This is a genomic window from Rufibacter sp. JT3400010, assembly GCF_054956755.1.
Map to the genome: position 1 here is coordinate 1 of NZ_JBUDXA010000004.1, position 57,671 is coordinate 57,671.

The 57,671-nt window shown below is 50.2% G+C and carries 48 protein-coding genes (1 of these 48 running past the window's edge); 26 read left to right on the forward strand and 22 right to left on the reverse strand.

Annotated features, from left to right (window positions below):
* Positions 1-19 precede the first annotated feature (19 nt).
* A complete protein-coding gene (locus ACY0JR_RS05095; protein ID WP_462632861.1) occupies positions 20-1,294 on the reverse strand; it encodes a NupC/NupG family nucleoside CNT transporter in 1,275 nt (424 codons plus the stop codon).
* A gap of 585 nt (positions 1,295-1,879) precedes the next feature.
* Between ACY0JR_RS05095 and ACY0JR_RS05100 the strand changes: the two genes are divergently transcribed.
* Complete coding sequence (locus ACY0JR_RS05100; RefSeq protein WP_462632862.1) at positions 1,880-3,301, forward strand: APC family permease; 1,422 nt, start codon at positions 1,880-1,882, stop codon at positions 3,299-3,301.
* A 268-nt stretch (positions 3,302-3,569) separates the two neighbouring features.
* Here ACY0JR_RS05100 and ACY0JR_RS05105 read toward each other — a convergent pair whose 3' ends face one another.
* Positions 3,570-4,451, reverse strand: a complete 882-nt coding sequence (locus ACY0JR_RS05105) for a YitT family protein (protein ID WP_462632863.1) — start codon at positions 4,449-4,451, stop codon at positions 3,570-3,572.
* 261 nt (positions 4,452-4,712) lie between these two features.
* Here ACY0JR_RS05105 and ACY0JR_RS05110 point away from each other — a divergent pair, with 261 nt between their 5' ends.
* Both ACY0JR_RS05110 and ACY0JR_RS05115 read left to right on the forward strand, forming a co-directional pair.
* The gene (locus ACY0JR_RS05110) at positions 4,713-5,108 is read left to right on the forward strand and encodes a hypothetical protein (RefSeq protein WP_462632864.1); all 396 of its coding nucleotides are present in this window, start codon (positions 4,713-4,715) and stop codon (positions 5,106-5,108) included.
* A gap of 272 nt (positions 5,109-5,380) precedes the next feature.
* Entirely contained in the window at positions 5,381-7,624 is a 2,244-nt protein-coding gene (locus ACY0JR_RS05115) for a cation:proton antiporter domain-containing protein (protein WP_462632865.1), read from the forward strand.
* On the opposite strand, the gene ACY0JR_RS05120 is transcribed toward ACY0JR_RS05115, so the two are convergent.
* The 5 genes from ACY0JR_RS05120 to ACY0JR_RS05140 form a co-directional block, all read right to left on the reverse strand.
* Complete coding sequence (locus ACY0JR_RS05120) at positions 7,621-7,791, reverse strand: hypothetical protein (RefSeq protein WP_462632866.1); 171 nt, start codon at positions 7,789-7,791, stop codon at positions 7,621-7,623. The two genes, ACY0JR_RS05115 and ACY0JR_RS05120, sit on opposite strands and share 4 nt — an antisense overlap.
* A gap of 197 nt (positions 7,792-7,988) precedes the next feature.
* Entirely contained in the window at positions 7,989-10,973 is a 2,985-nt protein-coding gene (secDF, locus tag ACY0JR_RS05125) for a protein translocase subunit SecDF (RefSeq protein ID WP_462632867.1), read from the reverse strand.
* 173 nt (positions 10,974-11,146) lie between these two features.
* Positions 11,147-11,512 (reverse strand): hypothetical protein, encoded by a 366-nt coding sequence (locus ACY0JR_RS05130; RefSeq protein WP_462632868.1) that lies wholly within the window; start codon positions 11,510-11,512, stop codon positions 11,147-11,149.
* A 96-nt stretch (positions 11,513-11,608) separates the two neighbouring features.
* On the reverse strand, positions 11,609-12,232 hold the full coding sequence (locus ACY0JR_RS05135; RefSeq protein ID WP_462632869.1) for a uridine kinase family protein: 624 nt from the start codon (positions 12,230-12,232) through the stop codon (positions 11,609-11,611).
* 75 nt (positions 12,233-12,307) lie between these two features.
* Positions 12,308-12,904, reverse strand: coding sequence for a non-canonical purine NTP diphosphatase (locus ACY0JR_RS05140; RefSeq protein ID WP_462632870.1), 597 nt, complete (start codon positions 12,902-12,904; stop codon positions 12,308-12,310).
* A 530-nt stretch (positions 12,905-13,434) separates the two neighbouring features.
* Here ACY0JR_RS05140 and ACY0JR_RS05145 point away from each other — a divergent pair.
* The 3 genes from ACY0JR_RS05145 to ACY0JR_RS05155 are packed head-to-tail and all read left to right on the forward strand — an operon-like array spanning position 13,435 to position 16,101.
* Positions 13,435-14,247 carry an MlaE family ABC transporter permease gene (locus tag ACY0JR_RS05145; protein WP_462632871.1) on the forward strand — a complete coding sequence of 271 codons (813 nt, stop codon included), beginning with the start codon at positions 13,435-13,437 and terminating at the stop codon, positions 14,245-14,247.
* Between the two features lie 15 nt (positions 14,248-14,262).
* Positions 14,263-15,036: an ABC transporter ATP-binding protein gene (locus tag ACY0JR_RS05150; protein ID WP_462632872.1), complete on the forward strand. Its 774-nt coding sequence runs from the start codon at positions 14,263-14,265 to the stop codon at positions 15,034-15,036.
* Positions 15,037-16,101 (forward strand): MlaD family protein, encoded by a 1,065-nt coding sequence (locus tag ACY0JR_RS05155; RefSeq protein WP_462632873.1) that lies wholly within the window; start codon positions 15,037-15,039, stop codon positions 16,099-16,101. It abuts the gene before it with no gap.
* 517 nt (positions 16,102-16,618) lie between these two features.
* On the opposite strand, the gene ACY0JR_RS05160 is transcribed toward ACY0JR_RS05155, so the two are convergent.
* The gene (locus ACY0JR_RS05160) at positions 16,619-17,128 is read right to left on the reverse strand and encodes a phosphoribosyltransferase family protein (protein WP_462632874.1); all 510 of its coding nucleotides are present in this window, start codon (positions 17,126-17,128) and stop codon (positions 16,619-16,621) included.
* Positions 17,129-17,299: 171 nt separating this feature from the next.
* Here ACY0JR_RS05160 and ACY0JR_RS05165 point away from each other — a divergent pair, with 171 nt between their 5' ends.
* The 10 genes from ACY0JR_RS05165 to ACY0JR_RS05210 all read left to right on the forward strand — a co-directional run bounded on the left by ACY0JR_RS05165 (position 17,300) and on the right by ACY0JR_RS05210 (position 30,140).
* Positions 17,300-17,542, forward strand: a complete 243-nt coding sequence (locus ACY0JR_RS05165) for a type B 50S ribosomal protein L31 (protein ID WP_181304331.1) — start codon at positions 17,300-17,302, stop codon at positions 17,540-17,542.
* Positions 17,543-17,612: 70 nt separating this feature from the next.
* Complete coding sequence (locus ACY0JR_RS05170; RefSeq protein WP_462632875.1) at positions 17,613-18,836, forward strand: GlmU family protein; 1,224 nt, start codon at positions 17,613-17,615, stop codon at positions 18,834-18,836.
* A 149-nt stretch (positions 18,837-18,985) separates the two neighbouring features.
* A complete protein-coding gene (holB, locus tag ACY0JR_RS05175) occupies positions 18,986-20,107 on the forward strand; it encodes a DNA polymerase III subunit delta' (RefSeq protein ID WP_462632876.1) in 1,122 nt (373 codons plus the stop codon).
* 9 nt (positions 20,108-20,116) lie between these two features.
* Positions 20,117-21,061 (forward strand): hydroxymethylbilane synthase, encoded by a 945-nt coding sequence (gene hemC, locus ACY0JR_RS05180; protein ID WP_462632877.1) that lies wholly within the window; start codon positions 20,117-20,119, stop codon positions 21,059-21,061.
* Positions 21,062-21,133: 72 nt separating this feature from the next.
* The gene (locus ACY0JR_RS05185) at positions 21,134-21,754 is read left to right on the forward strand and encodes a peptidylprolyl isomerase (protein ID WP_462632878.1); all 621 of its coding nucleotides are present in this window, start codon (positions 21,134-21,136) and stop codon (positions 21,752-21,754) included.
* A 9-nt stretch (positions 21,755-21,763) separates the two neighbouring features.
* The gene (locus ACY0JR_RS05190; RefSeq protein WP_462632879.1) at positions 21,764-22,663 is read left to right on the forward strand and encodes an SDR family oxidoreductase; all 900 of its coding nucleotides are present in this window, start codon (positions 21,764-21,766) and stop codon (positions 22,661-22,663) included.
* A 240-nt stretch (positions 22,664-22,903) separates the two neighbouring features.
* Positions 22,904-23,857: a ComEA family DNA-binding protein gene (locus tag ACY0JR_RS05195; protein WP_462632880.1), complete on the forward strand. Its 954-nt coding sequence runs from the start codon at positions 22,904-22,906 to the stop codon at positions 23,855-23,857.
* Between the two features lie 98 nt (positions 23,858-23,955).
* A complete protein-coding gene (locus ACY0JR_RS05200) occupies positions 23,956-27,951 on the forward strand; it encodes an AAA domain-containing protein (protein ID WP_462632881.1) in 3,996 nt (1,331 codons plus the stop codon).
* Entirely contained in the window at positions 27,941-28,864 is a 924-nt protein-coding gene (locus tag ACY0JR_RS05205) for a hypothetical protein (protein ID WP_462632882.1), read from the forward strand. Before ACY0JR_RS05200 ends, ACY0JR_RS05205 begins: the two co-directional genes overlap by 11 nt.
* A 406-nt stretch (positions 28,865-29,270) precedes the next feature.
* Entirely contained in the window at positions 29,271-30,140 is an 870-nt protein-coding gene (locus ACY0JR_RS05210) for an SDR family oxidoreductase (RefSeq protein WP_462632883.1), read from the forward strand.
* Positions 30,141-30,918: 778 nt separating this feature from the next.
* Here ACY0JR_RS05210 and ACY0JR_RS05215 read toward each other — a convergent pair.
* The 4 genes from ACY0JR_RS05215 to ACY0JR_RS05230 form a co-directional block, all read right to left on the reverse strand.
* Positions 30,919-32,928 (reverse strand): hypothetical protein, encoded by a 2,010-nt coding sequence (locus tag ACY0JR_RS05215; protein ID WP_462632884.1) that lies wholly within the window; start codon positions 32,926-32,928, stop codon positions 30,919-30,921.
* 382 nt (positions 32,929-33,310) lie between these two features.
* A complete protein-coding gene (locus ACY0JR_RS05220) occupies positions 33,311-34,414 on the reverse strand; it encodes an endonuclease/exonuclease/phosphatase family protein (RefSeq protein ID WP_462632885.1) in 1,104 nt (367 codons plus the stop codon).
* A 172-nt stretch (positions 34,415-34,586) separates the two neighbouring features.
* A complete protein-coding gene (locus ACY0JR_RS05225; protein WP_462632886.1) occupies positions 34,587-35,069 on the reverse strand; it encodes a gliding motility lipoprotein GldH in 483 nt (160 codons plus the stop codon).
* Complete coding sequence (locus ACY0JR_RS05230) at positions 35,069-36,553, reverse strand: PSP1 domain-containing protein (protein WP_462633114.1); 1,485 nt, start codon at positions 36,551-36,553, stop codon at positions 35,069-35,071. The genes ACY0JR_RS05225 and ACY0JR_RS05230 overlap by 1 nt, the downstream gene beginning before the upstream one ends.
* Positions 36,554-37,229: 676 nt before the next feature.
* Here ACY0JR_RS05230 and ACY0JR_RS05235 point away from each other — a divergent pair.
* From ACY0JR_RS05235 to ACY0JR_RS05245, 3 genes are all read left to right on the forward strand, one after another.
* On the forward strand, positions 37,230-38,084 hold the full coding sequence (locus ACY0JR_RS05235; RefSeq protein WP_462632887.1) for a GNAT family N-acetyltransferase: 855 nt from the start codon (positions 37,230-37,232) through the stop codon (positions 38,082-38,084).
* 188 nt (positions 38,085-38,272) lie between these two features.
* Positions 38,273-38,713 carry a DUF3805 domain-containing protein gene (locus ACY0JR_RS05240; protein ID WP_462632888.1) on the forward strand — a complete coding sequence of 147 codons (441 nt, stop codon included), beginning with the start codon at positions 38,273-38,275 and terminating at the stop codon, positions 38,711-38,713.
* 100 nt (positions 38,714-38,813) lie between these two features.
* Positions 38,814-39,332: a hypothetical protein gene (locus ACY0JR_RS05245; RefSeq protein ID WP_462632889.1), complete on the forward strand. Its 519-nt coding sequence runs from the start codon at positions 38,814-38,816 to the stop codon at positions 39,330-39,332.
* A gap of 175 nt (positions 39,333-39,507) precedes the next feature.
* Here ACY0JR_RS05245 and ACY0JR_RS05250 read toward each other — a convergent pair whose 3' ends face one another.
* Positions 39,508-40,008 carry a hypothetical protein gene (locus ACY0JR_RS05250; RefSeq protein WP_462632890.1) on the reverse strand — a complete coding sequence of 167 codons (501 nt, stop codon included), beginning with the start codon at positions 40,006-40,008 and terminating at the stop codon, positions 39,508-39,510.
* Between the two features lie 12 nt (positions 40,009-40,020).
* Positions 40,021-41,175, reverse strand: a complete 1,155-nt coding sequence (locus ACY0JR_RS05255) for a zinc-dependent alcohol dehydrogenase (protein ID WP_462632891.1) — start codon at positions 41,173-41,175, stop codon at positions 40,021-40,023.
* A 534-nt stretch (positions 41,176-41,709) separates the two neighbouring features.
* Here ACY0JR_RS05255 and ACY0JR_RS05260 point away from each other — a divergent pair.
* On the forward strand, positions 41,710-42,207 hold the full coding sequence (locus ACY0JR_RS05260) for a GNAT family N-acetyltransferase (RefSeq protein ID WP_462632892.1): 498 nt from the start codon (positions 41,710-41,712) through the stop codon (positions 42,205-42,207).
* A 146-nt stretch (positions 42,208-42,353) separates the two neighbouring features.
* Here the strand turns inward: ACY0JR_RS05260 and ACY0JR_RS05265 are convergent, their stop codons facing one another.
* Both ACY0JR_RS05265 and ACY0JR_RS05270 read right to left on the reverse strand, forming a co-directional pair.
* Positions 42,354-43,130 carry a LytR/AlgR family response regulator transcription factor gene (locus ACY0JR_RS05265; protein ID WP_462632893.1) on the reverse strand — a complete coding sequence of 259 codons (777 nt, stop codon included), beginning with the start codon at positions 43,128-43,130 and terminating at the stop codon, positions 42,354-42,356.
* A complete protein-coding gene (locus tag ACY0JR_RS05270; protein WP_462632894.1) occupies positions 43,130-44,242 on the reverse strand; it encodes a sensor histidine kinase in 1,113 nt (370 codons plus the stop codon). Before ACY0JR_RS05270 ends, ACY0JR_RS05265 begins: the two co-directional genes overlap by 1 nt.
* A gap of 453 nt (positions 44,243-44,695) precedes the next feature.
* Between ACY0JR_RS05270 and sugE the strand changes: the two genes are divergently transcribed.
* The gene (sugE, locus tag ACY0JR_RS05275) at positions 44,696-45,022 is read left to right on the forward strand and encodes a quaternary ammonium compound efflux SMR transporter SugE (protein WP_462632895.1); all 327 of its coding nucleotides are present in this window, start codon (positions 44,696-44,698) and stop codon (positions 45,020-45,022) included.
* A 528-nt stretch (positions 45,023-45,550) separates the two neighbouring features.
* Here the strand turns inward: sugE and ACY0JR_RS05280 are convergent.
* The 5 genes from ACY0JR_RS05280 to rsfS are packed head-to-tail and all read right to left on the reverse strand — an operon-like array spanning position 45,551 to position 50,375.
* Positions 45,551-46,411, reverse strand: coding sequence for a hypothetical protein (locus tag ACY0JR_RS05280; protein WP_462632896.1), 861 nt, complete (start codon positions 46,409-46,411; stop codon positions 45,551-45,553).
* On the reverse strand, positions 46,362-47,141 hold the full coding sequence (locus ACY0JR_RS05285) for a UDP-2,3-diacylglucosamine diphosphatase (protein ID WP_462632897.1): 780 nt from the start codon (positions 47,139-47,141) through the stop codon (positions 46,362-46,364). Before ACY0JR_RS05285 ends, ACY0JR_RS05280 begins: the two co-directional genes overlap by 50 nt.
* Positions 47,125-47,775: a LutC/YkgG family protein gene (locus ACY0JR_RS05290; RefSeq protein ID WP_462632898.1), complete on the reverse strand. Its 651-nt coding sequence runs from the start codon at positions 47,773-47,775 to the stop codon at positions 47,125-47,127. The genes ACY0JR_RS05285 and ACY0JR_RS05290 overlap by 17 nt, the downstream gene beginning before the upstream one ends.
* A 38-nt stretch (positions 47,776-47,813) precedes the next feature.
* On the reverse strand, positions 47,814-49,928 hold the full coding sequence (ftsH, locus tag ACY0JR_RS05295) for an ATP-dependent zinc metalloprotease FtsH (RefSeq protein ID WP_462632899.1): 2,115 nt from the start codon (positions 49,926-49,928) through the stop codon (positions 47,814-47,816).
* 48 nt (positions 49,929-49,976) lie between these two features.
* Positions 49,977-50,375, reverse strand: coding sequence for a ribosome silencing factor (rsfS, locus tag ACY0JR_RS05300; protein WP_462632900.1), 399 nt, complete (start codon positions 50,373-50,375; stop codon positions 49,977-49,979).
* 40 nt (positions 50,376-50,415) lie between these two features.
* On the opposite strand from rsfS, the gene ACY0JR_RS05305 reads away from it, so the two are divergent.
* The 5 genes from ACY0JR_RS05305 (at position 50,416) to ACY0JR_RS05325 (ending at position 57,040) form a co-directional block, all read left to right on the forward strand.
* Positions 50,416-51,180 (forward strand): biotin--[acetyl-CoA-carboxylase] ligase, encoded by a 765-nt coding sequence (locus ACY0JR_RS05305; RefSeq protein WP_462632901.1) that lies wholly within the window; start codon positions 50,416-50,418, stop codon positions 51,178-51,180.
* Positions 51,181-51,359: 179 nt separating this feature from the next.
* Positions 51,360-51,989 (forward strand): T9SS type A sorting domain-containing protein, encoded by a 630-nt coding sequence (locus ACY0JR_RS05310; RefSeq protein ID WP_462632902.1) that lies wholly within the window; start codon positions 51,360-51,362, stop codon positions 51,987-51,989.
* Positions 51,990-52,113: 124 nt separating this feature from the next.
* Complete coding sequence (locus ACY0JR_RS05315) at positions 52,114-55,116, forward strand: glycosyltransferase family 117 protein (RefSeq protein ID WP_462632903.1); 3,003 nt, start codon at positions 52,114-52,116, stop codon at positions 55,114-55,116.
* Between the two features lie 534 nt (positions 55,117-55,650).
* Positions 55,651-56,472, forward strand: coding sequence for a 23S rRNA (guanosine(2251)-2'-O)-methyltransferase RlmB (rlmB, locus tag ACY0JR_RS05320; protein ID WP_462632904.1), 822 nt, complete (start codon positions 55,651-55,653; stop codon positions 56,470-56,472).
* Between the two features lie 157 nt (positions 56,473-56,629).
* Positions 56,630-57,040 (forward strand): hypothetical protein, encoded by a 411-nt coding sequence (locus tag ACY0JR_RS05325; RefSeq protein ID WP_462632905.1) that lies wholly within the window; start codon positions 56,630-56,632, stop codon positions 57,038-57,040.
* Positions 57,041-57,117: 77 nt separating this feature from the next.
* Here the strand turns inward: ACY0JR_RS05325 and ACY0JR_RS05330 are convergent, their stop codons facing one another.
* Positions 57,118-57,671 carry the 3' portion of a mannose-1-phosphate guanylyltransferase gene (locus ACY0JR_RS05330; protein WP_462632906.1) on the reverse strand. It continues 523 nt past the right edge of the window, so the window shows 554 of its 1,077 coding nt (coding positions 524-1,077); its start codon lies beyond the right edge, outside the window — the gene reads right to left on this strand; it ends in the stop codon at positions 57,118-57,120.

The following is a 57,671-nucleotide window of genomic DNA, read 5'->3' on the forward strand; positions in this document are numbered from 1 at the left end:
TGGAGTAGTTTCTGAATACTTACAGCAAAATGCCCGCTAAAGCCGCTGACATATAAGAAGCTAATGTACCACAAATTAAGGCTTTCAAACCAAGAGCGGCCAGGTCTTTCCTGCGCTCCGGCACCAACTGCCCAATACCGCCCACCTGAATAGCAATGGAACTGAAGTTCGCAAAACCACAAAGTGCGAAGGAGGTAATGAGCAAGGTTTTAGGGTGCAGACTAGTTTTAAGAGCGGCTAAGTCTAAGTAGGCCACAAACTCGTTGATCACGATTTTGGTACCCATCAAAGAGCCAGCGGTAAACATATCTTGAGAAGGAACGCCCATGGCTAGCGCGAAAAGCGAGAACACGCTGCCCAACAGACTCTTCATGCTCAGGTTCTCTAACGGAATTCCTACCGCATCCAGAGACATGCCCATGCCCGCCAGTGATCTTCCCACGAAGCCTAAGAAGTAATCTACCAACGCAATCAAAGCGATAAAGCCTACCAGCATGGCTACCACGTTCAAACCAACGCGTAATCCGTCAGAAGCACCGTGCGAAATGGCATCTACCAGGTTGGCATCCTGTTTCTTTACTTCAATCCCTACTTTGCCTTTGGTTTCGGAAACTTCGGTCTCCGGGAAAACAATTTTAGAGATCACCAGGGCACCGGGCGCCGCCATGATACTGGCCGCAATGAGGTATTCGGCGGGAACGCCTAAGGCAATGTACACCGCCATTACGCCACCCGCAATACACGCCATACTACCCGCCATGGAGGCTAGCAGTTCAGAGTTGGTCATGGTGGGCAAATACGGTTTGATCATGATCTGGGCTTCTACCTGGCCCACAAACACGCTGGCCACGTTGGAAACCGCCTCACTACCGCTCACGCCCATAAGTTTGTGCACGCCGCGCGCCACCACAGATACAATGCGCTGCATGAGGCCAATGTGGTAGGCAATGCTCACCAGAACGGCCACAAAAATGATGGTAGGCACAATCTTGAAGAAAAAGATCACGTCATTGCCTACGCCAAAAGCCCGGTCCATTTTCTCTTTGTTCACCAAGGCCCCGAACACGAATTCCGCGCCACGGTCAGAGAAGCTCAGAATCTGGGTGATGTAATGGCCTAATTTCTGAAAAATCATCTGCCCGAAAGGCACTTTCAGAATAAAGAAAGCTAGGGCCAATTGGAGCGAAAGGCCCACCACCACTAGCCTGACGTTGATGGCTTTTCGGTTATTGGAAAGTAAAAAAGCAATACCTAAGATCAGAACAATGCCAATCAGGCCGGTAAATCGGTTCATATTAAGAAAAAAGGGTTATAAAAATGTGTGGGTGAAAGGCTGCTATTGGCCCTGTGCTAGAGAAAACCATTAGAACAGCACTGGGAATTTGCCAGAGGCAATTGAACGCTCACAACCTGACCTGCCGTAGGAGAAATGAAAAGAAGAAGCAGGCAAATATGGCAACGCCGCCGTCGCGAAAGAGATACTGGAAGACGTGTCTGAGGTTATGTTAAAAAACATGATGACAAAAATACAGATATTTAGCTGTAAAACCTTAGCCCCTAAAATTTTATCTGCCCTCCTGTAAAAGCAAGGCCAACTTCTGTTTTCCGGCCCAGAAACGAAGCTCTTAGGCCGAGTAGGTTCTCCTTTTTCCTGAATCTGAAGACCAAGCCGAAGGTAGAGAACACCTGTTTTCGGCTTTTTTTTCTCAAATGGTGCTTAAAACGTAAAGAAGGCTTGGCGCTGCACCAGATTCTTCGCAATGCTTTGTTAACAGAAAAGCTTTAGGCAAAAGTGTAAGTAGTAACCGCAAAAGTAGGAGGGCGATATGGAGGAGGTTTCTGAGATAATTCGTTTATTTAGAGAAACTTTCCAAGGAATATGGATCATACAAAGCAGCTGAACCGCACGTTGGGTTTGCGACTGGTAGTGGTAGTAGTGGTGGGGAACATCATTGGGTCTGGGGTTTATAAGAAAGTGGCCCCCATGGCCGCCGAACTGCACTCGCCGGGGTGGGTTTTGATCTGCTGGATTCTAGGAGGTATCATCACCTTGTTCGGGGCGTTGAGTAATGCCGAAATTGCTGGACTTCTAGCCGATACCGGCGGCGAGTACGCCTACTACAAACGCATTTACAACCGGTTCTTCGCCTTTATTTACGGCTGGTCTTTGTTTACCGTGATCCAAACGGCAGGTATTTCGTCATTGGCCTACGTCTTTGCGCAATCCTTCAACAGCGTAGGACCGTTACCACCCGTCCTGAGTTCCCTGGCTGATTTTTCCATTGCCGGTGTCTTCTATCCCTTCGCCGATTTCAACGTGAAACTGCTGGCCATTCTTCTCATCATCTTCTTGACCTGGATCAACAGCCGGGGAATGCGGGCAGGGGCAGGCCTGAGTACAGCCATTCTCATTCTGGTGTTCGCCGGTATTTTCATGATTGTCGGCTTCGGGCTTAGCAGCGGCGAAGCTGATATTACCCGCAGCTTTGATTTAGAAACCACCAATAACACGCCCATCACCTTCAGCGCGGTTTTTGCTGCTATGCTGTCGGCGTTCTGGGCGTACCAGGGCTGGGCTTCCATCGGGTTTGTGGGCGGCGAGATTAAGGATGCGAAACGCAATATTCCCCGCGGAATTTTCATTGGCGTGCTCTTGGTGATTGCCATTTATCTGCTGGTGAACGCCACGTATCTGGCTTTGCTGCCTGTTCCAGTTCTGGAGCAAGTGTATGCCGCCGGAAACCAAATTGCCGCCATTGAGGCGGTGAAAAGTTTCTGGCAAGCCGGTGGGTTCTTTATCTCTGTGTTGATTCTGGTAACCACGCTGGGTTGCACCAACGCGACCATTCTAGCCAGTTGTCGCACCTACTACGCCATGGCCCGGGAAGGATTTTTCTTCCGGAAAGCCGCCGATCTGAACCAGAAGCAGGTGCCGGCCAACTCCCTTATTTTCCAATGCGTGTGGGCCTGTATTCTGGTGCTCTCGGGCACCTTTGATCAGCTAACCGACATGATCATCTTTGCCGTTTTCATTTATTATGGCGCCACCACGCTGGGCGTTTTCATCCTACGCCGCAAAATGCCAGATGCACCTAGACCGTACAAAGTTTGGGGTTACCCCGTAGTACCGGCCATTATGGTTTTATTCTGCGTTGCCTTGTTCTTCAACACCATTCTGGTGCGCCCACGGGAAGCCGGAATAGGGATGATTTTGATGCTGACGGGTATTCCTATGTACTGGTGGTTTCTAAAGAACAACGTGGCCAAGCAGGAGCCGGAAAAGGTAGAAATGAATGCCTGAGATTGATTTCTAGCCTGACCTCGGGAACTTCCTCTCGCTCGCCTCTGGCAAGTATGGGCTACGTGCGGCATCCCGCCGCTTTATGTACATTTATTCAAAAGGAGCTGAGAAGCGGCGGGACGCCGCGGGTAGCTCACACTCGCGGGACGCAAGCGAGAGGAAGTATCAGCTCATTGAAGGGCTGTTACTTGTTTCCAACTTGGACCCCGATGCCCGAGAATCTGAAACTCACAGGGGATTTCTGCTTTAAAAGAGAACGGTCTAGGTCTTAATGCAGACTTCTTCGTTTGACCATGCCGCCGTCTGTGTCATCAATGCTTTGCTGAATCAGAAACGCTTCAGGATCTATCAGCTTTACTTCCTTCCGCAGGGCCGGAATCTCCAGCCGGGTTACCACCGTGAAGATGATGTCAATCTCCAGGTTGTCGCCCCGCTTCCCGAAACCTCTTTTTCCCTGGTAAATGGTCACGCCCCGGCCTAACTTCTCAGTGATGGCCACCCGTATGTCTTCACTTTGCCTAGAAACAATGGTGACGCCGGTGTACTGCTCAATTCCGTGCAACAGGAAATCAATCATTTTGGAAGCCGAGAAATAGGTCAGGATAGAGTAAAGGGCCACATCTACGCCCAGGAAGAATGCGGCGGTGCAGAAGATGATGATGTTCAGGAGTAGAATGACATCACTCACTTTCATTAAAGGATAAAACTTACTCACCAGCACGGCGGCCACTTCGGTGCCATCCAGCACGGCGCCTCCGCGCATGGCAAAACCAATGCCCAACCCAATGAAAACGCCGCCAAAGATGGCCGTGAGCATCTTGTCTGAGGTCACATCTGGAAAGGTCACTAACGTCAGGCACACGGCCAACCCCACAATGGCCGAGGCGCTTTTAATGGCAAACACGCGGCCCACATAGCGGTACCCCATAAAAATGAAAGGTAGGTTGATGACCACAATCAGAAGAGAGAGCGGTATGCCGAAGAGGTGCGTGAGAAGCATGGAAATGCCGGTCACACCGCCGTCAATAAAGTGGCTGGAAAGCAGGAACCCTTTCAGTCCCAAACCCGCCGAAAGGATGCCTAGTATAATGAGGGGAATGTTCTTGAGTTCGGCTCTGAGATCAACGTGTTGAGCAGCGGTGGAAAGCATAAGGCGAAGTTTCGGGTTGATGGGTGGGTTGGCAGTTGCGTACCAAGCAAGATAATGAAAATAGGGGCTTGTAAGGCACAATCAACTACGGGTAGAAAAGAAAAAGCCTGATTATGTTTTCATGTTCTTTTAAAAAATCAGCGCAGAAACGTATAGTTAAGGCAAGAGGAAAGGCTTTTGGGGTCTTTCTGGGTAGAATGCAGAAAGGAAGCTGTCTGAAAAGGCCTAAATATTTTTAACTTTACAGTAATGCTGTCTCAGGTGTTTAGAAAAATATTGTACCCTTTTAAGTTCTCCCTCATGGGAGTGATGTTGCTTTGGGCACTCACGTTGCCTGGGCAGGAGGTAGAAGTTTATAAATTCCTGCTCAGATACACCATCGGCAAACCGGCACCCGCTAGTCCTACGCACCTGGAAACAGAGGCCGGGCAACTATCTGCCGCAAAAGTGCAGCAAGAGGCTGTGCACGCATTTAAAGACGCCAAACCAGCCAAAGCCCCCCTCCTGAAAGTAAGTCCGGCTTTGCTGGCCACAGCATGGGAGGGTTTTACCGCTCCGGTGTTTGCTTGTTTTGGGCTTTCCCCATCTGCATTGCTGGGGAAAGTCTTTCTCCCTAGAAAATCTCTTCTCACGTCACTTCGGCCCAACGCTCCTTAGGCTTTTAAAGCTATTTGGAAAGATGTAGGAGTAATGTCTCTTCTGTGCTGGCATATGAATGCTGGTGCATTTGCAGCTTTACGTACCTACTGGTGGTTTTACGCGCTACTGCGCCACGTGGTACTGCTAGTTTCTGGTTGATCCGTAACTGCTTCTTTCCTTATTCCTTCCCCTTTTAAGTCACTTGTAATTTACCTGTACACTTTATCGCATACAGATGCTGCCTGCTGCCTTTGAGCGGGCGATTGAATCCTTTTTCTACTGTTCATTATATGACGCATTTACCAAATTTAATAACTGATTTGGGGTTGATACTGGGGGCTGCCGGTATCACTACCTTAATTTTCAAGAAAATAAAACAACCCTTAGTACTGGGCTATATCATTGCGGGGCTACTGGTAGGGCCCCATTTTGCCTTGTTTCCCACTATTGTAGAGCTTGACAACATTAACATATGGGCCGAGATTGGCGTGATTTTCCTGCTTTTTAGCCTAGGGCTGGAGTTCAGCTTCAAAAAGCTGGTGAAGGTGGGCGGGGCCTCGTCCATTATGGCTTTGATAGAAGTGGTGGTCATGCTGCTGCTAGGCTATCTCACGGGGCAGATACTGGGTTGGACCACCATGGACAGTATTTTCCTGGGCGGTATTCTTTCTATTTCCTCTACCACTATCATTATCAGGGCGTTTGACGAACTGGGGGTGAAAACCCAGCGGTTTGCCGGGCTGGTATTTGGGGTACTGATTGTGGAAGACCTGGTCGCCATTTTGCTCATGGTGCTGCTTTCCACGCTGGCCGTGAGCCAGCAATTTGCCGGTTCAGAAATGCTGACGGCGGTGCTCAAACTGGCTTTCTTCCTGATGCTCTGGTTTCTGGGCGGCATTTTTCTCATTCCTACCTTCCTGCGCAAAGCCAGCAAACTTATGAATGATGAGACGTTGCTCATTGTCTCGCTAGCGCTGTGTCTGCTCATGGTGATTTTGGCAGCCCAGGCCGGATTCTCGCCTGCTTTGGGAGCGTTTATCATGGGTTCTATTCTAGCGGAGACCACCAAAGCCGAAAAAATTGAACACCTTATTTCCTCGGTGAAGGACTTGTTTGGGGCAATTTTCTTTGTCTCGGTGGGCATCCTGATCAACCCGGCCATGATGGTGACCTATGCCGGGCCCATTGCTCTCATTACCATTGTCACGTTGCTAGGGAAGTTCCTCAGTATCACCGCCGGTGGTTTGATATCTGGGCAAGGCCTGAAGACCTCTATTCAGTCAGGGATGAGCGTTTCCCAGATTGGGGAATTCTCGTTCATCATTGCCACGCTGGGGCTTACCTTAAACGTAACCAGTGAGTTTCTGTACCCCGTAGCGGTAGCAGTTTCAGCTATCACCACTTTCACCACGCCCTACATGATTCGGCTTTCAGGCCCTTTGTATCAGTTCTCGGAAAAGATATTACCGGCGAAATGGCAGAAGTCCTTGAATGAGTATAGCTCGGGAACCCAAACCATTTCCACCACCAGCGACTGGAAAGTGGTGCTTAGGTCTTACCTGATCAACCTGGTGGTTTTCTCCGTCATCATCATCAGTATTGTACTACTGTCTGCCCAGTACCTGAATCCGTTCATCACCCAGAATGTGGTGGAGGGCAACTTAGGCGATATCATCACCACAGTAATCACACTAGTGTTCATGGCGCCATTTCTCTGGGCCTTGGCCGTACACCATCCGCAGAAAGAGGCGCAAGGCCGCATTTGGGCTAACCGCAATTACCGTAGCCTGGTCATTGTGCTGGGTTTTGCCAGAATAGCCATCGCTATCCTTTTTATTGGGTTTTTGCTGAACCAGTTCTTCTCGGTGCAACTGGCGTTTCTGGTAGGAGTAATCATTGCGGCGCTCATGGTCCTCTTCTCCAAGAGAATCCAGCGCTTTTACATCCGGATAGAGAACCGGTTTCTGCGGAACCTTAACGCCCGTGAAATTCAGGAAGCCTCTAAAATGCACCACACCATCACTCCTTGGAATGTTCATCTGACCAGCCTGGATGTGGCGCCTGAAGCCGAAGTGGTAGGAAAAACTCTTTTTGAATTACAGATACGGGAGAAGTATGGGGTAAACGTGGCCGTGATTGAACGCGGAGACCGCACGCTTATGGCACCAACTCGCAATGAACAATTGTTTCCCTATGACAAACTTTATGTATTTGGTTCAGAAGAGCAGGTAGAGGCTTTCCGGCTTTTCATCCACAATAAGGCGACGTTATTGCCAGAAAATCAGCGCGAAAATGTCAGCCTGCAAAAGCTTCAGATCAGAAGTAATTCTGTTTTGCTGCATAAATCCATCCGGAACTCAGGCATCAGAGAGAAAACCGAAGGCCTGATTGTAGGCATGGAGCGAAGAGGGGAAAGAATTCTTAACCCAGATTCTGAGATGGTGTTTCAGGAAGGAGATATTGTTTGGATAGTGGGTGTTCCCCGCAAGATAAAGCTTCTGGAGGAAGGGGTTGAGCAGGTTGTTTCCTACTAAGCTAAAAACGCTGCCATCTTTTTGCGCTGTACATAGCCTGTTAGTCCTGTAGAAAAAGTAAAAGCTGCTAAACTCTGTTTCAGGGCTGTTTTCTTGAAAACAGCCCTGAAAGGAGGAAGGATGCCGCTGTCTTCTTTTGGTTGAGTATATTCATGCAGTGTATTCACTCATTGCCATCAGTGCCATTGTTGGTGTTATCACCAACAATCCTTTATCGGCTGAATTCCTAAAACAGCTATCAAACTGAGTTGATGAGTTGTTATTGGCAATCACACTTGACAACGGCGAAACTATCACAGATGTATAAAAACAAAAATGCCAGACGTTTGTCTGGCATTTTTGTTAATCAAAGTAACTGAAGTGACTAGCTTACCACTACTGGTTTGGTAGTTACAATTCTTTCTTTGTCTACGTTGGTAGTATCCACTACAATTGGAGCGGCAATGAACAACGTAGAATACGTACCAGTCAAGGAACCAACCAACATCGCGAAGGAGAAGCCTCTCAAGGTCTCACCACCAAACACGAACAGGATGATCACTACCAGTAATACCGTAAAGTTGGTGATGATAGTACGGCTGAAAGTACTGTTCAAGGCCGGGTTCACAATTTCGCTGAACTTCATACGCGGGTTCTCCTGGGTGTACTCCCTGATCCGGTCAAACACTACCACGGTATCGTTGATGGAGTAACCAATAATGGTCAGGATAGACGCGATGAATACCTGGTCCATTTCGAAAGAAACCCCAAACAAGTTAGCAATGGTAAAGGCAGCAAATACCACCAGCACGTCGTGGATCAAAGCAATAACCCCGCCCAAGCTGAACTGCCAGCGGCTGAAACGGAAGGCCAGGTAAAGGAAGATACCGGCAAAAGATAGTAACACGGCAATAACAGCCGTCTTCTGAATATCATCGGCCATGGTAGCACCTACTTTAGAAGAACTTACAATGGTAGGATTCTGCGCGCTGTACTCTTGCAAACCTTGCACCAGAGCGGCTCTTACCGTCTCATCTGCTTGCGTGGACTCATCTTCGGCAATGTAGCTGGTCGTCACTTTCAGGCGGTTAGACGCACCGTAGGTTTTCACCTCAGTACCCGCACCTTTGAATTCGTCATCCAGCGCAGATCTTACGTCAGAAGCCGGAACCGGTGTGTTGAAGTTCACCACGTAAGAACGACCACCTTTAAAGTCTACGCCCAACGGCAATTCGCCTTTGATGAACACGGCCACAATCCCGAACAGGATGAACGCGGCAGAGAAGATGTACGCTTTCTTACGGTTGCCTAAAATGTCAAACTTGATGTTTTTAAACCAGTTTCTGGAAAGCGGGGTCTCTAGCGCCAGGCTCTTGAAGTTCTTGCCAGAAGTCATCCACTCTACCAACAGACGGGAAACGTAAACAGCGGTGAAGAAGGAAGTAGCAATACCAATCATCAAGGTGATGGCGAACCCTTTTACCGGACCAGATCCGAAGAAATACAGGATGATACCTGCCAATAACGTGGTTACGTTGGAGTCAAAGATGGAACTGAACGCTTTGCTGTAGCCTTTCTTGATGGCTTCCTGAATGGTTAAACCAGCGGCCATTTCTTCCTTGATCCGTTCAAAGATCAGAACGTTCGCATCCACAGACATACCCATGGTCAAGACCATACCGGCAATACCTGGTAAAGTAAGCGCAGTACCAAACTGGGCCAGAATACCAATGATGAAAAAGATGTTGAAAAGGAGCGCGATGTTAGCCACCAAGCCACCTTTGCTGTAGTAAGCAAACATGAACAGTACTACCAGACCCATACCAGCCAAAGAAGAAATCAACCCTTGGTTGATGGCTTCCTGACCCAAAGAAGGACCTACAATGGCTTCTTCCACAATACGGGTAGGAGCAGGCATTTTACCAGCTTTCAGGATGTTAGCTAAGTCTTGCGCTTCTTCAATGGTGAAAGAACCAGAGATAGAAGAGTTACCACCGCTAATCTCGCTTTGTACCACTGGGGCAGAATACACATAGTCATCCAACACAATAGCTACCTGACGACCAATGTTGTCACCAGTCAGACGCTGCCATTTCTTGGAACCGGCGGCGTTCATGCTCATGGTAATCTCCGGGCGACCAGTTTGGTCATAATCCTGGCGGGCATCAGAGATGAATTCACCGGTTAAAGGAGCTTTGCCTTCACGGCCTTTTTTCACGGCGTACAGTTCCAGGAACTCGGCACCGTCATTAGAAACAATCGGCTTCACGCCCCACAAGAACTTCATGTTCTGCGGGAAAATCGCTTTCACTTCTGGTTTGGCAAACAAAGCGTTTACTTTAGCGGTGTCACGCACGTTGGTGCCTAAGCCACCCGGAAGGGTAGTGAACAAGCGCGCTAAAAGAGAGCTTTGGTTCGGGTTAATGGAGTCTTGCTTGGCAGCGGCGCTGTCAGCAGGTTTGCTTAACTGAGCGGCTAAAGCCGACGTGTCTTTTCCGGCAGCGCTGGTCAACGCATTGGCAGAAGTATCAGCGGCAGAAGCCAAAGAGGCCGAAGGCGTAGTGCCTTTCAGTTTGTTAGCGGCTTCTTCTTTTACCAGGTAGTCATTCAACTGCGTAAAGTAAGGACCGAATTCCTGCACGCTCCATACTTCCCAGAACTCCAGGTTAGCCGTTCCCTGTAATAATTTACGAACCCGCTCTGGGTTATCTACACCCGGTAACTCAATCTGAATACGGTTGGTCCCTTTCAGGTGCTGGATGTTAGGCTGGTTTACCCCGAATTTGTCAATACGCGTGCGCAGAATGTTGAAAGAACGGGCTACCGCGTCATCTACTTCTTTGTTGATCACGTTCAACACTTCTTTGTCAGTTGAGTTGTAGCTCAAAGAACGGGTGGTGCTGTTCGCGAAGATAGAAGCCAGTTTTGCGTTAGGCTGCAACTCACGGTAAGAGCGGTAGAACAGGTCTACAAAGTTCTCCTGGCTGGTTGCCTGCAACTTCTGGGCACGGGCAATCGCTTGCTCAAACGCGGCATCTCTGCGACCACCGGCCATAGCCCTGATGATCTCTACCGGAGAAACCTCCAGTGTCACGTGCATACCGCCTTTTAAGTCAAGACCCAGGCCCAGTTCGCTTTCTTTCACTTGTTGGTACGTGTACTCAGCACCTAAGAAGTTGAATACCGGAGCTTTCCAGACAGAATCTAGATACGTTTGTCTTTTGTAGTGGTCAACGGTGCCTGTTTTGGTGGTGGCAAACCGCGTGGCGTCTTCTTCTACGCCTTTAGAGACCAAAGAGAAGGACAGATAGTACAGGCACAACGCCGATACAATGACCGTCAGTACTAGGATAAAACCTTTGTTACGCATTGGTAATGTTTGAATAAATAAAAATGAAGAATACGGGTATGAAAAGGCGGCTAAGCCGGAAATGCCCTGTTTTCCTGAAAAGGAAGCAGAAACCATCTGGCCTTACCAAAAGAAAATGCAGTATTTACTCCGGAAATGCCGGGAAATAGCGGGAAAGTTCCGAAGCAGAAACGCTAGGGAGCGTTGGGTGAGATAGGCAAAGTAGCCAATTGTTGCAGGAAGAATGTCCAGAAGGGAGTGCCCAAAGACGTTTTTACCAGCGCCTGCACCGGGGCAAGAAACGTGAGGCGAAGGAAAGCAGTGGGTTCGGCTATCTCCAGAGAGACAAAAGAAGTAGTGGCCTCAAAAGAGACTTTCTGCTTCACCACCGAAGATTTCGCATCGCGGCCCTGCTGGTTCACCGCTGCCTGTTCTGCCGGAGAGGCAGTGACATGGGCATAGGCCGGTAGGGCTCGGTGGTTTACCGTAAGCACCAACAGCAAGGCAATGCTTGTGCAAAGCAGCCGCCAATTACGTTGTATGTAGTGCCTGGGTTTCATGTCTGTAAGCAAAGATAAGCGATTCTTAAAATAAAACAAAAGCCTCTGCTGTGGGTTGAACAGCAGAGGCTTTTGTTAAGTGCCTTTGAAGAAAGGTTATTTTTTGATTTTGGAGTTCAGATACGTGACCAATACCTCTAAACCCACCTCAAAATTACGGTTGTTGGGAATAATGACATCGGCATCATTTTTAAACGGCTTGATGTATTTCTCATAGGTAGGGGCTACGTGGTTGGTGTAGCGGTAGAGCACGTCATCCAGGTCATAGCCGCGTTCTACTTTGTCTCTGAGAATACGGCGCTGCAGTTTGATGTACTCTTTGGCGTCTATGTACACCTTCATGTCCAGCAGCTTGGCTACTTCTTCAAAGTAAAACACGAAGATGCCTTCCACCACTACAATGGGAGCCGGTTTGAACTCCAGTTGGCGCGGTACTACATTGGGGTTGTTGAAGGTGTACTCTTTGCGGTAAACGGTTTCTCCTTTGCTTAACTGGAGAATGTCATGGGCGTAGGCCGCGCTGTCAATAGAACTGGGCAAATCAAAGTTATGAAAGCCGTTTTCGTCTATAAACTGTTTGTCGCGGTCATGATAGTAATTGTCCTGCGAAACCAGGCAAATGTCTTCAGGTGCATACGAAGCCAGTAGTCTGCTCAGGAATGTGGTTTTCCCTGATGCGCTCCCTCCCGTTATTCCTACAATAAATGGCTTTTGATGCATATATACGTATGGTTTACGGGTTGCAAAATTAGCCTTTTGCCAGCATGCAGCCTAACGCCCGCGCAAAAGAATTTATCAGGTACCGGTTTGTACGTAGCGGTGCTGCAGAAAGGACACCAATTGCTGCACCACCCGGCCCCGGTGACTTATTTGGTTTTTCTCCTGGCTATCCATCTCGGCAAAGGTGCGGTCCTGGCCCTCGGGCACGAAGATGGGGTCGTAGCCGAAGCCTTGCTCGCCCTGTGGGGCTTCAATGATGTGGCCTTCCACAATGCCGTCAAACAGATGCTGTTCGCCTTCTTCCAGAATAAGCGCAATGGAGGTTCTGAAACGGGCTTTCCGGTTTTCCTGGCCCTTGAGACCTTCCAGTACTTTCTGCATGTTGGCCTGGTTGTCGCGCGCCGGTCCGGCGTAGCGGGCAGAGTACACACCGGGTTCATTGTGCAGGGCTTCCACCTCTAAGCCGGTATCATCGGCGAAGCAGAGTATCTGGTATTTCTCCCACACGTACTGCGCTTTCTGCAAGGCGTTCCCCTCCAGCGTGTCCTGGTCTTCGGCTAGTTCTTCAGAGCAGCCCAGTTCTTCCAGGCTCACCAGTTCAAAAGGCAGACCCAGCAGTTGCTGTATTTCTTTTAGCTTATGCGCATTATTAGAGGCGAAACAGATTTTCATAGGGTATAAAGTAAGGTACTAAGGTGTCACAATGATACTACGTCTGGCCAGCAGTTCAAAGCCGTTTTAACCCGAAGGCACGGCTGGTAAGAACGCAGCAACAGCGCTGAAAGATGGCTTTTGGCGCTTTTTCATTTTTCTAGCCTAGAAACGCAGGAGAGCACGGGTGCTTGCCTTCTACGCAGTTCTGCTTTTTTTTTAATAGGTACTCAGGCTTTTTGATGTAATTTTGCCGCGTTGCGGGCGGCTGTAAGAAGCAAAATCCGTTTGGCAACGAAAATGTAAGTTCTTTTTGCGCGTTCTTAGGCTGTTTTAGGTCTGTTTTCAAAAAAATAGCTTAAAAAAAGCCTTTGCAGATAACCAGAAGGCAGCAACTAGGTTTAGCCTATACTGGTATAGGCAAAGATGGCAGATGCGGTGAACCAATCACTTGCTTCTTTCCCCAGACTACTACGTTGTGCCGCTGAGACAACGTTGAAACAGGTGTTCTGAGAAACAGGAATACCGAAGATGAAAAGCAGAGACAGTTGATGAAATTCCATAATGATGACGAAAGACCGGTAAGACGGCCCCGCGCGCAGGTACTCTCCAAACGATTGGACCGCGTGTTCACGGAACTGTACACCATCGCTTCGTTTGTCGGTCGTTTTTTTAAGGAGGTTTTCATGCCTCCGTATGAGTTCAAAGAGATTATCAGGCAGTGTTTTGAGATCGGGGTGAAGTCGCTCCCGCTTATTTCACTTACAGGTTTTATCATTGGCATTGTGTTCATGAACCAGTCCCGGCCTTCTTTGGCCGAGTTTGGAGCTACGTCCTGGTTGCCGTCGCTGGTGTCATTGGCCATTGTGCGGGCCTTGGCTCCGCTGGTGACGGCTTTGATTGGGGCGGGTCGTATTGGGTCCATGATTGGGGCCGAGCTGGGTTCCATGAAAGTGACCGAGCAGATTGAGGCCATGGAAGTATCGGCTACTAACCCGTTTAAGTTTCTGGTGGTAAGCCGCGTACTGGCGACTTCGTTCATGATTCCGGCGCTCATGATGTACACCATGCTGGTGGCTTTATTGGGCGCTTTCCTGAATGTGAACGCAAACGAAGGCACCAGTTTTGTGACCTATTTCTCTCAGGTTTTTGACGCCATTACGTTTCTGGACATCTTTTCTTCCTTGTTCAAGTCGGCGCTGTTTGGGTTTACCATTGGCGTGGTGGGCTGCTACAAAGGCTACAATTCGTCAAAAGGAACCGAAGGCGTAGGCAAAGCGGCTAATTCTTCCGTAGTAACGGCTATGTTTTTAGTGTTTATAGAGGAGCTGTTATCTCTGCAGGTCATTACGGCTCTCCGTTGATTCTAAGAAAAGCCCATGAAAAAGACCCAACCCGTTATAGATAGAAACAACTGCGTCATCAACATCAGAGGACTGGAGAAATCCTTCGGAGATCTGGACGTGCTGCGGGGCGTGGACCTGGACCTGTACAAAGGCGAAAACCTGGTGGTGCTGGGGAAATCGGGAACAGGGAAATCGGTGTTGATCAAAATCATTGCCGGACTACTCAAGCCAGATTCCGGAGAAGTGAATGTGCTGGGGCAGCGGGTAAATCAGCTGAAAGCCCGTGATTTAGATAAACTTCGGCTCAAGATTGGGTTCTCGTTCCAAAACAGTGCGCTGTATGACAGCATGACCATCCGGAAGAACCTGGAGTTCCCGCTGGTGCGCAACCGCAAGGACATGACCCGAGCCGAGGTGAACCGCATGGTGGAAGTGGTGCTGGATGCCGTAGGCCTTTCGCAGACCATTAACCAGATGCCCTCAGAACTCTCTGGCGGACAGCGGAAACGGATTGGCATTGCCCGTACCTTGATTCTTCAGCCCGAGATCATGCTCTACGATGAGCCCACCGCCGGTCTGGACCCCATTACCTGTATTGACATCAATAACCTGATCAACGAGGTGCAAAGCCGCTTTAATACTTCTTCCATCATCATTACCCATGATTTAACCTGCGCCAAAGACGTGGGCGACCGCGTGGTGATGCTCCTGGACGGCCGTTTTCAGCGGCAGGGCACGTTTGACGAGGTGTTTCAGACAGATGATGAGCGGGTAAAATTATTTCATGATTACAATTTCATAGACTAAATGAGTGCAGTAGAAAATAGGCGAGCCGTAGTGGTGGGAATCTTCGTGTTTTTGGCGCTGGTGATTCTGGTGGTGGGTGTCTTTGTGCTGGGAGGCCAGCAGAAACGCTTCACCAAAACCATTCAGGTAACTGCGGTGTTCAGTGACGTGACCGGTCTAAAAATAGGAAACCAAGTGCTTTTCTCTGGGGTGCGGGTAGGCGTGGTCAAGAGCATTGCCTTTGAAGGCCCGTCACAGGTAGCCATTGCCATGGACATTACCGAGGAAGCCCAGAAATACATCCGGAAAGACGTGAAAGCCACCATCGGCTCTGAAAGTTTCATCGGGAACAAAGCCATTGTGCTCACCGGCGGAAGTCCGCAGATGCCCGTAATACAGCCCGGCGACCGACTCACCACCTCGGCCCAACTGAGTACCGAGGAGATGATGCAAACCCTTCAGGAAAATAACAAGAACCTGGTTGCTATTACCACCGATTTCAAAAAGCTTAGTTCTGGCTTAGCCAACGGCGAAGGCTTGGCGGGCGCATTGCTCACCGACGACCAACTAGCCCAGAATTTTCAGGCTATTCTGGCTAACCTGCAAAAAACCTCGGCCACTAGCGTGCGGGCGTCTCAGGCGCTGGCGCAGTTCTCCAGTAAACTGAACACCAAAGGCGGCTTAGCCGATGACCTCCTCACCGATACGTCCACCTTCAACAAGCTGCAAGCCACCATGGCCCAACTGGAGGAGGTCATGGCCACCACCAACCAAATCACCAGCAAACTCAACACCACCGCCGATAAACTAGGCTCCAACAACAATGCCTTGGGCGTATTGCTCAACGATCAGGAGTTTGCCGTAGACCTACAAATGACCATGCAGAACCTGGAAGCCGGCACCGACAAGCTAGACGCCAACATGGAAAGCCTCCAGCACAGCATTCTGCTCAACGGCTTCTTCCGGAGAAAAGCCAAACGCGAGGCCAAGCAGAAAGAACGCGAGCAACAACGCCAGGAACGGCTGCAGAAGCTGGAGCAGAAGCAAGACAAGAAAACATCCGTGCCAGCTAGTACTACGAACTAGCCTGTCCCGCTTTTACAACCCCGCCCTACGGGCATACCTCCTACATTAGGAGGGGAGTTGATTTGTTAGGTGGGATTGAGTGTGGCAGAAATCCTCGACAATGCGTGGTTTCGCTGCGATGCAGCAAGAGTAATCTGGAGACTACCTATCATCTGTAGGCACGAGTCAGAGACTCGCGCCAGCAGAGTAAGCGGGAAAACAAATGAAAAGATCTCACAGGTTTTCAAAACCTGTGAGATCTTTTCATTTGTTTTCCTATTTCACGCATATCCGTTTCCAGCCTTTCGCTTGAGCGCCTAGAGTTCGACGACCTGTGAGCGCCAGCGAAGCAGGTGAGGAGAAATCACAGCGCGAGGGCGGAAGGCGAGGCCTCGCGGCCGTGAGCGCTTACCGTCAACGATGAAACAGCACAGCACTTGCACCCACGCCAAAAGCACCCAAGTCCAGGGAACTACAAAATGCGTGCACCTAGCGTAAACAGCGTTCCATGCTTACTTTCCCCAAACCACCATAAACCCTACAACAAATAAGCATTCCATTCCTCCTCCTTCAACACCACCCTGATATGCTCCCGCAGGGTCGTGGCCAGAGAATAACCGGTGTACGTGGCAGAAATAGGATACAGCGTGTGGTGGCGGTTGATCAAAGTGGCAATCTCTAATTTCTTGCAGTCCTTGTTCAGAAACTCCCGCAGGGTATAAGCTAACGTTTTTCCAGTATTCAAGACATCATCTACCAGCACCACGGCAGTACCAGACAGAGAAGCAAGGGCAGGGGAAATGACAAGGTCATGGGCGAGTGGTTCAGTCTTGTGCAGCGTCACCTCCAGCAAAGAAACTTCCAGCGGGGAAATAGCCCGCAGTTCCTGGGCCAACAGTTGCGCCAGCGAGTAGCCGTTCTCATGGATGCCGGCCAGCACCAGTTGTTTTTCCTCAAAGTTGTGCTCGTAGATCTCAAACGCCATGCGTTTGATTTTCTGCAGAATCTGGTGGTGGTCCAGGATGCGGTTCTCTTGTGTAAAGACCATGGGGCGTTGCTGTTTACGGGCCAAATTACCAAAAGAATCCCCAAAACAGCGGCATGGTACCCGGTAAAGTTGTATCTTTGAAAATATTTAGCGGAAAAGGTTTTAAAAGTGGGCCAAATGCTTTACTTTTGCAGTCCTATTCCAGAAATCCGAAGTTAAAAATATAGAATAATGAAAAAGGACCTTCATCCTGAATACAGAGAAGTGGTTTTCCAAGACACTTCCAGTGATTTTAAATTCATCACCCGTTCTACCATGAACTCCAATGAGACCATCACCATGGAAGACGGCAAAACCTACCCGGTAATCAAAGTGGAGGTTTCTTCTGCGTCGCACCCGTTCTACACCGGTAAAAATATCTACGTGGATACTGCCGGCCGTATTGACAAGTTCAAGCAGCGTTACAAGAAATAAGCATATTGTACGGTGAACCGTATAGAAGTCTTCCTGATGTTTTTCAGGGAGACTTTTTTATTTAGTCTATATGAACATTATTCTCTTTGACGACCCGGTGCTGCGGGCCAACCTGCTGCCGTTGACGTTTACCCGGCCTGTGGCCGAAATTCGCGTGGGCATCATGACCATTGCCGAGAAATGGCGGCATCTTTCCAGCGAAGTGGTGTCTTACCTAACCCAGGATTACTTGCAGGGGAAATTCAGCCAGTTGCTGGATGGCGGGAAGAATATGTACATCAACGGAGCAATCTGCCCTACGGCCGAACTGATGGCACAGATACGGCAGTTACCCGTGGGCGGAGCGCTGTATCAAGATGATCTTTTGGTAGCACTGAACTCCGACAGCGTGGAACTGCACAGTGTGGAAGAGGTGTACAGACATAACACCTCAGATAGAAGCCACGTTGTGCTTCCTCCGCATTCCGTCATTACCCAACTCTGGGACATCTTCCGGTTTAACGGGCCGCAGATACGGGCAGACTTCCAGTTGGTCACCAACGGTAGGGTAAGCCAGCCTATAACAGACCCGCACACCGTAGCCTACAACGCAGAGAATATCTTCATTGAGGAAGGAGCCAGCTTTAAAGCCGCCATTCTGAACGCCGAGAACGGGCCTATTTACATTGGGAAGAACGCGCAGGTACAGGAGGGAACCGTGATTAGGGGACCCTTTGCCATTTGTGAGGAAAGCGTGATCAACATGGGCGGCAAAATGCGCGGCGATGTAACCATAGGGCCTTTCTGTAAAGTGGGCGGCGAAATCAGCAACTGCGTGTTCTTCGGGTATTCCAACAAAGGGCATGACGGGTTCCTGGGCAACTCAGTGGTAGGGGAGTGGTGCAACTTCGGGGCAGATACCAACACCTCCAACCTCAAGAACAACTACTCCAACGTGAAACTGTACAGCCATGCGCAGCAAAAGTTTGTGGACACTGGTTTGCAGTTCTGCGGCCTCATTATGGCTGATCATGCTAAAACGGGCATCAATACCATGTTCAATACCGGAACGGTGGTGGGCGTAGGTGCCAATGTGTTCGGGGCGGGGTATCCGCCTAATTTTATTCCGTCGTTCACGTGGGGTGGTGGGGCCCAGCCGCAAACGTTTCAATTGCCCAAGTTCTATGACGTAGCGCAGGCAGTGTTGAGCCGCCGGGGCTTGTCGGTCACCGAGGAAGACCGAACCATCTTCAACTACTTATTTGACGTAACCCAACCCGGCCGCACCTGGGAAACCGAACGGAAACCTGCCTAAAGGCGAAAAAATATTGGAACCGGCGACGGATGGTTTTTACGCTATTTTCTGAAAAGTAGGGCAAAAACCATCCGTCGCCGTTATCTTTACAGACAATTAGCGGAGAAAGAGATTTCTCTGGCCTTCGGTTTAAAATAGTAAATTCATACGTGCAGTTTTCCCAGATTTACGGCCACCAGGAAACAAAGCAACTGCTGCTGAATTCCGTTAAATCCCAGCATGTGGCCCATGCGCAGCTTTTCTTAGGCTCTGAAGGAAGTGCCAACCTGGCGCTGGCCCTGGCCTATGCCCAATACCTCAACTGCGAAAACCCGCAGCCCCAGGATTCCTGCGGCGTGTGCTCCAGCTGCAACAAAATAGCCAAGCGCATTCACCCAGATTTGAATTTTGTAATGCCCGTGACCAAAGTGAAAGACCAGGATGCCCTGAGCAAGAACTTTGTAACCCAATGGCGCGCGTTCCTGAGTGACAGCCCTTACCAGACCCTCAACGACTGGATGCAGTTTATTGGCGCCGAGAACAAGCAAGGCACCATTCCGGTAGGCGAAAGCCGCGAGCTGGTGCGCATGACTTCACTGAAAGCCTTCGAGGCAAAATACAAAGTCATTGTTATCTGGCTGCCCGAACTCATGAACGCCAGCGCCGCCAACGCCTTACTGAAGCTATTGGAAGAGCCGCCAGCTGCTACAGTGTTCTTGCTCGTGAGCAACGCCTCAGACAAAATCATGCCCACCATTCTGTCCCGTACCCAACTGGTCAAAGTGCGCGCGTTCACTGATGAAGAAGTTATTCAATATCTGGTGGAGCAACAAGGCACCGAGCGGGAACGAGCGTACCAGGTAGTATCTTTAGCCGAAGGAAACCTGCAAGCCGCCCGCGTGCTGAGTCAGGAAATGACTTCGGACTATTTCACCTTCTTCCTGAGCTGGATGCGCCTGTGCTACAACCATAAGTTTGACGGCGTGCTAGAGCAGAGCGAAGACTTCCAGAAGCTGGGCCGCGAAAACCAGAAGAACTTCCTGCAGTTTGCGCTGAGTTTGTTGAGAAAAGTGCTTCTGTACGGCGTAGACAGCAAGCTGATCGCGTTTTTGCCCCCGCCGGAGCTGGACTTTGTACAGAAATTCGCCAAGCTTATTCACCAAGGCAACGGGGCACAACTGTCGCAGGAATTGAACGAGGCGCACTACCACATTGAGCGGAACGCCCACCCCAAAATCACGTTTTTAAATACGTCCATTCAAATTGCCCAGCTCATCAGGCCGGTGGCATAAATAGAGAATATGGAAACACCCCAACCAACGCCTCCCATCCGGATTGCTACCCGCGGCAGCCGCCTCGCTCTGTGGCAGGCCCACCACGTGGCAGATACGCTGCGCGCCCACGGCATGGAAGTGGAGATCGTGACCATCACCACCAAGGGAGACCTCGTTTTAGACCGTTCTTTGGATAAAATAGGCGCGAAAGGCGTGTTCACCGAAGAGCTGGAAGAAAGTCTGCGCACCGGTGCCACTGATATTGCCGTGCACAGCGCCAAAGACGTGCAGTCCACCATCCCCGATGATCTGGAACTGCTGGCCTTCATGGAACGGGAGAAAGTGCATGACGTAGTGATTTCCTTTGACCCTCTGTTCAAGTTGGGCGAAGGACAGCAGGTCATCGGCACCTCGTCAACCCGCCGCCGGTCTATGCTGAAGCGTTTCTACCCCAATGTGATTACGTCTGAGTGCCGGGGCAATTTGCAGACTCGTATCCAAAAGCTGAAAGACGGTCAGTACGATGCCATTTTGCTAGCCTATGCTGGCGTGTCTCGCATGCAGTACGACCACATGGTAGCGCAGCATCTTCCGCTGGATAAATTTATTCCCGCCGCCGGGCAGGGCAGTGTGGCCATTGAGTGCTCTAAGAACCTGTCGCTGGAGCGAAAACTGAACCTGAAACTGGCGCTGGACCACAAGCCTACGCACCTTTGCCTCCTGGCCGAGCGGGCCTACCTGCGTACCATGGAAGGCGGCTGCAGCATCCCGTCCTTCGCCCTGGCAACCATTGAAGGGGAAACGCTTACGCTCAGAGCTGGTATCATCAGTCTGGACGGGCAGGAACTCATTGTGGAAGAGCTGACCGTGCCCGCAGACCAGGCCGAGGCCATGGGCGAGCAACTGGCGCAAACCGTACTCAGCAAAGGTGGCGACAAAATTCTACAAGCCATTAGAGAAGAAAAAGCTTAGAAATTCAATATAAGGAGCAGGGCGGAGTAGCTGCGGAAGAGCTGTTTTGGTCCTGTTTATCTAAAAACACCCATGAAAAAGAGTTTGTACTTGTTGGCTTTGTTGGTGCTGTTAGGAGTTACCGCATTCGCCCAGAAGAAAAGCAAAAAAGATTATCTGGTCACCATCGCTACCTCACAGGGAACCATCCGGTTGGTGTTGTTTGAAGACACGCCCAAGCACCGCGAGAATTTCCTGAAACTGGTGAAGAAGAAATATTATGACGGCACCACTTTCCACCGGGTAATTAAGGACTTCATGATCCAAGGCGGCGATCCCAACTCCAAAGACAGCGATCCTGAGAATGATGGGGCCGGGGATCCGGGTTACACCGTTCCGGCGGAGATTCTGCCGCACCACAAGCACATCTACGGCGCTTTGGCTGCGGCCCGCATGGGCGATAACATGAACCCTCAGCGTGCCTCCAGCGGCTCACAGTTTTATTTGGTGGAGAACCACGCGGGCGTTCCGTTCCTGGACAACCAATACACGGTGTATGGCCAGGTGATTGACGGTCTATCCGTGATTGACAAGATTGCCGAGGTTCCCAAAGATTACAGCGACCGCCCTACCCAGGATATTAAGATGACGGTGACCGCCGACAAGATGTCTAAAAAGAAAATCACTAAATTGTACGGCTACCGCTACGAATAACCCTCTCCTATGAAGACCATTCTCATTACCGGTTCTAACGGCCTGCTAGGGCAGAAACTGATTGACCTACTGCACACTGAGGCGGATATCAAACTGATTGCCTCTTCCCGCGGCCAGAACAAATTAGCGGATTTGTACCCGCAGGTGGCCTTCGCGGCCATGGACGTGACCAATGCTGACCAAGTTGAGCAGGTCATTGCGGAGACCCAGCCCACACACATCATCCACACGGCGGCTATGACCAACGTAGATGACTGCGAGAGCCAGCGCGAAGAATGCTGGAAACAGAACGTAGACGCGGTAGAAAATCTGGTGAAAGCCTGCGAACGGCACGGCGTACACCTCATCCACGTTTCCACTGATTTCATCTTTGATGGTGAAAACGGCCCTTATACCGAAGAAGCCGAAGGTGCTCCGGTGAACTTTTACGGCGAGAGCAAACTAGCCGCCGAGGAACTGGTGAAACGCGCCGCCTGCAAATGGGCTATCCTGCGCACGGTGCTGGTATTCGGGATTGTGCATGACTACGGCCGTTCTAACATTGTGCTGTGGGTGAAAGGCTCTCTGGAACAAGGCAAGCGGATTAAAGTGGTGAACGACCAACTTCGCACCCCAACCCTCGCAGAGGATTTGGCCCAAGGCTGCTGGCTCGCCGCCAAACACGATGCCCAAGGTATCTTCAACATCTCCGGCGAAGAACTGCTGACCCCGCACCAGATGGCCGTACAGGTAGCCGAGTACTTCAACTTAGACAAAACCCTGATTGAGGAAGTAGACGGCTCTATCTTCACCCAGCCCGCCAAACGCCCACCGCGCACCGGTTTTGACATCACCAAAGCCAAAACGCAGCTTGGCTACCAACCCCGCACCTTCAAAGAAAGCATCGCCATTGTGGCAGGGCAGATTTAAGTATTTTGAAGACCCGTTTTCGGCCTGTTTTCAGGAAAGACAGGCCGAAAACGATGTAGCGTCGTAACCCTGTTACGACGTGTCTCTCTGGAACAGAACTGTTTCTTCCTGTAAAAGACCTTCTCCACGCCACCAAGAATGACTGTTGCAAACACCAGTTCGTTTGAATTTGTGACGTGCGTTGCGGCCAAATAGAGAAAAAGAGCCACCTTCTCCCAAATTCATCCGTAGAAAGCGTCTATGCTGAACCGTCTGCTGCGCGCTTTTCAGGATTACTTTTCTTTCTCTCAGCGAGAGCTGAAGCACTTTTTCATTCTGATTTTCCTGATGGGGCTGTGCATAGCGGCACCATTTTTCTTTTTCCAAGACGATGTTCCCTATGACCCCACCGCTGACCAAAAAATACTAGACAGCCTGGTGGTGCAGCTTGACAGCCAAGTGGAAATAGCTGAAGCCGAAAGGGCGAATTCTTACCGGCGCAAACCCGTTAAACTGTACCGCTTCAACCCCAACGAACTAACCGTAGCGCAGTGGCAGGAATTGGGTTTGAACAAGTACGTCGCGCAGCGCATCCTCAACTACAAGGCCAAAGCCGGGGCCTTCAAAAGCAAAGCTCAACTGCAGAAAATCTACGGCCTGCCAGACTCGCTTTTCCAACTGTGGTACCCTTATATCAACCTACCCGATGAAAGCCCCGGCTACGCGCGCACCTATGACAAAGGCCAACCGTTTTCCGGCTCTTATCCAGAAAACAAGCCCAGAACAGAGTACCCGCGCAAAAAGTGGGAAGTACAGCCATTTGACTTGAATACCGCCGATACTGCGGAGCTGAAGCAAATCAAAGGAATCGGCAGTAAACTCTCGGCGCGGATTGTGGCTTTCCGAAACAAGATGGGCGGTTTTCACTCCGTGGAGCAAGTGGCTGAGGTATATGGGTTGGCACCCGAGGTGGTGGACAGTGTGCGTAAGTACGGCTTCCTCTCCAAAGCTAACGCCCCCCGTAAAATCAACCTGAATACAGCTACGTTTGACGAGCTTCGGCAACACCCGTATATTGGTTTCAATCTGGCCAAAGCCATCGTGAATTACCGCACGCAACATGGGCCCTATCCCAATCTGGAAGAACTCCGCAAAATCAAACTGATAGATGAGACAAAGTTCCAGAAGATGCAGCCCTATCTATCGGTGCAGTAACAGAATTTGTATTGCGTGCTGCAATGCGTAATTTGAACACGCCCTAAAAACGCAAAACTGTTCGTACAACACCCTTTTGGCTCCACCGTTTACCTTGTATGCCCAACCCTGTCACCCCACTTCCGCACTTGTTGAAACAATACCAACGTCGGCTTCTGAACCTCAGCGGCTCTAACCGTTCGTTGGTGTTGCTGAAACCTTCTGCTAGCCTGCACTTAGACCTTCACGCTCTGGACTTCGCCTACAAAGGCCCGGCGTATGACTATGTGAAAGACCTGCTGGCCGGAAAGCAGCACATGACGCTGTGCGAAGTAGCCGATGCCCGGGATGCCGCGCTGGCGCCGCTCACTAAAAGCCTGAAAACCATTCAGCGCCGGGCACACATGATTTGGGAGGAACGCGGCGCGAAGGAATTGTTTGTAGGTTGGCCCTTCGTGGAAGGCGCTTTTCCCGATGGAACGTTGGTGCGCTGCCCATTGATTTTTTTTCCGGTAGAACTGCGGGTGAACGAGAAACGCCAGTGGCAATTGGTACGCCCCCAAGATGCGCCTGCGTTTTTCAACAAAAGCTTTTTGCTGGCTTATGCGCATTACCTCAACCTTGCGCCAGACGAGGCGCTCATGGAAGAAGACTTTGACGAGTTCCCCTCCGATGACCTCCAATTCAAGACCAAGCTGTACGAACTACTGAAGGAAAGCAACCTGGAAATCAACTTCAACCAAGAGTTGATGAAAGACGCCTTGCAGCCGTTCAAAGCTTATAAACGCGAAGACCTGGAGAAAACTTGGAAACCCGGTCAACTGAAACTCCAGCCCGAGGCGATGCTCGGGATTTTCCCGCAGGCCGGTTCCTACCAGCTTTCAGATTATGACGACCTGCTGGAAAATCCGCCTGTGGATTCCTTAGAAGAACTGCTGCTGCCACAAACGGAGGTAAACGCTGCCCAAGCGCAACTGGAGCAACAACTATTCACCGCCTTTGACGCAGACGCCTCGCAGGAAGCCGCGCTGCGGCAAGTGAAAGCGGGGCAAAGCGTGGTAGTGCAGGGTCCTCCGGGCACGGGCAAATCACAACTCATCTGCAACCTGGTGTCTGATTATCTGGCGCGGGGTAAAAGCGTGTTGGTGGTCTGCCAGAAGCGGGCTGCGCTGGATGTGGTGTACCAGCGTCTGTCTACCACCGGCTTAGACCAGTTCAGTGCGTTGGTGCATGACTTGAACTTAGATAGACCCGCCGTTTACTCGAAGATACGCCAGCAGATTGAACAGGTAGAGGAATACCAGCGGCAGAACGTGGCCCTGGGTAACATCCAGGCCGAGCGGCAGTTCCTGGAAACCAGCCGTCGCATCAACCAGATTTCTGAACGCCTGAACAGCCTGAAGGAAGCGTTGTTTGACACCAAAACGTGTGGTTGGTCGCCCAAGGAACTGTATCTACGCAGTAACCCCAGAACTCCGCATCTGCCCGCCGAGGGCATTTATCTGAACTTCAACGCCACCACTTGGCAAGAATGGCGACCGCGTTTGCTGCATTACCTGCAAGATGCCGGGCTGCTGCAAAGCCCAGATTTCCCGTGGAACGAACGACGCTCTTTCCACCTGCACACCTGGACCGAACGCCAGAAACTCACCCAATTACTCTCCCAAATTCCAACTTCGGCGCAAGCCACGGCCACGCAAGTGCAGGAACTACTACCGGCCCAGGCTGAGCCGTGGGATGCGCTGCAAGCTTTACTACAGGAACTCACCGCGCTTACCGCCGTGCAGCAAACGTTGGAAGACAAGGCAGTTTCAAGGCTGTTTTTCGGGAATCTGGCGCAAACGAAGGACTATAAGCAGCGCGAGTCGCAACTTGCCCAATTGCAGAAAGATACCGCCGCGGTACAGACCAAGCTTTTACCGGAAGAGGCTTTTCAACTCTCACAACTGCTGACGGCGTATGACAAAGCGCAAAGCGGTTTCCTGAGTAAAATCCAGTGGAGCTTTTCTTCGGATAAAAAGAAGCTGGCGGCTTTCGCCGAAAGCAAAGGACTGACAAATGCAGACACCGCTGTGGAGCACCTGCGCACCGCACTGAAACAGTGGCAAGACCTGCAAACTCAATGGCAAAATCTGCAGACGCTGGAACCTACTTTACAGATTCCGACAGACTTCTTTCAGGCAGAGGCTACGCAGGAAATGGCTGCCTTGCAGCAGGCTTGGGAACAGCGGAAAATCATCCAGCGGCTCACGGCTTATGACGTTCTGCCCGATGCGCTGCTGCAACTACCAGAAGAGCGTTTTAAGGCTGTTTTACGCCAAACGCTTCCGAAACTGAAACAACTGCAGGAGCAGCTGCGCGAATGGGAACGGTGGCTTACGCTTTCTCAGATTGACCTTATTGCCACAGATGCTGCGGCTGTCCAAAGAATGACTCAAAGCTTGGCTGAGCACTTCGACCGGATGGTACTTTTTGATGCGTTGGTGCAAACCCTTTCGCCGGAGCTTCGGACGTTGCTGGATGAGGTACGTGTTGCGGTGCCAGAAAGCGTAGAGGCCCAATTGAAGGCAGTAGAGAATAGCGTTCTACTTGCCTGGGTGCAGCATTTGGAAGGCCAGAGCCCGGTATTAACCATTGTGAGTACCGGCGAACTGGAACGGTTGGAAACCGAACTACAAGAGAAAATCAAGCAGAAAGCCGAACTTAGTCGGCAGATAATCTTGCTCAACCTGCGGGAGCAGACCTACAAAAACATGGAGTATAACCGCCTGGGCAATCCGGTGACGTACCGGCGCTTGCTCACGCAGGTAAGTAAAAAACGGATGCTGTTCCCGTTGCGCAAACTCAACGCTGAGTTCGGGGAAGAAATTAGGCAGCTGTTGCCGTGCTGGTTGGCTTCGCCCGAGACGGTTTCGGCATTGTTTCCGCTGGAGCGCATATTTGACTTGGTCATCTTTGATGAGGCATCGCAGTGTTTCGCGGAAGTAGGAATTCCGGCCATGATACGGGCAAAACAGGCCGTGATTGCCGGTGATGAGCAGCAGTTAGGCCCGTCAGATTTGTACCGCGTGCGTTTCGGGACGGACGAGGAGGAGACGGAGGAATTGTTGGTGGAATCGCTGTTGCAGTTGAGTGCGCTGCACCTGCCGCAGACCTTGCTTTCTGAGCATTACCGCAGCCAGTACCCAGAATTGATTCAGTTCTCCAACCAGCATTTCTACCGGCATAAACTTCAGCTCATTCCTAAGTTGGAGGCCATGAACACGTCTGAACCGGCACTGCAGTACCTGAAGGTAGACGGCGTGTGGGAAAACCAGACCAACAGGGTAGAGGCCGAACGCGTGCGTGACCTGGTGCTTGAACTCATCGCCAAAGGCGAAACCAACATTGGGGTCATTACCTTCAACTTCCCGCAGCAGCAATTAGTGCAGGATTTACTGGAAGAATCGGCGCTAGCCCAAAACGTAAAACTACCCGAGGAACTCATCATCAAGAACATTGAGAACATTCAGGGCGATGAGCGGCAGTACATCATCTTCTCCATCGGGTACGCGCCAGATGCCAGCGGCGTGGTGCGGGCTATGTTCGGGAGTTTGAACGCGGCCAAAGGCGAGAACCGTTTGAACGTGGCCATCACCCGCGCCATCAAACGGGTGTATGTGGTGACCAGTCTGTGGCCGGAGCAGTTCCCAACGGAGAACGTGAAACACCCCGGCCCGAAATTGTTGCGCGAGTACCTGGCCTTTGCCCGCGAAGTAAGTGAGAATGGATTCACGCCCCAACCAGTACCACCCACCAACATTCCATCGGCGTTGTTGTTGTACCCGGCGTTATTAGCCGAATTTGGACAAAATGGTACAAATACGCATATATTGTTGGAACTTCCCTTTGCCGACCTCACTTTCCGCAACGGCAACCAATACGAGGCCGTAGTACTAACCGATGACGATTTGTACTATCGGAGACCGTCCGCCAAAGCCTCGCACGCCGATGTGCCCTTGCGCCTCCAAGCCCGAGGCTGGAAATATGGAGCGGTGTACAGTCGTCAGTTTTGGAGTCAGCCTGAACAAGTCTGGCAGAAACTAACGCAATTGTATCAAAAAGATGAGAGATAAATTATTAGAGATTTCCGTAGGGCTATGCCTGCTTTTGGCCGTGGCTTGCGACACCGGTTCGGCTAAATCAGAGGAATCGGGAGCAGAGAAATCCGCTAAAAAGGAAGGCAAGAAAAAAGACAAGAACCCCGCTTCTGAGGGCTTCGCCGTCAACAACAACTATGACCTGCTGGAGATGAGCAAAATGGGCAAGAAATCGGTGCCCGAAAGCTCTGGTCTGGAGGCTTCCGCTGATGGGAATTTCTGGACCCACCCAGATGCGGGCAACGAAGCCGTACTCTATAAAATAAACCAGTCTGGTGAGTTGCTGGAGACCATGACCGTGCAAGGGGGCAAAAACAATGACTGGGAGGACATCGCCCGTGGCGAAGACGGGTTCCTTTACTTGGGTGACATGGGCAACAACGAAAACACCCGCCAAGACCTCCAGATTGTGAAGGTAGATGAGAAAGCCAAAAAAGTGGTAGGCACCATCCCATTCAAATACGCCGACCAAACGGAGTTTCCGCCTTCCAAGAAGAACCAAAACTTTGACGTGGAAGGCTTTCTCCTGCACAACAGCGCCTTTTACCTCTTCACCAAAAACCGCGGCAAAGGCGATTGGGTAAAGCTCTATAAAGTAGCCAACCAGCCGGGTACCACCCAAACCGTGGCTCCCCTGGACAGCATCCAAATTACCACCAAAATCACCGCCGCTGACATTTCGCCGGATGGTCGCCACATCGCCCTGTTGGGCGAAGGTTGGGTCTATCTCTTTGAATCAGACTCCGCTGAGGGTGTTTTCAAAGGCAAAAGAGAACAAATTCCGTTAGGCAAAGTAGGCCAGGCCGAAGGTTTGGTTTTCGTGAACGACACTGACATGATGATCTCCAATGAGAAGGGAACGCTGTACATGCTGAGCCTGAAGAAATAGGTTTTTGCGCCCGTTCTCGGGAAAATGAACTAAAAGGGAAAAGGCAGCACTCGATGCCTTTTCTCTTTTTAGCTGATGGTTGAATGAGACGCACATACAGAATCAATTGATAGTTCTGGAAAGTGGTAATAAACTAATGCTGAATACTCGCTCGCCTCTGGCGAGTGTGAGCTACCCGCGGCGTCCCGCCGCTTCTTGAAGCATCGTTTAATATTTCCATAACTCGGCCAGAGGCCGCAACTAACTCACACTCGCCAGAGGTGAGCGAGTGAAATTTGATTCTCTAGAGGTACTTATCATATTTCTGGCTGGTTTTCTCTAAAACAACGAGAGAACGCACCGGGCAATTTTCCGTTTTAAGAAAGCAAGGCCAAAGGCAAGCCGCCATTATCTAAAACCAAATAACATGTCTAACATCATCTTAGTAACTGGGGCTACCGGTACTGTTGGTTCTACCACTGTCAAAACACTCTCTGCCTTGGGCGCATCTGTGCGGGCGGGCGTACGGTCACTCATTAAAGGAGACAGCCTGAAGCGTTTGCCGGGCGTGGAATTGGTGGCAATCGACTTCGATCGGCCCGAGAGCCTGATGGTAGCCTTTACCGGGGTAAATACAGCTTTCCTGATTACTCCTTTTACCTCTGACCAGGTAGAAATGGCCCAGAAACTGATTGATGCTGCCCAAGCCGCTGGGGTGCAACATGTGGTGCGCCTCTCCATGATTGGCGCAGACGCCGAGCCGGGTATTCAACTGGGAAGGTGGCACCACCAAGCCGAAGAATACCTGCAACGCAGCGGTTTGTCTTACACGGTGCTCCGGCCCGCCGGTTTCATGCAGAACTACGCGAACCAGTACGCCGCTACCATCAAAGAAAACAGTACGTTCTACCAACCCAACGGAGAGGGCAAAACCGGCTACATTGATGTGCGTGACATTGGCGAAGTGGCTGCTCAGATTTTACTGAATCCAGCCAACCATGCAGGCCAAACCTACACCCTCACCGGTGCACAAGCCCTTTCCGGGTCTGAGGTGGCAACTATCCTTTCAAACGTCATTGGCCGCCCCATCAGCTACGTGGATGTACCCGAAGACGCCGCCCGCGCCGCCATGCAACAGCAAGGCCTACCCGCTTGGATGACCGACAGCCTTCTGGAACTAAGTGCTATTACCCGCGCCGGCTACACCACCACCCTCACCAACGATGCCCAGGAAATCCTTGGTCGTGCGCCCCACACCTTTGAAGATTTCGTCACTACCTACCGGGATTGCTTCTAAAGCTGCAGCAAACAAGTGAATTATAGATCGCCCGTTCTGGAGCTGTTTCTAAGAAAACAGCCCCAGAACGGGCGATCTGGTTTTGGTTGAAAGTAATTGAGGCGCTATAGGTCATTGAGTGGTTCATTCCAGAAAGGCCGCGTGTTTGAGGCTCACGCCTCATGGAAGTTGCAAACTTCCGGTCATGGTAGGTCCAAGTCACAGACTTGAACCATGTTTCCTAATGGGAATTCGCTCTGAAGGAGAAAGCAATGCGTGTGATCGGCAGGTGTAAACATTCCCCTTCGCCCCTTCAAAGGGGGAATCTCCGCTTTTGAGAGGTATTCTCACGCATTGATATCACCGCATTACGCTACTTTCCCCTTTCCAGTCTTCCCCGAGCGCGCCTCGCTTTTGGCCTTGGATAGACAATACTAAGAGAGACAGGCTTCATAGGCCGAAAGGGCAGTGCGCGAGGGGAAGACGGGGCCTCGCGGCCGTGAGCGCACGGAGGGGAACCATGCAACAACAAAGCATAAGGGCACCGCATTAACCGATCGCTACGCCAGCAACAGGCCAACTGCATGCACCAAAGCTTCCTTCTAGAAGGGCAGCCATTCAGGTTGTTGGTGATAACACCAACAACGGCGAAAGTAGGGCACCGCATCGGCACGCCAGCAACAGGCAAACTGCGTACACCACTAAGAACATCAACAACACTCCATATCTCCCCTAAAAAACAAAAAGCCCTACTGAAACAGCAGGGCTTTTTGTAATGAAAAAGATTTGTTAAAAACTCTTATTGATCATCTCTGTAAGAACCACCACGGGAAGAACGCCCGCCACGGTTATTATCATCGTCATCATGGTCATTAGAGTTTCCGTATCTGGAGCGGTTCTCGTAGCCAGAGCCACCGCCACCATAGCTGGACTGTCCGCCTTGCGTGCCACCATAGCCGCCGCGGGAACCCATACCAGAAGAGGCACCGTAGCCGCTGGAGCTACCGTAGCTGCTGCCACCCTGGCCGTAACCGCCCATGCCGTAGTCACGGCTCTGGTCGCCGTAACCGCCGCCGGTAGAAGCACCGCCATGGCCATGCTCACGGCCACCGTTTCTGGAACCAGTTCCGGAAGAGCCGTAGCCGCCGCGTGAGCCCATGTCATTGCCCATGTTGCCGTAGTTAGAGCCTCCAAAGCTTCCGCCACCATGGCCACCTTGGCCGTAATTACCACCTTGTGAGCCTTGGCTGGCACCGTAAGAAGAGCCGCCGTAATTACCACCGCCCATTGAGCCGTAGCCCCCTTGAGAAGAGCGTGAACCGAAGTCGCCGCCTTGGGCATTGTGGGTGCTGTAGCCGCCTTGTCCGCCACCGCTCATAGAGCCGTAACCGCTGTTATCGTTGCCTCGGCCGCCATAGGAACCGCTGCCCCCTTGCCAATCCTGGTTTCCGCCCTGAGAAGAACCGTAGCCACCACGGGAACCCATGTCATTGCCCATAGAACCCCCGTAACCACCACGAGAACCCATGTCATGGGAACCGTAGTTGCTGCCGCCTCGGCCACCGGAAGAGCCGTTACCGTATTGGGTGCTGTAGGCGTTTCCGCCCTGGCTGTATCCGCCGTCATAATCAGAATTGCCATCATAGCCCTGACCTCCGCGGGAAGAGCCACCACGTGAACCGTATTCCTCGCTATAAGAACCACCTCTGGAGCCCATGGAGCCGTAGGAACCGCCTTGCTGATTGCTGTAGCCCTGGCTGTAGCCGCCGTGGCCGCTGCCTTGGTTACTACCACCGTGCATGCCATAGCCGCTCTCCGTGCCGTAACCCATTTGGTTTCCGTAATAGCCGGAGCCACCATAGTTGGAATAGCCGCCACGGTCAGATTCTGAACGGGAAGAGTTTCCGGCGTAGCCGCCTTGTGAACTCATGCCGTACGGATTGCTGCCCATGCCAGAGCCGCCGCCGTAACCGCCTTGCCCGCCTTGGGTGTGACCGGTATGACCGCCGTAGCCGCCCATGCCGTAGTTAGAGCCGCCTTGGTTGCTGTTACCGCCATAACCACCCTGGCCGTAGTTAGAACCTCCTTGGTTACCGTAGTTTCCGCCGCCTTGACCGCCGTAACGGTTGTGTTGGTCGTCATGGTTGTTCCAGGAGTTCCCGCCGCCGAAGCTGCCATTATTGCCGCCTCCTTGATATCCGTTACCAGCACCGCCAGCGCTACCACCTTGTGAGCCATAGCCGCCTTGCTCCCCGTTGAAGTTGCCGCCGCCGCTGATGCCGCTCATAGAAGAACTGCCTTGGTTGCTAGAGTCATTGTTTTGGGAGCCGCCGTAGCCCATGCCGCTTCCCATAGAGGCAGCAGAACCGCCAGTAGTGCTATTGTCTGAAGATGAAGCCGACGTTGATTTGCCAGATTTACCGGAGCCAGATTTTTCTCCCGACGCTTTGGCGGTAGTAGATGAACCTGCTTTAGAACCGGCTTTGGGGGTAGAAGAAGTTTTGCCGCTCGCACCTTTCTTGCCAGAAGTGGAAGCCGAAGAAGTTCCGGCACCCGAGGTAGAAGAGGAACCGCTCGCGCCGGAAGTAGTGGAGCTGCCGGAGCCGCTTTGCCCCGTCATGCCAGAAGATGAACCAGTGCCGCCTTGCGCGCCCGAAGATCCAAGAGAGGAGGCATCTGAGGAAGAGCTTTTGCCCATCGCATCTGATGAAGAGGAAGTTGAAGCGTTTGTACCCATGCCACCACCGCTTGACCCAGTAGTAGAGGAGCTCTTGTTATCGTTTTGCTGCCCTTTTTGATTGTCTTCCATGGTTAAATCTCCTTTGTTTTAGGTTTTAAATTAGTGAGTTAGGAAAGCTGTCCTTAGAATCAGGAGTTGTACCTACTTCTGAGGAAAGTGTTTATACTATACGAACCCATTTTTGCATGGTTAGCACCCGTATTGTAATTTTTTAATCCAGAAAGAATATATAGGAGAATAACCTTAAAAGATGCCGCTGATTTAAAGGCTTCTTTAACAAATTGATTATGACAAGTGTTCTTTTCCGCTGATTTTTGAAAAGGAAGAAAAAAACGCCTCCTTCTTTTAAGGCTCTTTTCTAAAAGGACCTTAAAAGAAGGAGGCGTTTTCCCGTATTTGGCTTAAGTGTATGCTTCTGAACGAAGGACAAGTCGCCTCATTCACAAGCGAACTATACTTTCTCGTTTGTTTTTCCTTGCAGAGGTGAGATGCTGGCAGAGGCCGGAAGGTCTACATCCAGGTTGTCCAGCAGTTCTTCAGCGTCTTCCTTTTCTTCCTGGTCAGGTTCGGGCACCTCGTGTTCATCGGCTTCCAGCGGCTCATAGTTTAACCTTATGAACATAGGAAAATGGTCTGACCCAAAGAAAGGCAGGCGTTTCATTCTGATCAGCCGGAAGGCTGGGTCATAGAAAATATGGTCCAAAGAGTACCGGAAGAACGGCACAAAGGCGTTGTAGGTGTTAAAGAAGCCCCGGCCAATGCGAGGATCTAACAGGCCGCTCAACTTCCGGAAGAGATTAGTGGTATAAGACCAGGCCACATCGTTCAGGTCGCCTATGACAATACTGGCCCAAGGTGATTCCTTGGCCATTTTAGCCACCGTGAGTAATTCGGCCTCACGGGTGTCTGTGTCTTTGTGCAGGTGCGGCGGCTGCGGATGTACGGTGAAGAGATCAATCTTTTTGCCGCTGGGTAACTCAATCAAGGTGTAAAACGACGGAATTCCTTCTTCCACCAGATATCTTACTTCTGGGTCAATGAGTTTGAACTTGCTGTACAGCATCATGCCATACGTGTTCTCCAGAGGTTCTTTGATGCAGTAAGGGTACCGGTCGTTCAGTTCCGCTATTTCATCTGCCCACTTCTGGTTGGGTTCGTTGATCAGCAACAGGTCTGGGTCGTTCTCCTTTACCACTTTCAGGAAGCGGTCATAACGCGTATTAGACATGCGCACGTTGGAGATCATGATCCCGAACGAGTTTTTAGGAACCTTCAGCTTAGACGGCAGCGCCTGTACCCGCACAAACGGGGTGAACTTGTACACGTGCACCAATTCATTCACGATAGCCAATACCAGCAGCCCCGCAAATATTTTCTGGGTGAGTAACTCATACCCGAACAGGTAGCCATACAGCCCTAGCAACACCGTGCCCAGCACCGCCACCTGCACCCGTGGAAAATCCAGTATTCGTATCCACCAATTTGTGCTTTTTACCATGGTCAGTAAGGAAGCCAGAATAAAGAAGCAGCCAAGCAGCTCAAGGGCGAGTTTCATAGGTCAGGAAAAGTTTGGTTCGTTCACATACTGTTTTTTAGGAATTGAGTTGCCTAAGTAGAAATACGGCTGCAAAGCGCCGAACAATTACCCCAAAAAAAAGTCGTTCCCAGCGTGATTTGCTAAAATCAGGCCAGAAACGACTTTAAGTAAATTTGGTGCTATTGGGAGCTTAAGGGGCTGCTTTCTCTACCCGTATGCCTACCGCCATTATGCCCGGTAAAGGGTCTTGGCGCATGTATTGGTTTAGTTTCAATTGATATTTTCCGGCTTGCGGAAAACGCACGTTTTTGAGGCCTCTGAACCGGTGATCAAAGATATCTCCGGCCCCGCTGCCTTTGGGTTCGCCCGTTTTGGGGTCCATCAAAAACATTTCATGCAGCATGGAGCTGATCTGCTTTCCGTCTGGGCCTACCAGGTAGTGGCGTAGGTACAGGTTATAAAACGGATAATGCAACGCGTTCCGCACGTTAAAATACACGTTGTACTGCTGCGTGGTATCTGTGATCTCAAACTCAAACACGGGCGCTAACGCCACCGGCCACTGGTTCTCAGGCAAATCCTGGTTTTCCTCAAACACCCGGTTCGCGTCACAACTGCCCAGCAACAGACCCAGGCAAAGCAAAAGAGAACAAAGACGAAAATACTTTCCCATTAGGCTTCTGTTGGTGGTGTACTGCCTTCCTGGTTGCCCGGACGGCGGTTTCTATGGTTGCGGTTGCGGTTACGGCGGCTGCGTTGTTCACCCTCCGGCTTTGCCGCGGCCTCTGGTCTGTCTGGCGCTGCCACGGCTGCTCCCGGGGCTGCCACTTGCGGAGCCGGTTGCGGTTTGTTTTGCGGCGGACGCTGCCCTTGCGGACGTTCTGGCCTAGGCGGGCGGTTCTCTCTGGGTGGACGCTGCTGGTTCTGGTCGCGCTCTGGACGAGGCTTGCCTTGCGGCTGCTGGCCTTTCACCTGCGGTTCGCGCTCTGGTCTTGGCGGTCTGCTTTCAGCGTTAGCGGGTCTGTCGCCGTTGCGTTCAGGACGCGGTCTTGGTTCGCCTGCTCCGTTGGGTCTGCCCGAAGGACGGTCGCGGCGCACCTCTGGGGTAGGAGCCGCTTGGGCCATTACTTCCGAAGCCGTGGCAGTGCCTCCGTTTTTATTCTTTTTCTTGTTGCGCTTTTTCTTGGCTTTGTATTGCTCGTCCAGACGGTCCAGATTGCCTTCCAGGGCTTCCACAAAGTCCACCACTTCGGGCTGCTGCTGTTTCACTTCCGCGGCCAGGTTCTCGGGCATTTCGCCGGCGGCGTTCATCTTCAGCACCTCATGCACGCGCTCTACCGTAACCGGAAACCAGTTGCTGTCGCCCCGGTACCCGAACCACATGATGCGGCGGAAAATGTCAGTCTTTTGCAAAAAGGCATCGCCGGCTTTGGTTTGCAGCGGACGGTTTACGTTAGGAATGTCTTTGAGGGCATCCATGTAGGTTTCCAGCTCATAGTTGAGGCAGCACTTAAGGCGCCCGCACTGGCCAGACAGCTTGCTGGGGTTCAAAGAAAGGTTCTGGTAACGCGCGGCCGTGGTAGACACGCTCCGGAAATCGGTAAGCCAAGTAGAGCAGCACAGCTCGCGCCCGCAAGACCCGATGCCGCCCAAGCGCCCGGCTTCGTGCCGAAGGCTGATCTGGCGCATCTCAATCCGGACTTTGAATTCCTCGGCCAGTTTCTTGATCAGTTCCCTGAAATCCACGCGGTCATCGGCGGAATAGAAGAAGGTGGCTTTGGTTTTATCGGCCTGGTACTCTACGTCTGAGAGCTTCATTTTGAGTTTGAGCTCCTGCACAATGGCGCGGGCACGGTACATGGTGGCGGGTTCCTGCTCGCGGGCGAGGTTGAACTTCTCCATGTCCTTCTCGGTGGCCACGCGGTAGATGCTCCGGATTTCGTCGTTGTTCTGAACCTTTTTCTTGTTCATCTGCAAACGCACCAATTCGCCTTTGAGAGACACGTGGCCTATGTGGTGCCCGTTGGGCACGTCTACGACCACGGCATCACCGGTGATGAGCGGCAAGCGGTTAATGTTCCGGAAAAACTCTTTCCGGCCGCCTTTGAAGCGCACTTCTACTATATCAAACTCTTTAAAAGACACGGGAATTTCCATGTCTGAGAGCCAATCAAATACATTTAATCGGTTACAGCCTCCCGTGCTGCAACCGCCGTTGCTTTTGCAGCCCGCCACTACCTCAGTGCCATCTGCACTGGTAGTTTTGGTGCCGCAGCCGCCACTAGAACATGAACTACATCCCACGGGTCAATTTCCTTTATATAGATAATTCTATGTTTTCAAAAAAGTGGCTCTTTTACCGCCAGAACGGTAATTTCCCATTTCTCCTACAACTACTGGTGAATTTATCCTTCTGAAGCTGAATAACTTAGAGAAGGAGGTGTGTGGTGATAATGGGCCTTCAAACGCCTGTTTACGGCAAATACTGAGAGCCTAATCTAACAAATATAATAACTTAATCTGAATAGGCAGGCACGTTTGCCTGCGTTATCCACACGTTGTTTTCCGCTTAATTTATGAAAATGGGCTGGAAAACAGCTAAAACTCTTAACAAAAGGAAAAGCAGTGTCCGTTCCCTTTGTTTAGATGGAGAGTGGCGACAGAGGGGTTTTACGTTCGTTTTCAGATAATCAGCCCTAAAACGAGAAGGCAAGCGGGGCAACCCAAACAAGAGTTCATTGGAGTGGTGTTCTGTGCGTCAAGGAAGAGGGTGGTTTTGATTCTCTTCTCTGATTTTGTTATTTGACCTCGGCTTTACCATCGCCTTTCCCGTATGACCTTCGCCTTTGCAGAAACCCTGCCCGTTGACAAGCTGTGCACGCTCTTCAATGCCGCCTTCGCGGATTATATCATGCCCATGGTGCTCACGCCTGCCATTCTGGAAATGAAACTCCGCCGGGACGGCACTCACCTGGCCGTTTCTCCGCTGGCCATTCACCAGAATGAGCCGGTGGGGTTTATCTTAAATGGAATTGGGGTGTGGCAAGGCAAGGTTACGGCTTATAACGGTGGCACCGGCGTAGTGCCAGAAGCCCGGGGCGCGGCCCTTACCCAGCGGCTGTATGCGTTCTGTCTGCCGGTGCTCAAAGAACACGGGGTCACGCACTGTCTGCTGGAAGTGATTCAGGAAAATAAGCGGGCCCTCGGGATTTATGAGCGGCTGGGGTATGAGATTACCCGCACGTTCCAGGTGTTCAGGCACGGTAAAGCAGACCTGCACTGGCATGCGCACGCACCGCAGGAAGTGACTTTCCGGCAGGTTACTTTTCTGAACTGGCCGCTGTACCAAACGTTTTGGGACGTAGAGCCTAGTTGGCAGCACCACACAGCCGCCATTGACCGAAGCGCCGCCTACGTGCAAGTGGTAGAGGCGCAGGTTCAGGGGGAATGTGTGGGGTACGGTATTGTCTACTTAACTACCGGCGCCATCGCGCAGGTAGCCGTGGCGTCCGCCTGGCGAAGAAAAGGAATAGGGCAGGCGCTGCTGCAACAATTGGTTTCTGTAACGTCCTCACCGGTAGTAAGCGTCATTAACGTAGATGCCCAAGCCGAAAGCTTACTAGCGTTCCTGAAAGGCAGAAATATGCCGGAAATACCGGGGCAATATGAGATGGTGTGGGAGGTGTGAGTGGCGGTTTTGCTGCTGTTTTTTTGAAAAGGGTCTTGAAGGAGCTACGGTTCTCGGTTAGAAGTGATAATGAACTGTATATTTAGCAATAGATAGTAGGTGGATAAGCGTAGGTGTGCATTTAGAGAATGAAGAAGATAATATCCATATTGACGATAGTTGTCTTTAGTATTAGTTGTAGAAATAAGATGGAATATAAAGAGTTTACTTCTGAACAGGGATGGTTTACAATTGAACTACCATCTAATTGGGCAGAATATGTAGACGAAGAAGGAACATACGCTTTTTTCGATGAAGAAAACTGGAAAGGAAATTTCAGGATTACTCCTTTGAAATGGGACAATCAAAAAGGGATAGACACAGTACCTGAACAATTGGCTGAAGAACTTGAAGATAATAGTTCTAAAAATGCTAAAATGATAAAATTAGGTAATTACGACTGTGTATTCTATAAAGAATATGAAAATCATGAAATTGAAGAATCAATAATCTACTATTGGACTTTAGGAAAAAATAATAATTTGTTTTTATGCTCCTTTGCTACAGATAAGAGCAATGAAGGAACAGAGACAACCGAAGCCGAAATAATTAAAGTTGAAAATATAATAAAGTCTATACAAATAAATTAAAAACGCCTACACCAACGCACTGGGTTAAACGTCAGTCTTGGGCCGACGGCCTCGCCCGTCGTTTGGCCCAGTGCGTTGGTGTGCATTTAAACAACTAAAAATGAATAAAAACTTAATTCTACTTCTAGCCATAGCTGTTTTTTATTCCTGCGAACAGAAACAGCAAGAGAAACAATCAGTAGCGGAGAAAAGAGAAATAAAATCAACCATTGCCCAAACGACAAAATCGGACACAGTGATTAAAAGTAAAAGCTGGTTAAGCCCCGATTTTCTTTCAGCAGATTTTAATGGTGACGGCTTTCCAGATACCGCTTACGCAGTTACTATCAACGACAAAAAAGGAATTAGGATTAAGCACGGGAATACCAAAGAAGTGTATTTAATTGGTGCTGGGAATGATTTCGGAAATGGTGGGGATAATTTTGATTGGGTAAAAAATTGGAATCTCGTCACAGACACAATGACCAATGAAGTCACCTTCATGGAAGAAGGGGATATAGAAGGAAGCAGAAATGTCAAACTTGATAATACCGCCTTTTATATCGGCACAGAAGAAGAAGGTGGGGCAACTGTAGCCTGGAAGAACAGAAAATATGTTTGGATTCATCAGGCAGACTAAAGAAAAACCCACACCAACGGACTAGTATAAACATCAAGCCACGGCCGACGGCCTCGCACGCTGTTTACACGAGGCCGCAATCCTAAATAAAATCAACCCAAAACCCCTACACAGAAAACCCCGGCAGTTCCTAGATCTGCCGGGGTTTTCTGTGTAGAGGCAAAAAGAGAAATGCTTAGTAATGACTTTCCCTTTTCTTTTTAGCCCTGAAATAAGCCACTACGCCATAGCCTATGATAGCAGTAACGGCTAGTTGCCGAAGGAGGCCGGAACGGTTGTGTTCCCATTCGGCTTTCATGCCTTTTTCTGCAGGAATGTTAGGGAACTTGCCATCTTTTATGTCTTCAATGATCCCTTCCACCACATTAATGCGGTCGGCCAGAATAAGCGGAAGCCAATGGCCGTAGTCGTTTTCGCTCTTTTTGAAGGCCAGGCGTCGGATCATACCACTCAAGCCCGAGGGCGGGGTAGAAGTGCCAAAAACCGAGGTTACGTTGGGTCTTTCTATGGAGTGTAATATTTCAACGGTGATGGGTTGCTGCGTTGGTCTTTCCCAGTTATAAGCCTTCGTGTCCTCCGCAGAGCGGTTACGCATAGGGTAAGTAGGGTCGTTCTTTGGGTCGGCGTCTATGCCCCAACCTTTTATATGTGCGTATTTTTCTGGTGTAGTTTCCATGTTATTTCTCCTTTACATTCTGGCTGATGGTGGAATAAGAACTGGTTTAATGCAGTTGTCTAGCTTCTCAGAGAACATGCGGTACGCATCGGACACATCTTCCAGCGGAATACGATGCGTGATCAACGCTTTCGGGTTCAGGACTCCATTTTGCACGTGCTCAATCAATCTTGGAAGCAGACGTTTCACAGAGGCTTGGTTACCTCTAATGGTAAGTCCTTTGTTCAAGGCATTTCCAATAGGGATAAGGTTATCTGTTGGTCCATAAACCCCAACAATAGATATTATTCCCCCTTTTTTGGCGCAGTTAATAGCCCAATGCAAAGCCGTGGCAGAACCAGCCTGAATGAGTAACTTTCTACCCGTAATGGTTTGTAAGGCATTACCGGTAGCTTCAGCTCCTACGGCATCAATGCAGACATCGGCGCCCAGCCAACCGGTTTCTTTTTTAACGAAAACCGCCGGGTCTCCTATATCATTGTAATTATAGGCCTCGCACTGTGCGTAGTTTTTAGCAAACTCCAGCCGATAATCTACTTTGTCAATGATCATTACGCGGCCTGCGCCAAAAAGCCAGGAACATTTAGCGGCCATAATCCCAACTGGGCCAGCCCCAAACACCACTACGGTATCGCCGGGCTGGATACCACCCATTTCAGCAGCCTGATACCCGGTTGGCACCACGTCGGTGAGCATAACGGCATCGTCCGGGTCCATGCCTTCAGGTATTACTGTTGGGCCTACGTTGGCATATGGTACCCGCACATATTCGGCCTGACCGCCATTGTAACCGCCAGCGGTGTGGGAATACCCGAAGATACCACCTACGGCCGTCGCCTGGGAGTTAGACTCATGGCAGTTGCCGTACAGTTCCTGCTTACAGAAGACGCACTGCCCGCAGGCAATGTTGAACGGTACCAACACATGGTCGCCCACTTTCACCTTGGTCACCTCTGACCCAACTTCTTCTACTACGCCCGTGAATTCATGCCCAAAAGTCATCCCTACGCGGGTATCTGGCACTGAACCATTGTATAAGTGAAGATCAGATCCGCAGATACAGGAACGCGTGACGCGAACAATGGCATCTTGCGGATGCTGTATTTCAGGCATGGGTTTGTGATCTATTCGGACCCGCAAAGGTCCCCGGTAATTCATGGCTAGCATAAGAATTCTCCTTGGAGTTAAAGTGAGACATTTTTTACATGTGCCTTCTGTATCAGATGTACTTTTTGTAGGTAGCACTGAAAACTTAGATGCACTGCCAATTTTTACTACCTGAGAACCTGAAAGTTTCAGGAAGTTCCTGGATCAGGAGTAAATACGTATTTATACGTATATCACTGCATGGGTTTGACTGGAGCTATTTTGGGGTTAAGCCAAGTTTTGATGGTGCCTAAAAGGAGAGATAAAACCCATCTAAATAGGAGCCAGAGCCGAATATCAGTTACTTCTTAGAAATCACGTGTAAATCAATAAGACTGCTAACTCTCTGATAGAAATTGCCGAAATGAAAACTGATGCCTTTATGAGCAGATTTTCTGAAAAGGCCCTGAAAACAGAAAGCCTATATTTCTGTAGCAGCTACTAGTCGTTTGGTTCCTCTACTAGTTGTTCTCTTTTTTATCCTACTTTTGCAGCCGGATTAAGCGGTGCTTTCCCTAGCACTGTGCACTACAAGACATTCAGGAAACCAGCAAAATGAGTATCACCATCAGAACCATTGAAGAAAAAGATAATCGGCCGTTGGCCGAACTGATCAGAAAAGTATTCAGGGAATTTAAGATTGATAAGCCGGGCACCGTCTACACAGATCCCACCACCGATGATCTCTACCACCTCTTCTTAACCCCCGGCAGCGCGTACCTGGTAGCCGAGGAAAACGGCGAAATCATAGGCGGCTGCGGCGTTTACCCCACAGACGGACTCCCCAACGGCTGTGCCGAGTTAGTGAAGTTTTACCTGTCGGCGGAAACGCGAGGCAAAGGAATAGGACTGCAGTTGCTGGAAAGGAGCATCCAATTGGCCCGGGAGTTAGGCTACACGCAACTGTACTTAGAATCTTTCCCGGAACTGGCCAAAGCAGTGAGCATGTACACCAAAGCTGGTTTCACGCCTTTGCCGCACGCCTTAGGTAATTCGGGACACTTCGCCTGCAACATCTGGATGCTCAAAGACCTTACTGTTTCAGAAGCATAATTCAGAAATCAGCCAGAAAGCGTAGGCTTCAAATGTTCTGTATTCTGCAAAAAGGAAAGGTCAGCTGCATGTAGCTGACCTTTCCTTTTTGCAGAATACAGTATTCCTCTTTCAGGCTTCATTTCATGAAAACAGGCGTGAAACGTTTATTTTCCCAGCCACTCTTTGAACGCTGCCGCCCGCTCGTTACTGATGATGATCTCTTTGTCTGTGACAGGTTTTACGTACACTTTCAGACGACCTTTCAAGTATGGGTGGATCTCATCAATGGAATGAATGTGGGCAATGAACTGGCGGTTAAGACGACTAAACTGCTCGGGGTCCAGAAGCTCCTGTAGGGTGTCTAAGGTGTAGTCTGTAATAAAACGCTGGCCGCCAGTGGTGATCAGGAAAACGATCTTGTCCTCGGCGTAGAAATAAGCAATCTCATCAGTAGATACCGAACGTATTTTATTGCCACTTTTCACCAGGAAGCGGTTTTTATAGTGGGGCGTTTCTACAATAGTTGAGTTCTTGTTGAGCAAAGCCATGATCTGCTGCATATCCAGAGACGGGGCAGGTTGGCTTTGCCGCAGGGCTTTGAATTTGTCCATGGCCGTACCCAGGTCCTCATTGCTGATGGGCTTGAGCAGGTAGTCAATGCTGTTCACCTTGAAGGCTTTGATCGCATACTCGTCATAGGCCGTGGTGAAGATGATGGGGCAATCTACCTGTACCTTCTGAAAAATCTCAAAACTGTTGCCGTCAGATAGATGGATGTCCAGGAAAGCCAGATCTGGCATGGGGTTAGACTCAAACCATTTCACTGCGTTTCGGATAGAATCAATGGTGCCTACCACCTGTATGGTTGGGTCATAGCGCAGCAACTGAGCTTCCAGCTTTTCTGAAGCTAGGTATTCGTCTTCAATCAGGAGAATGTTCATCAGGCAGCTTTGTTTAGAAGCGGTAATTTAGCGATGAAAGTAGAAGAGGTGACTTCTACATCTACTTTTTTATCGGTAATAAATTTATAGCGGTTAATGATGTTCTTCAGCCCCACGCCGGTAGACTCATCATGACTCTCCCTGAGTTGCAGATTGTTCTTGATAATGATGTAGTCCCCTTCCACGTAAACATCAATGAAAAGGGGTTCATCGCGGCTCACAATGTTGTGCTTGATGGCATTTTCCATAAGCAACTGCATGGTAAGTGGAGCCACTTGGAGGTTGAGAAGATGATCAGGCACGTCCATGTTCACGCGCAGGTTTTCCCTGAACCGTATTTTCAGCAGGAAAAGGTACGAGTAAATGAAGTCCAGTTCAGTGTGCAGGCTTACCAGTTCTTTGTCTTTGTTTTCCAGTACATAGCGGTACACTTTGGAAAGCTGCTCCACAAACTTGGCTGCCATGTCCTGGTCTTTGTAAATAAGGGAGGTAAGGGCATTGAGGCTGTTAAACAAAAAGTGCGGGTTTACCTGTTGTTTCAAAGACTCAAACTGTACTTTAATGGTCTCCTTCTTCAGTTTCTCAGACTGCATTAAGTAGCGGTGCCACTGGTTGTAGAAATAAATACCAGACCGTATAAAATGCACGAACAGCAGAATGATGCTGCCAAACACAAAAAACTCTTTGATGTTGCGCAGGGCCGTAGGGTCTTCAAAGTCAAACATCATCTGGCCCAGGAGTAGACGAGGCATCACTTCAAACAGCACCATCACCAGCAAAATGTAAATCTGAACAGCAATCCATTCATAGATGAAGCGGCGCAAGCCATACTCGCGCCAGTCATATTTCTTGCTCAGGCGCTTGGCAATACGGCGGGTACCTTCCAGCACCACATTCACCATTAAGGCATTATAGAACAGGCGGAAACCATCGGCGGTTTCAAAGTCATGCACGCCCGCCCGGTGGACAAAGAAAAATGTCCAGAAGATGAGAAAAGCAATAGCCGTGTTACCCAAGTAGCGTAACAGGTGCTTTTGCTTGAATTTAAATTTTTTCTTCATGAAGGGCGACTGCACAAACAGCCTATCCAAAAACTCTGTGGTGAGAAGCATAGTTCAATACGTAAGTAAGCACTCTTTCGCTTGGTAAAGAATAGTTGCGTGCGTCTTACTCATCTTAAAATATGGTGATGATTAAAATTCTGCCGAATATTTCCTCTTGAAGCTGGGCCTACTACCAGCCTCTAAGCCTCTGGAATTCCAGCTTAGAAATCTGTAAACCTCTGTGAACCCAACCCTTTTATCTGATCACTTAAAACCTGCTTTTTCTGAGGACTTACTGATGCTAAAGGGTATAGTGCCGCAGAAAGAAGAAAAATTGCCAGCGGCTTTTTTCATAAGTTTGCGTAAGAAACCAGAGCTGTGTTTAGCCCACGCTTCTGTACTAATTTGAGATTTTGGTTGCAGCAGGACAAGAAAATCCTGACCAAAACGGAAAATAACGTCCTGAACCTGTGCTATGTACTGCCTAATTATTCTGGTACTTACCTAATTCCTATGAAATCTATGAATTCTGCATGGCTCTTCCTTGTACTGGCCGGTCTCTGTGAAATAGGATGGGCCATTGGTCTAAAATATACCGACGGCTTTTCCAAACTGTGGCCCACTGTGATTACCGTGGCTATTATGATCCTAAGTTTCATCTTGCTGGCCCAGGCCATGCGCACCTTACCCGTTGGAACTGCTTATGCTTCCTGGACGGGTATTGGCGCCGTAGGAACCACCATCTTAGGAATGATCTTATTCAATGAGCCTAAAGATTTCATCCGTTTGGCCTGTATGGGGTTGATTATAGCCGGGGTGCTGGGGTTGAAGTTTTTAGCGAAGGGATAGGGGCTTTTGGGCCGCTTTGCGTGAAATAGGCTTAAAATGATTGATTTGCGCTGGTGCACACAGTTTGTAGTTACCTTGGCTTGTCTGCTTTCTGCGTGCGTAGAAGTAGGTGCATGCCTTATGTTATTCCCTTGGCTTTTCTGTTGTTTTCGTGGGTGCAGGAGCTGTTTTGTTTCATCTTTTCCGGTAAGCGCTCACGGCCGCGAGGCCCCGCCTTCCGCCCTCGCGCTGTGATTTCTCCTCACCTGCTTCGCAGTCGCTCACAGGTCGTCGAACTCTAGGCGCTCAAGCGAAAGGCTGGAAACGGATATGCGTGGTTTTCTTTTCCGCTGGCGCGAGTCTCTGACTCGTGCCTACAGATGCCGGGTAGTCTCCCGACTACCCTCGCTGCAACGCAGCGAAATCACGCATTACAAATCTAAGGTGCGGGTTTACTTCTGTAACCAACCGAATCTTAAACACTGACACACCTTATCTTACATCCTGCCATTTCAAGCCTGATTTCTGAAAAGGAGCCTTGAAACCAGTTTAGCGGCGATAAGCGAAGAGAGATTCGTTGGTGAGTAGGTAGAGGAATTTGTCTCCTACCAGAACTTGGCGGTAGGGAAGGGGTTGGGCTGGGAGAGGAATGGTGCGGGCTTGGAACGTGTAGAGGTGCTGAAAATGGAGCTGGTTGTCTGAAAGATAATACAGTTCATCGCCCACGAAGCCGACGTAAGATAGGTTGGGCAGCGGAAGCTTCTTCTGGTAATTGCCCATGTTGTCAAACACGTAGATGCCCGAGAGGCGGTCTACCATGTACAGCTTGCTTTGGTACTCGCGAAGGAAGGCGATGTCGTGTTGGCGGCGGTCCAGGATTAGCTCCAAAGGGTTTTCAAATACTACTTGATTTACACGGGTGTCAATCTTGAGTAACCGGAAAGTGGTTTCATCAAAAAGCCAGAGCCGGTCATCGGCGGCCAAGGTGGCAGCTCTGATGGTACCATCGGTGTATTCCCGTAAATCGGCTTGTCCTAGGGGTGTGAGGAAACGGTCCAGAAGTTGCACGCGGTGCCGGTCATCGTAGAACACAGTAATCTTGGCGGGGCTCCAGGCCTCTACCATTGCCAAGCGTCCCTGCACAGGCGGCGAGAACGTGTTGATGACCTTCCCTAGCGTATCCAGTTGGATGATGTTCTGCCGGACATCTGCCAGGTAGACACGATCAAACCGGTCAATGGAAAGCAACGCATTGCCTTTGGCCGGTAACTGAAACGCCAACGACCACACCGTTGCTTGCCCCTGCGCCAGGAGGGAAGCGGGTACCCAAAGGAGCCAAACGGAAAGCCCCAAGCAGAAATTAAGCAGGCTGCGGTTCAAAGTACGTGAGCGTAAGTTCTTGTCCGTCATATACGGCGTAAGAGCAAAAATTGACCCATTCTCCCAGGTTCAGGTAGCGGCTGCGCTCCCCAATGGGTAAATCCAAAGGTAAATGCCGGTGCCCGAAGATGTAGAAATCATGGTGTTGCCTTCCTTCCACCCGCTGGCAATAATGCACTAGCCATTCGTCATCGCCTTTGAAGACCTCGTCTGTTTTGGTATTCTGGATACGGCTGCGACGCGACCAGAAACTGGCCAACCCGATGCCCACATTGGGGTGCACTCGGGCAAACAGCCATTGACTCACTGGGTTCGCGAACACGCGTTTCAGCACTTTGTAGGTATAGTCTTTGGGCCCTAGCCCATCGCCGTGGCCAATGTAGAACGAATGCGCGCCAATGGTGATGGAAATAGGTTTTCTGAAGACGGGAATGTTCAGCTCTTTGGGGAAGTAATCAAACATCCACATGTCATGGTTTCCCGTGAAAAGGTAGATGGGAATGCCGCTGTCCGCAATCTCAGCGAGTTTGCCCTGTAACCGGATGAACCCCCGCGGAATGGCGTGCCGGTATTCAAACCAGAAATCGAAAATATCGCCTAAAAGATAAATGGCCTGGGCATCTGTTTTGATCTGATCTAACCACCGCACAATTTTTTTCTCGCGCGCCAGGCTTTGCTCCGGAGAGGGAACTCCCAAGTGGAAATCTGAAGCGAAGTATACTTTTTTACCGGGCGGCAGGTGGTCAATCGGTGTGATCATCAATCAGAAACAGGATAAGTTCTTTGGGGCCGTGGGCACCCATGACTAAGGTTTTCTCTATATCGGCGGTTCGGCTGGGGCCGCTCACCAAAGATAGCATAGAGGGCAGACGGTTGCCGTATTTGCCTTGCACAAATTGCAGGGCTTGTTTGATATCGGGTACTAACTGTGACAGTTTGGCTACTACAATGTGCATGGCCGGGTACACCGATAATCTTCTGCCGCTGGCATTAGCCGACGATACCAGAATGCTGCCGGTACGCGCTACCAACGCCTCACAGGTAGTGAGGGAAGCCTGCGCATTGTTGATAAAATCATCCTCGGTGCCATTGAAGTTAATGCCTCCGGCGTGCAGGATTTTTTTTAGGATAGGCTCCCACACGTAGAGGTTTTCAATGCCCCGCTCTTTCTTGAAGGCGAACAACTGGTCAAAGAAATCTTCTTCGTTCTCACAGTACACAAAGGTGCCGCTGTTCCTGATAAAGGTCTCCGCGAACTGTACCGAAAGGTCTTCCAGCAACGGGCCGTAGACCGAGGTGGAGAAGTCAGGGGTAGGAGGCAGAAAAGGCGCTGACTTAGCCAGCGCCTCTCTTACTTTGCGGAGCACAATCTCTTTGGATTTGGCTTCGTACATGTTGTATTTCCGTTTAGAGCCTACTTTTCAGAAAAGGACTACGAACTGAAAGTAGTTCCTTCTCCCAGGGTGGAACTTTGAGAGCCATCTGGCTCAGCGGCCGTAGGCGTATCTTCCTGATTTTGCTGAGCACCGGTCGGCGTGATGATATGGTTTTCACCGGCTACCTCACTTTGCGTCTTACTGCGGTCTGTACCCGCGGTATGAGCCTGGTAGTTGGTTAAACCTTCAAAAGGTCTTGGCCCAACCAATCGCTCCAGGTCATGCTGGAAAAGGATTTCCTTCTCTAACAATTCCTGCGCTACCAGTTCCAATTCCTGGCGTCTGTCTGCCAATAACTGTAGCGTGCGGTTGTACGCGTCACCTACCAACAGGCGTACCTCTGAATCAATGGTTTCAGCGGTAGTTTCTGAATAAGGCTTCGTAAACGTATTGTCCGGCTGCTTAGAGTCATAGAAAGACAGGTTACCTATGCGGTCATTCATTCCGTACATGGTCACAATGCTGTAGGCCATCTTGGTAATGCGCTCCAAGTCACTCAAGGCACCGGTAGAGATTTTACCGAACACAATCTGCTCGGCGGCACGACCACCCAGGGCCATACACATTTCATCTACCAACTGCTCGGTGTTGTACAGGAACTGCTCTTTTGGTAAGTACTGCGCATACCCCAACGCGGCCACACCACGCGGAACAATACTAACTTTTACCAACGGATCACAGTGCTCCAGGAACCAACCGGCAATGGCATGACCCGCTTCGTGGTAGGCAACAATTTTCTTTTCCTGCGGAGAAATGATTTTGTTTTTCTTCTCCAAACCACCAATCACGCGATCAATGGCATCGTTGAAGTCCTGCATCTCAATGGCCTTTTTGTTACGGCGGGCGGCAATCAAAGCCGCTTCGTTACACACGTTGGCAATCTCGGCACCGGCAAAGCCTGGGGTCTGCGCTGCTAATTTCTTCGCGTCTACGTCACCAGCCAAGGTCAAAGGTCCTAAGTGTACGCCGAAGATGTGGGTACGGCCGTTAATGTCTGGTTTGTCAATACTGATCTGGCGGTCAAAACGTCCCGGACGCAGCAAGGCAGAATCCAGAATGTCTGGGCGGTTGGTAGCAGCCAGGATTATTACCCCTGAATCTGTCGCGAATCCGTCCATTTCTACCAACAGGGAGTTCAGGGTGTTCTCGCGTTCATCGTTACCACCTGGCATTTGCCCGCGGCTACGGGAACGGCCAATGGCGTCAATCTCGTCAATGAAGATGATACAAGGCGCTTTCGCTTTGGCTTGCTTGAACAAGTCACGCACCCGGGCTGCACCCACCCCCACAAACATTTCCACGAAGTCAGAACCTGACAAAGAGAAGAATGGAACCTCGGCTTCACCGGCCACGGCTTTCGCCAATAAGGTTTTACCGGTACCCGGAGGACCTACCAGCAAGGCACCTTTCGGGATTTTTCCTCCCAAAATAGTGAATTTTGTGGGGTTCTTCAGGAACTCTACAATCTCCTGGATCTCTTCTTTGGCTTCCTCAAGGCCGGCTACATCTTTGAACGTGATCTTTACCTTGTTCTCAGCGTCAAACAGGGCAGCGCGCGATTTTCCGATGTTGAAAATCTGTCCTCCGGCTCCTCCGGTGGCCATGCGGCGCATCAGGAACCAGAAGCCTACCATGAGCAGGATAAAGAACGGCCAACCCATTAGAAGCTCAAGCAAACCAGTGCGTTTCTCAATCTCAAGCGGCACACGTTGTTCACGCGGTATATTTGCCTGCAATTGATCCAGATCCTGCTTAAAGCTTTCAGCGGTAATGATAGGGAAGTGGTAGTGCGCGCCCTGGTTGTTCATACTGAAACTACCACCACGGCTTTCCAACTCTGCCCGGTACTTCTCATTTTTCAGGGCTTCCTCTTTCAAGGTCACCTCTGCCACATTATTATTTACCACGGCCACTTTCTTCACGTCCTGCGCCAGCAACATCTCTTCAAACCGAGGCTGCCGTATTTCTATGGTGGCGTTAAGGTTGTTGTAGTAAGTAAGGCCGAAAATAAAGATCACGAGTGCCGCCAAAACCCATATTTGCATAGTGGGCCTGGGTGGCGTGGTGGGGATTATGTTTCTTTTTTTCTTTTTTTCTGGTTTTTCAGTCATGGGTTGTTCTCTCTCAATAAAAAGTAAACCTCTGGGCCGGGGCTTTGTTTAGACCACAGCTGATGTAGTGCCTTCCGTAGGCGCTACGTGCGTAATTTCGGCATCGCCCCAGAGTTCTTCCAGTGCGTAGAAATTACGTTTGTCCTTGAGGAAAATATGGGCCACTACGTCAACGTAGTCTAATACCACCCACTCACGGTTGGTACGGCCTTCACTCTGCCAAGGGTGTTCTTTGGTTAGTTTGAAAACTTCTTCCTCAATAGACGTAGCAATGGCATCCAGTTGGGTGTCTGAGCTTGCAGAGCTTATGATAAAGTAGTCTGAAACGGCATTCTTCAAAGATTTCAGGTTGAGAACGACAATATCAGCTGCTTTTCTTTCTTGCATGCCTTTTACTACCAGTTCTGCCAATATGTCGGAATTGTCCTGAATCGTGTTGTGTTTCATTTGGGAAATATAAATTTGATCTTCAAAAATACTAAAGTCTTTGCAAAATAAATTACCAGATACCCTTTTTATAGGCCAGCAATTGGTTTTTCTGCCAGAATGCGCCTCTACCAACACAGAGGCACACCAGCTTCTTAACAAAAATGGAGCCACGGATGGTTGTGTCATAGTGGCGGGTGCTCAAACCGGCGGACGCGGCCAACGTGGCAATACCTGGGACGTGGAACCTGACAAAAACATTACGTTATCTGTCATTTTAAAGCCAACCTTTTTAGAGGCGCAGCAGCAGTTCTCGCTCAACATTGCGGTGTCACTGGCGGCATTGGACCTGTTGCGGGAATACCTGCCTTTGGGAGCCACGCTGAAATGGCCCAATGACCTGTACTGCCATGACAAAAAAGCGGGTGGCATCCTGATTGAGAATGCTGTGAGCGGGCGTTTCCTGCAGCACAGCATTGTAGGGATTGGGCTCAATGTGAACCAGGTCACCTTTGCGCACCCCCGTGCTACCTCGCTGGCGTTGCTTACCGGGCAACAGTTTCCCCTTTCTACCGTGATCAACAAATTGCTGGAAAACCTTGAAAGAAGGTACCTGGCCCTGCGGAGCGGAGCGGGCGCAGCGCAAAAAAGAGAGTACCTGCAGCACTTGTACCGCTACCAGCAATGGCACCTGTACGAAGTAGGAGGGCAGGTACTGCCGGGTCAGATAACCGGAGTTGATGCAACCGGGCGCTTGGCGGTACTCATAGAACAGAAATTGCAGTTCTTCCAGTTCCAGGAAATTAAGTTTGTGATAGAGGAGTAAGCGTTTTAGGCCTAATTTTGAAAATAAAGCCGCAAAGAAGCCTGCCACGAAGAAAGGCTGGAGCGATTTTTGAAGGTATAAGATAGTGAAAATCCTATGATTAAGTTTGTTCTTTAACTATAGGTTGCTATATTTGAACGATTCTAAATATAGACACCACCCTCTTCGGTATATATGGTATGAAAATTTTTACACGCATCTTCCTGGGAGTGCTCACCCTGGGTTTAGTTTTTGGCAGTAAGGCGTCTACCTTGGGCGTGATACCGGGCGGTCTGCCGTTGGGTGCCCGCACCGCAGAAACCTCAAGCTCTGACACCCTTTTTCATGGCTGGCATTCTTCTATTGGTTCAACGATCACCGAGTTTAAGATATTGCCCGGCCTGAGCGTACCTTCCTTTAACCCGAACGTGAACAAGTATTCACCTCTTCTGAATCTGGCCAACAATTCTGGGGTGAAGGTGAAACCCAGATTAGGGCAGATAATAGCGGCCTACGCCAGTACGAGTAAAATTCTTGCCTCCAACCAAGGCACCAAGGAACCTAAGCTAATTCCCTCTTTGAATGCGTATCCAAACCCATCCAGAGGGATGACTAAAATCTCGCTGAGTTCACTGGGTGACGATAACTACAAGATTAGAATCTCTAACGCTATAGGGAAGGTGTACAAAGAGATCAGGGTTTTGAAGCCTAGTACTTCTGAAACCGTGGAAGTGGATCTTTCTCCCTTACCCGCCGGTATCTATTTCTACAGCCTTCTGGTGAATGAAAAGATGGTGGAAACCAAACGACTCATTCTGCAGCAGCAATAAGTTGCCAGCTGCTTAAGTTATAGAAGAGCCAGCCTGCGCTGGCTCTTTTTTTATTTATTGGGGTTGGCAAGAGGCTAGACGTGCAGAAAATTGCTAATTTCGAGGGTTCAATCTTTAACACATCATGTTGCAATACAATCGGATCAACAATCTGGTGGGTTGGCTGGTATTTGCGGTGGCCACCATCGTGTATGTACTTACCCTGGAGCCAACCGCTAGTTTCTGGGACAGTGGAGAATTCATTGCCTGTTCTTACAAGCTATTAGTGCCACACCCTCCCGGGGCTCCTTTTTACCTGTTGCTTGGGCGTATATTCTCTTTGTTTGCGAGTGAGCCTGCGCAAGTAGCGTGGTGGGTGAACTTGTTGTCTGCCCTTTCCAGCTCCTTTACGGTTTTGTTTCTGTTCTGGACCATCAGTATTCTGGCGCGCAAACTTTTAGTACCCAGCGCAGCGGCCGCTTCAAGGCTTTCTGCCACCGTTGCAGACGCTGAGGCTACGGTGGCCCCTACCATGGGCCAGACCATTGCCATTATGGGAGCTGCCACGGTAGGTGCTTTGGCCTTCACCTTCTCAGATTCGTTCTGGTTTTCGGCCGTTGAGGCCGAGGTATATGCCATGTCCTCCTTTTTTACCGCGTTTGTGGTATGGGCCATGCTACGGTGGGAAAGCCGGGCGCATGACGCCGCTTCAGACAAATGGCTGATTCTGATCGCGTACATGGTGGGTCTTTCCATTGGCGTCCACTTACTGAACCTGGTGGCAATTCCAGCCCTGGCGTTTATCTTCTTCTTCCGGCTTAGAAAGTATTCTAACAAGGGCGCCATCATCACCTTAGTGGTAAGTGCCGTGATTCTGGGAGTAGTTTTAGTGGGTATTATCCCCGGCTTGCCATCTATAGCCGGTAGCTTTGAAGTATTGTTTGTGAACAGCTTCGGCTTGCCTTTTGGGGCAGGCGTAATCTTCTTTGTGGTGTTGTTCATCGGGCTCATCGTTTGGGCTGTGCGTCACGCCATCAAGACCGGAAACCGGACGCTGCATACCGCTTTGCTGAGTTTAATTTTCGTGCTGATTGGCTACTCTTCTTACCTCATCATTCCTATCCGCTCTGGGTACGACCCCACTATTGACGAGAACGACCCTGAGAACATTGTGAGCTTTGTGTCCTACCTGAAGCGTGAGCAGTACGGCGACCGTCCGTTGCTGTTCGGGCCGCAGTTCAACGCAGAGCCGGTTGACCAGAAAGAAGGTGCTGCGCAATACATCAAAGGCAAAGACAGGTACATTGAGGTAGGCCGCAAGGTAGAGAACGTGTATGATTCCAAAGACAAAGTGCTGTTGCCGCGTCTGTACAGCAACCAGCCTGGTCATATTGCCCAGTACAAAAAATGGGTAGATGTACAGGAAGGCCAGAAACCGAGCTTCGGGGAGAACATGAGCTTCCTGTTCCGCTACCAGATGGGCCACATGTTCTGGCGCTACTTCGGATGGAATTTTGTAGGCCGGGAAGGCGATATCCAGCAGTCTGGCGTGCTGTGGCCTTGGGAAAGCAGTGATGGCTTACCAGATCGCGTTGCCGAAAGCAAAGCCCGTAACAACTTCTTTATGCTGCCGCTGGCACTGGGGATTCTGGGCTTGATTTTCCAATTCAGAAGAAAACAGCGCGATGCCTTTGTAGTTACCTTGCTCTTCTTCTTTACCGGTTTGGCCATTGTGCTGTACCTGAACCAGCCGCCCATTGAGCCACGCGAGCGTGATTATACCTTTGCCGGTGCGTTCTATGCCTACTGTATCTGGATTGGTTTAGGTGTCTTGGCTATCGCCGATTTCCTGCGCAAGACCTTGAAATCTGACATGCTGGCGGGCGTGGTGGCTACCGTCATTGGTTTGCTGATTCCGGGCATTATGGCGGCTCAGGGTTGGGATGACCATGACCGTTCAGACCGTTACCATTCCGTAGATTCGGCCAAGAACCTGCTGAGCTCAGTGGCACCAAACGCCATCCTGTTCACCAACGGCGACAATGATACTTTCCCGCTTTGGTACGCTCAGGAAGTGGAAGGTTTCCGGACCGATGTGCGCGTGGCGGTGCTTTCCTACATGAACACCGACTGGTACATTGACCAGATGAAGCGCCAGGCCTATAAGTCAGAACCGTTCCCTATGACGCTGGAAAATGAGAACTATCGCCAGGGGGTCAACGATTACCTGCCGTATGTAGAGCGTCCTGAAGTTGCCAGTGGCATTGACTTGAAACAGTACATCCAGTTGGTGAAGCAAAACCACCAGGCCCTGCAGATTGGAGACCGTTCCGGCCGTACGTACCTGTCTTTCCCTACCAAGAACTTCTTCCTGAACGTAGACAAAAACGCCGTTCTGGCTAACAATGCGGTAGCCCCGGCCTACAGAGATTCGGTGGTGAGCCAGATGCGCTTTACCATCAATCAATCAGGTCTGGAAAAGAAACACCTGGCCATTCTGGATTTGATTGCGAACAACAACTGGAAGCGCCCCGTGTACTTCTCTACCACCGCCGACAATTCAGACTTCCTGGGGCTGGATAACTATCTGCAGTTGGAAGGACTGGCCTACAGAATAGTGCCGGTGCAGAGCAAAAGTTCTGACCAGATGGGCTACATTGCCAAAGAGATCATGTATGACAACATGATGAATAAGTTCTCTTGGCGCAACCTGGACCGCGAAGACATTTTCTACGATGAAAACTACCTTCGTTTCCCGGCCAACGCCCGTGACAAATACTACCAGTTAACGCTGGAGTATCTGAAGGCCGGAGACAAAGCCACCGCCAAGAAAATCATGGATTACTGCTTCACACAGTTGCCAGATAAATCCATTCTGTATGACTACTACATTCCGCCATTTGTGGTGCCGTTGTACGAGGTAGGTGAGCAGAAACGTGCGCAGGAGATTGTGAACACCATGTCGGCCAGGTCAGATGCAGCGCTGCGGTACTACTTCACCCAAAGCACCATGTTTGAAACCGAGATCCGCATCAACCTTTTCATTCTACAGCAGTTGATTCAGGTCGCCCGCCAAGTGGGTCTGAACGACAAAGCCACTGAGATTGAACAGAAATTCATGCAGTACTACGGCCAAATGGGCAAATAGCCAATTCTGGAAACTATTAAAAGAGAAAGGCCGGTTAGAAATAACCGGCCTTTCTCTTTTAGCAGCTACTCGTTTCAGGCTTGTTTTATTGAAAGCTGGGTAAAAACAGATGATGGAATCTCTCGTACCAATGAATGTGAACCCGGAAATTCCCACGCATTCCGTCCCCCTTTGAGGGGGGGGGGTAGGGGGATGATTACTCGTGCAGATCATGGCATTCCCGAGAATCATTATTAACTGTTTGGCTGTTGGAAATGGTTCTTTAAACGCCTTTGTCATCCCCCTACCCCCTTCAAAGGGGGACGAAATGCGTGTACAGCATAGTGTAAAGTACAAGCAAGCGAGGCAGAAGGAATTGACTCGGGCGAGACCACGTTAACCATCCAAGACTCGTTTAGGATAGTTTTTCTGAAATGACCGCCTAAACGGGAGCCGGAAATCAGCTGATGAAGCTTCTGCTACATTTCTGCGGAAATACGGCTACCTTTGCAGGCAATTTAGAGCAGGTACGCTGCAGATCAACGCATAACATCCATGGAGAACAGAAATAACAGAGATAGAGACGGTGGCGGAAAGCCAAGACACTACACCCAACCCAAGGTAGATAAAATGGAGATGGTGTTCGGCCTGCGGCCGATACTGGAAGCCTTGCACGCGGGCAAAACCATGGAGAAGATTTACCTGCTCAAAGGCACCAAACACAGCATTAGCCAGGAGATTACGGAGTTGGCCCGCGAGGCTCAGATTCCTATCTCTTTGGTGCCCAACGAAAAACTAGACCAGCTTACCCGCAAAAACCACCAGGGCGCGGTAGGGTATTTGTCGGCTATTTCATATTCGCCGTTAGATGAGATTGTAGCCTCTATTTTTGAAAAAGGCAAAGATCCTTTTCTGTTGGTACTGGACCGGGTGACCGATGTGCGGAACTTCGGGGCCATTGCCCGTAACGCCGAGTGTATGGGTGTAGATGCGATTGTAATCCCTAGCCGGGGCGCGGCCCAGATCAACGCCGATGCCCTCAAAACCTCGGCGGGAGCCCTGAACCTGATTCCGGTTTGCCGCGAGCAAAACCTGAAAGACACCTTGCATTTCCTGAAACAGTCAGGGATAAGGGTAGTAGCCTGTACCGAGAAAGCAGACGATAATCTAACCGATACCGCCGTTGACTTAACCGGACCAGTGGCTGTGCTCATGGGCAGCGAAGAAGACGGTATCTCCCCGGAGTACCTGAAAAGAGCTGATGTGCGCGTGAAAATCCCGATGGTGGGCCAGGTGCAATCCTTGAACGTGTCAGTGGCCAGCGGCATCATCCTGTACGAGGCGCTGAGACAACGCAAAGCGGAAGCGCTATCTTAAAGAGGCAATACTCTCCTCTTGGTAGATTTTTGCCTCTTTTTCTGAAAATAGACCAATAGCGTCTTTTGAAAAGAGCGTTGGCCTGAAAAGGCTGTATCTGAAAAACCAGATGCAGCCTTTTAGCCTCTAAGAGGGTCTTCTTCTAAAAAGCAGCCCTATGAAAAATAAGTTACTCCTCCTGTTTCTGGTGTTTCTCTCCTTTTCGTGCTTTGACAAGGAGGAAACTCCCGCTGTGCTACCCAACGGTACGTATGTAGGCACCTTTATGCGGTCAAGCCCAACGGCAGATTATACCTCTTCAGACGTGACCCTTATTTTGGGAGGCAACTCTTTCTCTGGTGGCAGTGACATAGGCAAATACCCGGCTATAGGCAAAGGCACCTATCACGTTGAAGGACAGGAAGTGATTTTCAAGGACGAGTCCTTCTGGACAGCAGAATTTGATTGGACACTTATACTTGATGGCACTTTTGCTATCAATACAAACAACGAAAATATCACCCTCACCCGCAAGCGGGGGGACATAATTGATGTGTACAGATTGACCAGACAGCAAGAAGTTCGTTAAAACAAGAAATTTCATAAAAAAGCAGCGGGGCTACTTAAGATCAGTAGCCCCGCTGCTTTTTTATAGTGTACAGAACGTTAGATGAAATTCTGTCCTTTCATGGCTTTGGCATCGGCCACAAAGTCTTTTACTTTTTGCTCATCTTCGCGGCGGCACACCATAAACACGTTGTCATGGGCCGCTACAATGTAATCTTCTAGCCCTTGCACCACCACTAGCTGATCTTGCGGGGTTTTGATGATGCAATTCTTGACGTCATAGGTCAAGATGTTGCCATCTATCACATTGCCTTCGGGCGTTTTCTCTGACAAGCTGTATAGCGAGTCCCAACTGCCCAGGTCTGACCACCCGAAATCGCCTAGAATCACAAACACATTGTCAGCTTTTTCCATGATGCCGTAGTCAATGGAAATGTTGCGGCAATGGGAGTAAGCCCGGTTAATGAACCCATCTTCTTCATCGGTATCCATAAAGGTCAGGCCTTCGTCAAAAGTTTCAGCCATGTCGCTCAGGTAATGGTGGAACGCTTTGACAATGGCTTGGGCGTTCCAGATGAAAATACCGGCGTTCCAGACAAACTCGCCGCTGTCCAGAAACATTTGGGCAATCTCCAAAGATGGCTTCTCAGTGA

Coding starts and splice junctions, on each gene's coding strand:
- rsfS (WP_462632900.1), bottom strand. CDS start 50,375: ATGAAACACAACACGATTCAGGACAATTCCGACATATTGGCAGAACTG.
- ACY0JR_RS05130 (WP_462632868.1), bottom strand. CDS start 11,512: ATGAAACCCAGGCACTACATACAACGTAATTGGCGGCTGCTTTGCACA.
- ACY0JR_RS05100 (WP_462632862.1), top strand. CDS start 1,880: ATGGATCATACAAAGCAGCTGAACCGCACGTTGGGTTTGCGACTGGTA.
- ACY0JR_RS05250 (WP_462632890.1), bottom strand. CDS start 40,008: ATGGAAACTACACCAGAAAAATACGCACATATAAAAGGTTGGGGCATA.
- ACY0JR_RS05205 (WP_462632882.1), top strand. CDS start 27,941: ATGAGAGATAAATTATTAGAGATTTCCGTAGGGCTATGCCTGCTTTTG.
- ftsH (WP_462632899.1), bottom strand. CDS start 49,928: ATGACTGAAAAACCAGAAAAAAAGAAAAAAAGAAACATAATCCCCACC.
- secDF (WP_462632867.1), bottom strand. CDS start 10,973: ATGCGTAACAAAGGTTTTATCCTAGTACTGACGGTCATTGTATCGGCG.
- ACY0JR_RS05210 (WP_462632883.1), top strand. CDS start 29,271: ATGTCTAACATCATCTTAGTAACTGGGGCTACCGGTACTGTTGGTTCT.
- ACY0JR_RS05290 (WP_462632898.1), bottom strand. CDS start 47,775: ATGTACGAAGCCAAATCCAAAGAGATTGTGCTCCGCAAAGTAAGAGAG.
- ACY0JR_RS05105 (WP_462632863.1), bottom strand. CDS start 4,451: ATGCTTTCCACCGCTGCTCAACACGTTGATCTCAGAGCCGAACTCAAG.
- ACY0JR_RS05215 (WP_462632884.1), bottom strand. CDS start 32,928: ATGGAAGACAATCAAAAAGGGCAGCAAAACGATAACAAGAGCTCCTCT.
- hemC (WP_462632877.1), top strand. CDS start 20,117: ATGGAAACACCCCAACCAACGCCTCCCATCCGGATTGCTACCCGCGGC.
- ACY0JR_RS05200 (WP_462632881.1), top strand. CDS start 23,956: ATGCCCAACCCTGTCACCCCACTTCCGCACTTGTTGAAACAATACCAA.
- ACY0JR_RS05315 (WP_462632903.1), top strand. CDS start 52,114: ATGTTGCAATACAATCGGATCAACAATCTGGTGGGTTGGCTGGTATTT.
- ACY0JR_RS05150 (WP_462632872.1), top strand. CDS start 14,263: ATGAAAAAGACCCAACCCGTTATAGATAGAAACAACTGCGTCATCAAC.
- ACY0JR_RS05170 (WP_462632875.1), top strand. CDS start 17,613: ATGAACATTATTCTCTTTGACGACCCGGTGCTGCGGGCCAACCTGCTG.
- ACY0JR_RS05230 (WP_462633114.1), bottom strand. CDS start 36,553: ATGGAAATTCCCGTGTCTTTTAAAGAGTTTGATATAGTAGAAGTGCGC.
- ACY0JR_RS05165 (WP_181304331.1), top strand. CDS start 17,300: ATGAAAAAGGACCTTCATCCTGAATACAGAGAAGTGGTTTTCCAAGAC.
- ACY0JR_RS05160 (WP_462632874.1), bottom strand. CDS start 17,128: ATGGTCTTTACACAAGAGAACCGCATCCTGGACCACCACCAGATTCTG.
- ACY0JR_RS05235 (WP_462632887.1), top strand. CDS start 37,230: ATGACCTTCGCCTTTGCAGAAACCCTGCCCGTTGACAAGCTGTGCACG.
- ACY0JR_RS05220 (WP_462632885.1), bottom strand. CDS start 34,414: ATGAAACTCGCCCTTGAGCTGCTTGGCTGCTTCTTTATTCTGGCTTCC.
- rlmB (WP_462632904.1), top strand. CDS start 55,651: ATGGAGAACAGAAATAACAGAGATAGAGACGGTGGCGGAAAGCCAAGA.
- ACY0JR_RS05225 (WP_462632886.1), bottom strand. CDS start 35,069: ATGGGAAAGTATTTTCGTCTTTGTTCTCTTTTGCTTTGCCTGGGTCTG.
- ACY0JR_RS05190 (WP_462632879.1), top strand. CDS start 21,764: ATGAAGACCATTCTCATTACCGGTTCTAACGGCCTGCTAGGGCAGAAA.
- ACY0JR_RS05245 (WP_462632889.1), top strand. CDS start 38,814: ATGAATAAAAACTTAATTCTACTTCTAGCCATAGCTGTTTTTTATTCC.
- ACY0JR_RS05115 (WP_462632865.1), top strand. CDS start 5,381: ATGACGCATTTACCAAATTTAATAACTGATTTGGGGTTGATACTGGGG.
- ACY0JR_RS05270 (WP_462632894.1), bottom strand. CDS start 44,242: ATGCTTCTCACCACAGAGTTTTTGGATAGGCTGTTTGTGCAGTCGCCC.
- ACY0JR_RS05260 (WP_462632892.1), top strand. CDS start 41,710: ATGAGTATCACCATCAGAACCATTGAAGAAAAAGATAATCGGCCGTTG.
- ACY0JR_RS05265 (WP_462632893.1), bottom strand. CDS start 43,130: ATGAACATTCTCCTGATTGAAGACGAATACCTAGCTTCAGAAAAGCTG.
- ACY0JR_RS05285 (WP_462632897.1), bottom strand. CDS start 47,141: ATGATCACACCGATTGACCACCTGCCGCCCGGTAAAAAAGTATACTTC.
- ACY0JR_RS05195 (WP_462632880.1), top strand. CDS start 22,904: ATGCTGAACCGTCTGCTGCGCGCTTTTCAGGATTACTTTTCTTTCTCT.
- ACY0JR_RS05240 (WP_462632888.1), top strand. CDS start 38,273: ATGGAATATAAAGAGTTTACTTCTGAACAGGGATGGTTTACAATTGAA.
- ACY0JR_RS05280 (WP_462632896.1), bottom strand. CDS start 46,411: ATGACGGACAAGAACTTACGCTCACGTACTTTGAACCGCAGCCTGCTT.
- ACY0JR_RS05255 (WP_462632891.1), bottom strand. CDS start 41,175: ATGCTAGCCATGAATTACCGGGGACCTTTGCGGGTCCGAATAGATCAC.
- ACY0JR_RS05155 (WP_462632873.1), top strand. CDS start 15,037: ATGAGTGCAGTAGAAAATAGGCGAGCCGTAGTGGTGGGAATCTTCGTG.
- ACY0JR_RS05095 (WP_462632861.1), bottom strand. CDS start 1,294: ATGAACCGATTTACCGGCCTGATTGGCATTGTTCTGATCTTAGGTATT.
- ACY0JR_RS05325 (WP_462632905.1), top strand. CDS start 56,630: ATGAAAAATAAGTTACTCCTCCTGTTTCTGGTGTTTCTCTCCTTTTCG.
- ACY0JR_RS05145 (WP_462632871.1), top strand. CDS start 13,435: ATGAAATTCCATAATGATGACGAAAGACCGGTAAGACGGCCCCGCGCG.
- ACY0JR_RS05135 (WP_462632869.1), bottom strand. CDS start 12,232: ATGCATCAAAAGCCATTTATTGTAGGAATAACGGGAGGGAGCGCATCA.
- ACY0JR_RS05185 (WP_462632878.1), top strand. CDS start 21,134: ATGAAAAAGAGTTTGTACTTGTTGGCTTTGTTGGTGCTGTTAGGAGTT.
- sugE (WP_462632895.1), top strand. CDS start 44,696: ATGAATTCTGCATGGCTCTTCCTTGTACTGGCCGGTCTCTGTGAAATA.
- ACY0JR_RS05140 (WP_462632870.1), bottom strand. CDS start 12,904: ATGAAAATCTGTTTCGCCTCTAATAATGCGCATAAGCTAAAAGAAATA.
- ACY0JR_RS05310 (WP_462632902.1), top strand. CDS start 51,360: ATGAAAATTTTTACACGCATCTTCCTGGGAGTGCTCACCCTGGGTTTA.